General features: G+C 69.6%; 59 protein-coding genes and 2 pseudogenes (1 of these 61 cut by a window edge). 31 read left to right on the top strand and 30 right to left on the bottom strand.

What is annotated here, in order from left to right; all coding sequences use genetic code 11:
• Positions 1-1388 carry the 3' portion of a DUF6177 family protein gene (locus tag J7E96_RS30200; RefSeq protein WP_215135906.1) on the top strand. Its footprint begins 25 nt before the window's first position, so only the last 1388 of its 1413 coding nucleotides appear in the window; its start codon lies off the left edge, out of view; its stop codon occupies positions 1386-1388.
• Positions 1389-1691: 303 nt separating this feature from the next.
• Here the strand turns inward: J7E96_RS30200 and J7E96_RS30195 are convergent, their stop codons facing one another.
• Together J7E96_RS30195 and J7E96_RS30190 are read right to left on the bottom strand one after the other, a co-directional pair.
• On the bottom strand, positions 1692-1862 hold the full coding sequence (locus J7E96_RS30195) for a hypothetical protein (RefSeq protein WP_215135904.1): 171 nt from the start codon (positions 1860-1862) through the stop codon (positions 1692-1694).
• Positions 1863-1892: 30 nt separating this feature from the next.
• Positions 1893-2249 carry a PRC-barrel domain-containing protein gene (locus J7E96_RS30190; protein WP_215135902.1) on the bottom strand — a complete coding sequence of 119 codons (357 nt, stop codon included), beginning with the start codon at positions 2247-2249 and terminating at the stop codon, positions 1893-1895.
• 154 nt (positions 2250-2403) lie between these two features.
• Here J7E96_RS30190 and J7E96_RS30185 point away from each other — a divergent pair.
• Positions 2404-3237: pseudogene (locus tag J7E96_RS30185) on the top strand (YhjD/YihY/BrkB family envelope integrity protein).
• Between the two features lie 149 nt (positions 3238-3386).
• Here the strand turns inward: J7E96_RS30185 and J7E96_RS30180 are convergent.
• The 5 genes from J7E96_RS30180 to J7E96_RS30160 all read right to left on the bottom strand — a co-directional run bounded on the left by J7E96_RS30180 (position 3387) and on the right by J7E96_RS30160 (position 9030).
• Positions 3387-4169, bottom strand: coding sequence for a PASTA domain-containing protein (locus J7E96_RS30180; protein WP_215135900.1), 783 nt, complete (start codon positions 4167-4169; stop codon positions 3387-3389).
• 158 nt (positions 4170-4327) lie between these two features.
• A complete protein-coding gene (locus J7E96_RS30175) occupies positions 4328-4795 on the bottom strand; it encodes an excalibur calcium-binding domain-containing protein (RefSeq protein WP_374196730.1) in 468 nt (155 codons plus the stop codon).
• Positions 4796-4880: 85 nt separating this feature from the next.
• Entirely contained in the window at positions 4881-5516 is a 636-nt protein-coding gene (locus J7E96_RS30170) for an N-acetyltransferase (RefSeq protein ID WP_215135897.1), read from the bottom strand.
• A 20-nt stretch (positions 5517-5536) separates the two neighbouring features.
• The gene (locus J7E96_RS30165; RefSeq protein ID WP_215135895.1) at positions 5537-6031 is read right to left on the bottom strand and encodes an OsmC family protein; all 495 of its coding nucleotides are present in this window, start codon (positions 6029-6031) and stop codon (positions 5537-5539) included.
• Positions 6032-6114: 83 nt separating this feature from the next.
• Positions 6115-9030: a LuxR family transcriptional regulator gene (locus J7E96_RS30160; protein WP_215135893.1), complete on the bottom strand. Its 2916-nt coding sequence runs from the start codon at positions 9028-9030 to the stop codon at positions 6115-6117.
• A gap of 173 nt (positions 9031-9203) precedes the next feature.
• On the opposite strand from J7E96_RS30160, the gene J7E96_RS30155 reads away from it, so the two are divergent.
• The 5 genes from J7E96_RS30155 to J7E96_RS30135 all read left to right on the top strand — a co-directional run bounded on the left by J7E96_RS30155 (position 9204) and on the right by J7E96_RS30135 (position 13670).
• Positions 9204-10931 (top strand): AAA family ATPase, encoded by a 1728-nt coding sequence (locus J7E96_RS30155; protein ID WP_308296198.1) that lies wholly within the window; start codon positions 9204-9206, stop codon positions 10929-10931.
• A 680-nt stretch (positions 10932-11611) separates the two neighbouring features.
• On the top strand, positions 11612-12172 hold the full coding sequence (locus tag J7E96_RS30150) for a hypothetical protein (protein WP_215135889.1): 561 nt from the start codon (positions 11612-11614) through the stop codon (positions 12170-12172).
• A gap of 31 nt (positions 12173-12203) precedes the next feature.
• Positions 12204-12773, top strand: a complete 570-nt coding sequence (locus J7E96_RS30145) for a type II toxin-antitoxin system HicB family antitoxin (protein WP_215135887.1) — start codon at positions 12204-12206, stop codon at positions 12771-12773.
• An 81-nt stretch (positions 12774-12854) separates the two neighbouring features.
• Entirely contained in the window at positions 12855-13199 is a 345-nt protein-coding gene (locus J7E96_RS30140; RefSeq protein ID WP_374196729.1) for a hypothetical protein, read from the top strand.
• A gap of 174 nt (positions 13200-13373) precedes the next feature.
• The gene (locus tag J7E96_RS30135; protein WP_215135885.1) at positions 13374-13670 is read left to right on the top strand and encodes an antibiotic biosynthesis monooxygenase; all 297 of its coding nucleotides are present in this window, start codon (positions 13374-13376) and stop codon (positions 13668-13670) included.
• Between the two features lie 170 nt (positions 13671-13840).
• Here J7E96_RS30135 and J7E96_RS38300 read toward each other — a convergent pair whose 3' ends face one another.
• Positions 13841-14614 (bottom strand): transglycosylase family protein, encoded by a 774-nt coding sequence (locus tag J7E96_RS38300; RefSeq protein WP_215135883.1) that lies wholly within the window; start codon positions 14612-14614, stop codon positions 13841-13843.
• A 63-nt stretch (positions 14615-14677) separates the two neighbouring features.
• Between J7E96_RS38300 and J7E96_RS30125 the strand changes: the two genes are divergently transcribed.
• The 3 genes from J7E96_RS30125 (at position 14678) to J7E96_RS30115 (ending at position 17419) form a co-directional block, all read left to right on the top strand.
• Positions 14678-15724 (top strand): fibronectin type III domain-containing protein, encoded by a 1047-nt coding sequence (locus tag J7E96_RS30125; protein WP_215135881.1) that lies wholly within the window; start codon positions 14678-14680, stop codon positions 15722-15724.
• A gap of 31 nt (positions 15725-15755) precedes the next feature.
• On the top strand, positions 15756-16523 hold the full coding sequence (locus J7E96_RS30120; protein WP_215135879.1) for a DUF72 domain-containing protein: 768 nt from the start codon (positions 15756-15758) through the stop codon (positions 16521-16523).
• 152 nt (positions 16524-16675) lie between these two features.
• The gene (locus J7E96_RS30115) at positions 16676-17419 is read left to right on the top strand and encodes a PP2C family serine/threonine-protein phosphatase (RefSeq protein ID WP_215135877.1); all 744 of its coding nucleotides are present in this window, start codon (positions 16676-16678) and stop codon (positions 17417-17419) included.
• Positions 17420-17463: 44 nt separating this feature from the next.
• On the opposite strand, the gene J7E96_RS30110 is transcribed toward J7E96_RS30115, so the two are convergent.
• A complete protein-coding gene (locus tag J7E96_RS30110; RefSeq protein WP_215135875.1) occupies positions 17464-18984 on the bottom strand; it encodes an alpha/beta hydrolase in 1521 nt (506 codons plus the stop codon).
• A gap of 130 nt (positions 18985-19114) precedes the next feature.
• Here J7E96_RS30110 and J7E96_RS30105 point away from each other — a divergent pair, with 130 nt between their 5' ends.
• Positions 19115-19735: a hypothetical protein gene (locus tag J7E96_RS30105; RefSeq protein ID WP_215135872.1), complete on the top strand. Its 621-nt coding sequence runs from the start codon at positions 19115-19117 to the stop codon at positions 19733-19735.
• A gap of 13 nt (positions 19736-19748) precedes the next feature.
• Here J7E96_RS30105 and J7E96_RS30100 read toward each other — a convergent pair whose 3' ends face one another.
• Together J7E96_RS30100 and J7E96_RS30095 are read right to left on the bottom strand one after the other, a co-directional pair.
• On the bottom strand, positions 19749-20195 hold the full coding sequence (locus tag J7E96_RS30100) for a hypothetical protein (protein ID WP_215135870.1): 447 nt from the start codon (positions 20193-20195) through the stop codon (positions 19749-19751).
• Positions 20195-20785 (bottom strand): hypothetical protein, encoded by a 591-nt coding sequence (locus J7E96_RS30095; protein WP_251070638.1) that lies wholly within the window; start codon positions 20783-20785, stop codon positions 20195-20197. Before J7E96_RS30095 ends, J7E96_RS30100 begins: the two co-directional genes overlap by 1 nt.
• 157 nt (positions 20786-20942) lie before the next feature.
• Between J7E96_RS30095 and J7E96_RS30090 the strand changes: the two genes are divergently transcribed.
• The 4 genes from J7E96_RS30090 to J7E96_RS30075 all read left to right on the top strand — a co-directional run bounded on the left by J7E96_RS30090 (position 20943) and on the right by J7E96_RS30075 (position 24675).
• Entirely contained in the window at positions 20943-22055 is a 1113-nt protein-coding gene (locus tag J7E96_RS30090; protein WP_215135868.1) for a serine/threonine-protein kinase, read from the top strand.
• 103 nt (positions 22056-22158) lie between these two features.
• A complete protein-coding gene (locus J7E96_RS30085) occupies positions 22159-22707 on the top strand; it encodes a hypothetical protein (RefSeq protein ID WP_308296208.1) in 549 nt (182 codons plus the stop codon).
• Positions 22704-23765: a caspase domain-containing protein gene (locus J7E96_RS30080; protein WP_215135864.1), complete on the top strand. Its 1062-nt coding sequence runs from the start codon at positions 22704-22706 to the stop codon at positions 23763-23765. Before J7E96_RS30085 ends, J7E96_RS30080 begins: the two co-directional genes overlap by 4 nt.
• Entirely contained in the window at positions 23674-24675 is a 1002-nt protein-coding gene (locus J7E96_RS30075; protein WP_308296207.1) for an esterase-like activity of phytase family protein, read from the top strand. Before J7E96_RS30080 ends, J7E96_RS30075 begins: the two co-directional genes overlap by 92 nt.
• 13 nt (positions 24676-24688) lie before the next feature.
• On the opposite strand, the gene J7E96_RS30070 is transcribed toward J7E96_RS30075, so the two are convergent.
• Positions 24689-27874, bottom strand: a complete 3186-nt coding sequence (locus tag J7E96_RS30070) for a hypothetical protein (RefSeq protein ID WP_215135860.1) — start codon at positions 27872-27874, stop codon at positions 24689-24691.
• Positions 27875-28085: 211 nt separating this feature from the next.
• Between J7E96_RS30070 and J7E96_RS30065 the strand changes: the two genes are divergently transcribed.
• A complete protein-coding gene (locus J7E96_RS30065) occupies positions 28086-28496 on the top strand; it encodes an ATP-binding protein (protein ID WP_215135858.1) in 411 nt (136 codons plus the stop codon).
• Here the strand turns inward: J7E96_RS30065 and J7E96_RS30060 are convergent.
• Together J7E96_RS30060 and J7E96_RS30055 are read right to left on the bottom strand one after the other, a co-directional pair.
• Complete coding sequence (locus J7E96_RS30060; RefSeq protein ID WP_215135855.1) at positions 28486-28680, bottom strand: DUF397 domain-containing protein; 195 nt, start codon at positions 28678-28680, stop codon at positions 28486-28488. The two genes, J7E96_RS30065 and J7E96_RS30060, sit on opposite strands and share 11 nt — an antisense overlap.
• Entirely contained in the window at positions 28640-29488 is an 849-nt protein-coding gene (locus J7E96_RS30055; protein WP_215135853.1) for a helix-turn-helix transcriptional regulator, read from the bottom strand. Before J7E96_RS30055 ends, J7E96_RS30060 begins: the two co-directional genes overlap by 41 nt.
• 262 nt (positions 29489-29750) lie before the next feature.
• Between J7E96_RS30055 and J7E96_RS30050 the strand changes: the two genes are divergently transcribed.
• Together J7E96_RS30050 and J7E96_RS30045 are read left to right on the top strand one after the other, a co-directional pair.
• Positions 29751-30335 carry a CAP domain-containing protein gene (locus tag J7E96_RS30050; RefSeq protein WP_215135851.1) on the top strand — a complete coding sequence of 195 codons (585 nt, stop codon included), beginning with the start codon at positions 29751-29753 and terminating at the stop codon, positions 30333-30335.
• Positions 30336-30501: 166 nt separating this feature from the next.
• Positions 30502-30849, top strand: a complete 348-nt coding sequence (locus tag J7E96_RS30045; protein ID WP_308296195.1) for an ATP-binding protein — start codon at positions 30502-30504, stop codon at positions 30847-30849.
• On the opposite strand, the gene J7E96_RS30040 is transcribed toward J7E96_RS30045, so the two are convergent.
• Both J7E96_RS30040 and J7E96_RS30035 read right to left on the bottom strand, forming a co-directional pair.
• On the bottom strand, positions 30850-31797 hold the full coding sequence (locus J7E96_RS30040; protein ID WP_215135849.1) for an endonuclease/exonuclease/phosphatase family protein: 948 nt from the start codon (positions 31795-31797) through the stop codon (positions 30850-30852).
• Between the two features lie 36 nt (positions 31798-31833).
• Positions 31834-33231, bottom strand: a complete 1398-nt coding sequence (locus J7E96_RS30035; RefSeq protein WP_215135847.1) for an FAD-dependent oxidoreductase — start codon at positions 33229-33231, stop codon at positions 31834-31836.
• Between the two features lie 126 nt (positions 33232-33357).
• On the opposite strand from J7E96_RS30035, the gene J7E96_RS30030 reads away from it, so the two are divergent.
• Positions 33358-33720, top strand: a complete 363-nt coding sequence (locus J7E96_RS30030) for a helix-turn-helix transcriptional regulator (protein ID WP_215135845.1) — start codon at positions 33358-33360, stop codon at positions 33718-33720.
• Positions 33721-33880: 160 nt separating this feature from the next.
• Here J7E96_RS30030 and J7E96_RS30025 read toward each other — a convergent pair whose 3' ends face one another.
• Positions 33881-35917, bottom strand: a complete 2037-nt coding sequence (locus tag J7E96_RS30025; RefSeq protein ID WP_215135978.1) for a heavy metal translocating P-type ATPase — start codon at positions 35915-35917, stop codon at positions 33881-33883.
• A gap of 129 nt (positions 35918-36046) precedes the next feature.
• Here J7E96_RS30025 and J7E96_RS30020 point away from each other — a divergent pair, with 129 nt between their 5' ends.
• Together J7E96_RS30020 and J7E96_RS30015 are read left to right on the top strand one after the other, a co-directional pair.
• The gene (locus J7E96_RS30020) at positions 36047-36436 is read left to right on the top strand and encodes a metalloregulator ArsR/SmtB family transcription factor (RefSeq protein WP_215135843.1); all 390 of its coding nucleotides are present in this window, start codon (positions 36047-36049) and stop codon (positions 36434-36436) included.
• An 82-nt stretch (positions 36437-36518) separates the two neighbouring features.
• Positions 36519-37016: a DUF5949 family protein gene (locus J7E96_RS30015; protein ID WP_215135841.1), complete on the top strand. Its 498-nt coding sequence runs from the start codon at positions 36519-36521 to the stop codon at positions 37014-37016.
• A 172-nt stretch (positions 37017-37188) separates the two neighbouring features.
• On the opposite strand, the gene J7E96_RS30010 is transcribed toward J7E96_RS30015, so the two are convergent.
• On the bottom strand, positions 37189-37584 hold the full coding sequence (locus J7E96_RS30010) for a rodlin (RefSeq protein ID WP_215135839.1): 396 nt from the start codon (positions 37582-37584) through the stop codon (positions 37189-37191).
• A gap of 210 nt (positions 37585-37794) precedes the next feature.
• On the opposite strand from J7E96_RS30010, the gene J7E96_RS30005 reads away from it, so the two are divergent.
• The gene (locus J7E96_RS30005) at positions 37795-38190 is read left to right on the top strand and encodes a rodlin (protein ID WP_215135837.1); all 396 of its coding nucleotides are present in this window, start codon (positions 37795-37797) and stop codon (positions 38188-38190) included.
• Between the two features lie 169 nt (positions 38191-38359).
• On the opposite strand, the gene J7E96_RS30000 is transcribed toward J7E96_RS30005, so the two are convergent.
• The 10 genes and pseudogenes from J7E96_RS30000 to J7E96_RS37810 all read right to left on the bottom strand — a co-directional run.
• Positions 38360-38677, bottom strand: coding sequence for a hypothetical protein (locus tag J7E96_RS30000; RefSeq protein WP_215135835.1), 318 nt, complete (start codon positions 38675-38677; stop codon positions 38360-38362).
• A gap of 235 nt (positions 38678-38912) precedes the next feature.
• Positions 38913-39824 carry a chaplin family protein gene (locus tag J7E96_RS29995; protein ID WP_251070636.1) on the bottom strand — a complete coding sequence of 304 codons (912 nt, stop codon included), beginning with the start codon at positions 39822-39824 and terminating at the stop codon, positions 38913-38915.
• Between the two features lie 148 nt (positions 39825-39972).
• Positions 39973-40206 carry a chaplin gene (locus tag J7E96_RS29990; RefSeq protein ID WP_215135974.1) on the bottom strand — a complete coding sequence of 78 codons (234 nt, stop codon included), beginning with the start codon at positions 40204-40206 and terminating at the stop codon, positions 39973-39975.
• A 237-nt stretch (positions 40207-40443) separates the two neighbouring features.
• Entirely contained in the window at positions 40444-41112 is a 669-nt protein-coding gene (locus J7E96_RS29985) for a hypothetical protein (protein ID WP_215135833.1), read from the bottom strand.
• A gap of 98 nt (positions 41113-41210) precedes the next feature.
• Complete coding sequence (locus J7E96_RS29980; RefSeq protein ID WP_215135831.1) at positions 41211-41396, bottom strand: hypothetical protein; 186 nt, start codon at positions 41394-41396, stop codon at positions 41211-41213.
• A 29-nt stretch (positions 41397-41425) separates the two neighbouring features.
• Positions 41426-42361: an alpha/beta fold hydrolase gene (locus tag J7E96_RS29975; protein ID WP_215135829.1), complete on the bottom strand. Its 936-nt coding sequence runs from the start codon at positions 42359-42361 to the stop codon at positions 41426-41428.
• Between the two features lie 32 nt (positions 42362-42393).
• Complete coding sequence (locus J7E96_RS29970; protein ID WP_215135827.1) at positions 42394-43647, bottom strand: beta-ketoacyl synthase; 1254 nt, start codon at positions 43645-43647, stop codon at positions 42394-42396.
• The gene (locus tag J7E96_RS29965; protein ID WP_308296194.1) at positions 43644-43889 is read right to left on the bottom strand and encodes an acyl carrier protein; all 246 of its coding nucleotides are present in this window, start codon (positions 43887-43889) and stop codon (positions 43644-43646) included. Before J7E96_RS29965 ends, J7E96_RS29970 begins: the two co-directional genes overlap by 4 nt.
• A 133-nt stretch (positions 43890-44022) precedes the next feature.
• Positions 44023-45408 (bottom strand): MFS transporter, encoded by a 1386-nt coding sequence (locus J7E96_RS37815; protein ID WP_251070645.1) that lies wholly within the window; start codon positions 45406-45408, stop codon positions 44023-44025.
• 282 nt (positions 45409-45690) lie between these two features.
• Positions 45691-47166 (bottom strand): annotated as a pseudogene (locus J7E96_RS37810) (DHA2 family efflux MFS transporter permease subunit); the annotation flags it as partial.
• 69 nt (positions 47167-47235) lie between these two features.
• Here J7E96_RS37810 and J7E96_RS29955 point away from each other — a divergent pair.
• On the top strand, positions 47236-47895 hold the full coding sequence (locus tag J7E96_RS29955) for a TetR/AcrR family transcriptional regulator (RefSeq protein WP_215135823.1): 660 nt from the start codon (positions 47236-47238) through the stop codon (positions 47893-47895).
• A gap of 11 nt (positions 47896-47906) precedes the next feature.
• Here the strand turns inward: J7E96_RS29955 and J7E96_RS29950 are convergent, their stop codons facing one another.
• Complete coding sequence (locus J7E96_RS29950; RefSeq protein ID WP_215135821.1) at positions 47907-48302, bottom strand: VOC family protein; 396 nt, start codon at positions 48300-48302, stop codon at positions 47907-47909.
• Positions 48303-48567: 265 nt separating this feature from the next.
• Here J7E96_RS29950 and J7E96_RS29945 point away from each other — a divergent pair, with 265 nt between their 5' ends.
• Together J7E96_RS29945 and J7E96_RS29940 are read left to right on the top strand one after the other, a co-directional pair.
• On the top strand, positions 48568-49422 hold the full coding sequence (locus J7E96_RS29945; protein WP_251070635.1) for an MEDS domain-containing protein: 855 nt from the start codon (positions 48568-48570) through the stop codon (positions 49420-49422).
• A complete protein-coding gene (locus J7E96_RS29940) occupies positions 49416-49895 on the top strand; it encodes an ATP-binding protein (protein WP_215135817.1) in 480 nt (159 codons plus the stop codon). The genes J7E96_RS29945 and J7E96_RS29940 overlap by 7 nt, the downstream gene beginning before the upstream one ends.
• 10 nt (positions 49896-49905) lie before the next feature.
• On the opposite strand, the gene J7E96_RS29935 is transcribed toward J7E96_RS29940, so the two are convergent.
• Positions 49906-50466 carry a DM13 domain-containing protein gene (locus J7E96_RS29935; RefSeq protein ID WP_215135814.1) on the bottom strand — a complete coding sequence of 187 codons (561 nt, stop codon included), beginning with the start codon at positions 50464-50466 and terminating at the stop codon, positions 49906-49908.
• A gap of 133 nt (positions 50467-50599) precedes the next feature.
• Between J7E96_RS29935 and J7E96_RS29930 the strand changes: the two genes are divergently transcribed.
• The 6 genes from J7E96_RS29930 (at position 50600) to J7E96_RS29905 (ending at position 55307) form a co-directional block, all read left to right on the top strand.
• Positions 50600-50995 (top strand): hypothetical protein, encoded by a 396-nt coding sequence (locus tag J7E96_RS29930; RefSeq protein WP_215135812.1) that lies wholly within the window; start codon positions 50600-50602, stop codon positions 50993-50995.
• Positions 50996-51096: 101 nt separating this feature from the next.
• On the top strand, positions 51097-51273 hold the full coding sequence (locus J7E96_RS29925; RefSeq protein ID WP_215135810.1) for a hypothetical protein: 177 nt from the start codon (positions 51097-51099) through the stop codon (positions 51271-51273).
• An 85-nt stretch (positions 51274-51358) separates the two neighbouring features.
• On the top strand, positions 51359-51814 hold the full coding sequence (locus tag J7E96_RS29920; RefSeq protein WP_215135808.1) for a tellurite resistance TerB family protein: 456 nt from the start codon (positions 51359-51361) through the stop codon (positions 51812-51814).
• Positions 51815-52080: 266 nt separating this feature from the next.
• Positions 52081-52551: a cation:proton antiporter regulatory subunit gene (locus J7E96_RS29915; protein ID WP_215135806.1), complete on the top strand. Its 471-nt coding sequence runs from the start codon at positions 52081-52083 to the stop codon at positions 52549-52551.
• Between the two features lie 3 nt (positions 52552-52554).
• The gene (locus J7E96_RS29910) at positions 52555-53832 is read left to right on the top strand and encodes a cation:proton antiporter (RefSeq protein ID WP_215135804.1); all 1278 of its coding nucleotides are present in this window, start codon (positions 52555-52557) and stop codon (positions 53830-53832) included.
• A gap of 950 nt (positions 53833-54782) precedes the next feature.
• Complete coding sequence (locus tag J7E96_RS29905) at positions 54783-55307, top strand: ATP-binding protein (RefSeq protein ID WP_215135802.1); 525 nt, start codon at positions 54783-54785, stop codon at positions 55305-55307.
• The last annotated feature ends 143 nt before the right edge of the window (positions 55308-55450 follow it).

Genomic DNA, 55450 nt, shown 5'->3' with positions numbered 1-55450 from the left:
CCCCGGAGATGCCGGATGCCGGCAGTGTGCTTGCCGGACTGTACGCCGGTGGTCCCGATCTTCGGGTGAGCAGTAGCGCCGAGGGGGCTGTGGTCCATCTGCGTACGCAGGACGGGCGTTGCGTCGTGACGGTCGAGGTTCCGCTGTTCGTGCAAGTGCCGGGTGAGATACGCCGGTTGCTGGGTGCGGGGGCGGGAGCCGAGGCGCCGGTGTGGTGGACCGAGGTGCGGGCGACCACGGCGGTCGCGGAAGCCGAGCGGCTGGCCGGAGCGGTAGCCGGACGGCTGACCGCGTTGCTGGGCGGGTCCACCTGGCCGGCCGACGCCGCGCACACCGACGTCGTCGCCGTGCCCTCCGAGGACGGTGGCAGCCCCGTCGACAGCCCGCTTGCCGTCGACGTCCTCACGCCCCAGGCCGCCGTGATCCTCCAGGACCGTCCTGTTGTCGCCGCAACCACCTGGCTCACCGACCTGCTACAAAACTGCATCCCGTCGGGACGCGAAGTGCAGATCGTCACGCCGCCCGGCACGCGGCTGACCCTGCCCGTCCGCACCCTGCTGACCAAGGTCCCGGCCCGCTGGATCGTCCGGGACCCCGACTGCGGCTACTACGACGGTCTCACCGGTGCCGTACTCCACTGGCACGAAGGCCGCTTCACTCATGCCGTCACGTTGGACGGGCGCACTCCGATCGCGGACGCGTTCCACTCCGGCGCCGGCGCCGGCGGCCAAGACGAACAGCAGCTTCACCTCTCCATCCGCACCACCCACCCCGCCGTTGAAGACCTCCTCCTCGGCGGCGCTCTGGAAGCCGCCTGGCAGACCCTCACCGGCGCCCCACCCGCCGGCTGGTCGACCGCCGAGCCCGTCAACCAGCCCTGGTCACCGAGACAGCTCACCGAACTGGCCCGCAACCGTGCGAAGAAGGCCGCCCCCACCTGGCTGGTCGCTGTCGGAACCCCCGACAGCTCGGCGATCGCCACCTGCCGCATCGTCCACACCCCGGTGGGAGTTGAGGAGCACATCACCCTCGCCGTCGGCCACACCTCAGACCGGCCCCCGCCCCTCGACAACCTTCCCGTGCTGGCCGAGACCCTCGCCACCCGGCACAATCTCACCTCAATGCTCACGCACCTGCGCCCCGCCCGCGCCGACCTGACCACCCCGCCCCACCACGAGCCGCCCCCGGTCCCGCTCTCCTTCACCCTCGGCGCCGACGCCGTACGCGCCGTCGGGCGCACCCACGCCGAAACCTTCCAGCACCCGCGCCCGACGCGCCTCGGCCCCGCAACGCGCTCCGCCCTGCACTACACCCTCGGCAACGGCACCGACCCCACCGCCTGGCAACGCCTCCAGGACCTCAACAACCACCTGCAAAGCCGCCAGTGAAATTCCGGCTGAGCCCGCGCGGCACGGACAGGTGTCGCAAAACCGCGGCTCAGCGCTCGCCCGCCTCACGCCGTCGGTCGCAGTCATGCCCCGGTTTCATAAGCGCATTCTGCGCTCCTCGGCGGCCCTGAGCCGACCGGTCACCCACAGCCGTGTACCGGACAGATCCTTCGAGAAGAACCGGGCTGCCCGACGAGGCCCTCGGCACGGTCCATGCGCGGCCGCACACCGTGCTCACGCCCGCAGGGCTGGCCCCGTCTCGCCGGAACTCCCTATCGCAAAGGGGCAGTTTCCTGTCGGGCGTCATCGGATGGGGCGCCGGCCAGAGCGGCGGGACCAGCGCACGGCGATGAAGGCCAGGGCGGCCACGAGGAGCACGATGCCGATGATCAGCAGATAGCCCAGGCCCTCTGCCACCGCGCCGATGATTCCCAGCACGACGGCCACCAGGACGAGGAGCAGGAAGAGAGCCACGGACGCCTCCTTCGGGCTGAGCCTGGGCGGTCAGCGGCGTGCGAGTTGCCGTTCGCCGCCTGAGCCCGGCTGGTAGGGCATGTCGTAGTGCTTGAAGATCATTTCCTCTGCCTCGGCGGGCAGGATGTCGTCCATGCCGATCGAGGGTGCCTTCCTCACCAGTGCCCTCGCGTGGAAGACCTTGACGTAGTCCGGTCCGAGGATCGCGTCGTCGAGGGGGACGAAGGCCAAGCGGTGGCGAGTAGGGAGTCCGGTCCGGACCGTGGCCATGGCCGGCTCGTCGGTGGTGGTGTCCACGTAGATCGCTTCGAGCACGCCGATCTTGTGGCCCCTTGGATCGACGACGTTGCGGTTGCGCCACTCACGGATATCGGCTGCCTGGATCATGGCTGCCCTCCTGCCGTTCACCCGGTCGGTTCGAACCTCCCCGCAGGGGGGCGCAACCAGCCGAGACCGGTAGCCCTTTGCTCTTCCAGGCTATCCGGGAACCTGCACGCCGCGCCCTCGCGCGGCGACTGTATCGACGTGGTAGTCGACAGGCATGCCAATGGAGCCATCCAATGCAGCAGGTCGCCCATCTCTGTTCGGACGGCTACGTAGCGCGATCAGCCATTCACCGGTCGGCCGCGGGTGGCGTCGGAGCAGCGATCTGGAGCTGGGGCCGCGTTCGCTGGGCTTCGCGGCGCTGGGGTTTCTCACATTGGTGCCGCTGCTCATCATCGTTTCCTCGGGCGACCCCGAACGCGGGCGGGGGTTCGGGCAGTGGCTGGGGGAAGGACTCGGCGTATCAGCCGCCTCCAGAGAACTGGTGGAGCAGCTGTTCACCCGGCCCGGCCAGGCCCTGCGGACGACGACCGCGTTCGGCATCGCCGCCCTCGCTGTCTTCGGCCTGACCTTCGCAGCGGCAGTACAGGCCGGTTACGAGAAGGTCTGGGACCTGCCGCCAGGCCGCTGGTGGGCCAGGTAGCGGCATGTGGTGTGGCTCGGCGTGCTCACCGGATACCTCTTCGTATCCGCGACCACCACGCTGCGACGAGATTCCCCCGCGGGCGCGTTCGCCGCCGCGCTGAGCGCCGTCCTGTTCTTCTGGTGGTCGCAACGATTGCTGCTCGGCGGGCGGCTCCGCTGGCGCGCCCTGTGGCCCGGCTCGGTGGCCACCGTGATCGGGCTGCTCGCTCTCAGGGTCTTCTCCCGGCTCGTCTTCTCCCCGTTGATCGCGTCACACGCTCTCACCTACGGGGCCATTGGCACCGTCCTGGTCATCCAGTCCTGGCTGGTCGGCGTGGGCGTCGTCATCTTCGGCGGCGCCCTGGTCGGCAGACTGCTGCACGAGGGGATCCCACGCGCGGCACACGCACTGAAGCGGCGACGATGAGCATCGAGAGGATCCGTACAGCGGTCCGTCTCTTGGACGTCATTCCGCCGGGTCAGATCACCGACGTCTCCCGCGAGTTCGATTCTCGTCACCCGCTCCAACCAAAAACCCCGGGCCAGCAGCCCGGGGCATGAAGTTGCGCGCCAGCGCTACGGGCAGTCTTCTTCGAACTTCACCGCTGTGATGTCGACCGGCTGCCCCTTCAGCTCCGCTTCTGGGCTGGGCGTCTGAGCGCATACCTTCCAGTTGCTCTCCATCAGCACCATGCGGCCCTCGGCAGCATCCGTCACAGTGACCGACGTACCCGAGTCGAGGGCTCCGCGAGCGGCCTTCACCGATTTACCGACGAGGTTCGGCATCTTGCCACCTGCCGCTTCCAGAGGCTCCGCGTCCTTGGCGGGGCAGCCCTCTTCGAGCTTCACCGCACCGAAGTCCAGCTTGGTTTCCGTGGACACCGTCTTGCCTGCCTTGATGTTCTGCGAGCAGACCTTCCAGTTCCGATCGAGGGCTTGCAACCGGCCTCGGCCCAGGCTGTCGTGCGACGACAGGACGTAGAAGCCCTTGCTCTGAGCGGTGTCCTGCGCAGACTGAAGCCCCATGCCGACGAAGTTCGGTACCAGCGCTTCCTTGCCAGTGTCCTCAGCGGTGGGCTTCGCTTTCTCTTTCGGCTCAGCCGGCTTGTCGTCGGATGTGCCGGCCTGCTTGGGCTCAGCCGTGACGGTTACGGTCACCTTGGGTGCAGGTGTCGCGCTTCTGACGGTTTCCGCGCCGCCGCTTCCGGCGCTACCGATGATGACCCCGATGAAGAACAGGCCGACCGCAGACGGAATGACGACTCGCTTCCGCGCCCAGCCCGGCTGTGCTCCTGGCGGTGTCGGTGGCTGTACTGGGGGCTGACCCCACTGCGGCTGGGTCTCGTTGTTCCAACTCATTTGTCCCCCGAGGGTGGTTCGTGGAGGCATGACCGTAACGGCCCGGTCGGGAGCTGGGGGAGGTAGATCCTCCGGAAGTGATGAATCTGTGACGCAAGTGTGGGGAAGTGCGATAGTTCCCGACGAGGACCCCACTGTTCGGGGTGGGCGTTCGCGTGTCAGCCCCAGTCGCAGCCGGTGCCGTCGTTGTCGCGGTCCAGGTGGCTGCCATAGCCAGGCTCGCCCCGGTGGACGGGCGCGGCACCGGCGGCGCGGGCGGCGGCGCAGTTCTCGTAGTAGACGTCCGAGCCGGTGTCGTCGCTCTCGTCGCTGCCATAGCCGTTGGCCTCGGCGGTCTCCGTCTCGGTGACGGTCACGGTCACGGTCGGGCCTGGCTTCGTGACCGTCGCCTTGGGCGCCGGCGTTGCGGTGGCGGTGGCGGTGGCGGTTGGCGTGGCGGTGACCGTCTCAGTGCGCGCCGGGGCAGCGCTCGGGTTCGCGGCCGCTGCCGCCGGTCGGGCGTCCTCCGACCCGGCAGTACTGCCGCAACCGAAGCCGACCAGCATGATCAGAACTCCACCGACGTACGCGCGCTTCATCTTCCGCAGCGGCCGTTGTCGCGGGCTGCTCGTGTACGGGTTGCTCAAGGTCCCCCCCTGTGCAGATTCTGTGAAGGCACACCGTAGCGCCGAAAAGCCCCGGGCGGGCGGCCCGGGGCTGTGTTCCTGTCCGTCAATGGTGAGGCCGGGGCTCGCGCCACATCGCCCTCAGGGCAGGGCCGTCGGGGAGTGGGATTTCACCTCTGCCGCGGAATCCGTGGCGCGCGTACAGGACTTGGTTGCGTGCGCTCGTGGCTTCGAGGTAGGCGGGCAGGCCGTTCCGGTCGCACTGCTCCAGCACGGTGTCGAGGAGAGCGGACCCGATGCCCCGCCCCTGTTCGCCGGGGCGCGTGCCCATGATCGGCAGGTAGCAGTGCGGCTCGCGCGGGTGGTGGTCATCCAGGGTCGTGAGCAAGCGCAGCACGGCGGGGGCGAACTCGTGCGTCACCCGCTCGACAGCGGCGGCGAAGGCATCGGCCTCGTCGTCGAAGGCTTCCTGCACATGCGGTGGCATCCAGAGGGCTGCTCCGGCGAGGTCGTCGCTCACGTACACCTCGTCGTACTCCATACAGCCTGTGACCCAGAGCTCGAAAAAGTCCGGGAGGATACGCCGACGCCTCGCGGGGTTGTCCCATGCCCACCCGATCACCGGGTCGGCGAAGAACGCGGCCGCAAGGGTCTCGGTGACGGGCCGGACTTCGGCTGCCGTGGCCTTGCGGGGGCGGGGTCGGGGGCGGGTCCGCGAATGGACTGGTTCCGTCAGTTGCATGGTTGCGGCTCCCTTTTCGGTCAGGCCGCCCGGAAGCGGACTGCGACGTCGGCGGGCTTCTGGAGCGCGAGGTAGATCGGGCAGCGCTCCTGCCACACCCGGGCGATCTCGGCGACGGCGGCTTCGCCGTCCGGGCAGTCCACCGTCACGTCCACGGACACGTCGCGCAGATCGGGCTCCGCGCCGTCCATGCCCAGCAGCCCGCGGGCGTCCGTCCGACACCGCGCCGCTGCCTCCACGGACGTGACCCGCACACCGAGCTGCGGTGCGAGGGTGTCCTGTACGAAGGCGACGGCGCAGCCGGCCAGCGCGCCGAGCAGCAGCGCTGTGGGGCTGGGTGCCTGGTTGGTGCCGCCGAGCGGCGCGGGAAGATCGGCGTGCATCGTGAACGGACCGGCCTGCATCGTGACCCGGCCGTCCTCGGAGCGGGCGGTCACGGTGGGCGCGCTGCGGGCCCCGTCCGGCTCCTTGGTCCACATCGCGGTCGTCTCTTCGATGATCTTGGTGCTGCCCATGTCTGGCACACCTCCCCATTCGGGTCGTTATGCACCGAATGTAGGTAGGTTGCGACGCGGCAAGAACGGCAGAATTGCCGTATTCACGCAATGGTCTCCAGGAGGGCCAGTTCACCGGCCCTGCGTGCCGCCTCTGTCCGCGTGTGGCAGCCGAGCTTGGCGAGCAGGTTGCGCACGTGCATGTCCACGGTGCGGGGGCTGAGGAACAGCCCGCCGGCGATCTCGGAGTTGGTGAGTCCGGCCGCGACGAGCCGCAGGACCTCGCGTTCGCGGGACGTCAGCCCCGCCGGGTCACTGTGCCGAGCGGCCCGGCGGCCGAGTCGGCGCCGTACATCTTCGCCGAGGGCTTCGAGCTCCCGCAGGGCCGCGGCGGCCAGCGGGCGGGCGCCGAGGGCCCGTGCCGTGTGGTACGCGGGGACGAGCCGCTCGACCGCCTTGCCCCGGTCCCCGGCGGCGGCCAGGGCCACACCGGCGCGTACCTGCGTTTCCGCTGTTTCGGGCGGGAGGGCGACAGCTCCCAGCAGCGCGAGTGCCCGCTCGAACTGGTCGGCGGCGCGGCAGGGATCCTCCTCCAACAGGGCACTCTCACCCAGGGCATGGGCGAGCGCCCCGGTCGCCTCCGCCGTGCCTGTGGCGGCCGCGATGCGCGCGAGGGTGTCCGTGCACGCGCCCAGGTCACCGCGCAGGCCCCGGCGGCCGAAGTACGACGAGGACCAGCGCAGCGCGGCCACGGAGTAGTGGAGCTCTTCCCGGATGCGGCAGCGGGCGTTCAGTTCCCGCAGCCTGGTCACGGCGCTGTCGTCCTGACCGTCGAGGTCGTCGGCCCGTGCCAGGCCCCAGGACGTGTCGATTTCGAGCCCGAACAGCTCGTGGGTCTGCGAGAACGCCGCGGCGCGGATGAGATGGCGACGCGCCTGCGCCGTCGTACCCCGGTTGGCGAGGATGAGACCGATCTCCCCGGCAGCCACCATGTGCGCCACTTCCGGCGCGTCGTCGGTGGCCAGAACCTCGTGACCCACTTCCAGCGCGCGGTCCCACTGGCCGGTGTGCCGGAGCGCCGGGGCCAGACAGGCGAGGCAGACGTGCGCGTCGGCGTCCAGGCCGCGACTGCGGCAGAAGGTCAGCGCGTCGGCCCAGGCGTCCAGCGCCGCCGGGTAGTCCGTGCGCTGTTCGAGCGCGTCGGCGTGCAGGTAGTAGACCTCGGCGGTGAGGGCGTCGAGCTCGGAGCTCAGGGCCAGGTCCAGCGCTTCGCGAGTCAGCTCGGTACCGGCGACCCCGTCGCCGAGTTTGGTACGGATCAGCCCCTCCAGGCCCGTCGCGCGCGCCCGCAGCGCGGTGACGTCGTGCGCCGCGGCCTCGGTCTCCACCTCCGCCCGTGCCTCCCGTACGAGTCGCAGCGCCGCGGTGAGGTCGCCCGCGTACTGAAGATGCGCGGCCGCCGCCAGCCGCTCCGTAGCGGCCTCCGTCGGCAGACCGGCCCGGGCGAACTCCTCGACGGCCAGGTACCGGGCCCCCAGCGCACGCGGCCAGTCGTCGGCCAGCTCGTAGACACCGGCCAGGGACCGTTCCGTACGGGCGAGCGCCTCGTGGTCCCCTGCGGCACGATGTGCGGCCGCCACTTCCTCCCAGGCGCGGGCCGCCTCCGCGAGGTCGCCACAACGCTCGGCGCACTCGCCGAGCCGGTCCACCACCTGTACGCGGGCCGCTTCCTTCTCGCCGGGCGGCCAGAGGACGAGAGCACGGTCGATCGCGTTCCTGGCGTCGCGGTAGGCGTGGACCCGGCACGCCGCCTCCGCGGCGGCCAGCAGCGGCGGCCGGGCGCGCGCCGGCTCGTGGGCCTTGTCCCAGTGCGCGGCCACGACGGCAGGCGCCTCGCCGCGTACCTCCAGTGCCTGCGCCAGTACGGCATGGAGGCGCCGACGCCGGGCCCAGGGGATGGCGGCGTACAGCGCCTCGCCCACCAGTGCGTGGCGGAACGCCGCCTTCCCCGCGGCCTCCTCCGCCCCGCCGACCGGGTCAGGAACCTCCACCAGTACGCCGGACTCGAACAGCTCCTCGACCGCCTCCTCCGTTCCCAGCTCGGCCAGAACCTCGGCCAGAACATCGAGGTGGACTGTCGCTGCGACGGCGGCGAGCTCCGCGACGGCCCGCGCCGGCTCCGACAGCCTCGCGACGCGCTGGAGAACGGCGTCCCTCACGGACTCGGGCACCACCCGGTCCGGGGAGGCCTCTCCCGCCTCCGTGACCGCCGCCGCAAGCTCCTCCAGGTAGAAGGGCAGGCCGTGCGCGCGGCGCACAACGGTGTCCAGGACCTCCGGCGCGACTCCGTCACCCAGCAGCCGCCGTACGCACACGGCGCTGTCCTCGCGGCCCAGTGGCCCCAGCCGCACATGCCACTGCCTGCCGCCGGGGGCGCGCCGCAGCCCGGACCGCAGGCTGCGTACAGGATGCTGACGCGGAAGTTCGTCACTGCGATACGCCCCGATGACCAGCAACGGGACCCCGGGCACCGGCGCCACCCAATCGGCCAGGACGGTCAGCGTCGCCGCGTCGGCCCACTGCAAGTCGTCGAGGAACACGACGGTGGGACGCCGGCGGGCGAGGCGCTCGAACGCCCTCTTCATCGCCGATGGAACGTCCTCCATGCCCTCGTTGCCCTCGTCCGCCGCTTCGCCGCCCGAGCGGCGCGGATGCTGATCCCGGAGCTGATCCCACAGCTGATCCCGGAGCGCCGCCATCAGCGGCCCGTACGGGACCGCCCCACCGCGCGCACCGCCTCGCAGCACCGATACATCCGCTACGTCCGCCGAGCGCAGGACGGACTCCACCAACGTCGTCTTACCGACCCCGGTGTCGCCCTCGACGAGATACAGTCCGCCCTCCCCATCCTTCAAGCGGGCGATGGCTTCATGGAGAACGGCTTGCTCGCGCCCGCGCCCCACGAGCCGGCCCGCCCCCTCGGCAGAGGCATCCGGGGCGTGGGCGACCCGCTTGTCCATCGCGCGGCGACTACTGAACGGAATCACTCCATTCGGTTGCTCCCGACCGACCGAACGATCGATTAATCCAATGTAAAACGGATGCCCGCGTCGCGCCCCAAAGGCTGCGGGCCACCCAGCGAGCCTCCTCCTTCGTTACCATCAACTGCCAGTCAATGAGGGGGAGAGACGCCGTGCCGGAGTCATCTGTTTCGCGACGCTCGACGAAGAAGTGCGAGCAGGCGTGGCTCCAGGCTGTCGCTCACCTGCGACAGGGCAACCTGACAAACGCGGCTCGATGGTTCGAGTTCGCCATCAGTCATGATCCGACGGCAGCCGACGCCTGGCTGGGGCTCCATGCCACCGGTTATCGCCGGCGAGAGGCGATCGAGGCCATGGCTGGACTCCAGCATTCCTTCGGCGCCCTGCGTTCGAAGTTCACAACGCCGTTGTCCTCACAGTTCCAGATCGGGGGATACGTTCGCTTCCGTCTGGAGACGGCCCGCGATCTGTGGCTGGCAGGGATGGCTCAGCTACTGGACGGCGATCGGCTCGACGAGGCGTGGCAATCGCTGTCCACCGCCCTCCTGGACTGCGACGAGACCCGGTTCGTCTGCACGCGTTACGCCTTCTTGAAGAAGGACTGGCCGCTCGTCCTGAGATTCGGCGAAGGCATCAGCGACCCGTTTCTGCGTGACGAGTCGCAGCTTTACGTCGCTTCGGCGCTGGTGGTGCAGGAAGTGTTCCACGAGGCTCTCGACGTGCTGGCGCCCTTGCCACATGCCCTGGGAGACCAGAGCGATTTCCTGGGTGAACTCGCTTACTTACGCGGCAGGGCGCAAGAAGGGCTCGGTCGCCCCGAGGAAGCGCTGAAGCAGTTCCAGAAGGCCTTCCGGTACAGCCCGGAACTAGCCGACGTGGCCGAGCGGGCGAAGACACGAACTACCGCGCCGGCAGCTGTCCCCGTCCAGGCGGCCCCGGACTCCCGGCACCGTCCGAAGCCGGCTGCCGACGCCGGCGAAGCGCCCTCCCTTACCGACGACTCCAGACGAGCGCTGCTGGACGAAGCCCTGGCCCAGCTCGACGACATGGTGGGCATGGCTCCGGTCAAGCGTCAGGTGCGCACGCTGTCGGCCCAGCTGAGAATGGCCGCCGTCCGCAGGGATCAGGGCCTGACCGCAGCGCCCGCACCCCAGCACTTCGTGTTCGCCGGGCCACCCGGCACTGGCAAGACGACTGTCGCGAGGATCGTCGGCAAGATCTTCGCCGGACTCGGACTGCTGGAACGCGGACACGTGGTGGAGGCCCAGCGCGTGGACCTGGTGGGACAGCACCTCGGCGAAACCGCTCTCAAGACCACGAACGCCATCGACGCCGCCCTCGACGGAGTCCTGTTCATCGACGAGGCGTACGCCCTGATCAACAGCGGCTATTCGGGAGGTGACGCCTTCGGCAAGGAAGCCCTCCAGGTGCTCCTCAAGCGTGCCGAGGACGATCGTCACCGTCTGGTCGTTGTCCTCGCCGGCTACTCGGACGAGATCGGCGGGCTTCTGGCCACCAACCCCGGCCTCGCGTCCCGGTTCAACACCCGCGTGGACTTCCCGTCGTACACAGCCGGTGAACTCGTCCTCATCGCGCAGACGTTCCTCGGCTCCCAGGGTGACGTGCTCGCTGAGGACGCGGCAGTCGCGCTGGAGACCTGCTGCGATCTCGCCGTCACCAACGGGGTGATCGACCAACTCGGCAATGGCCGCTTCGCGCGTGAGCTGTCCCGGAAGGCGGCAGCGCTCCGAGATCTGCGCATCTACGACCTCCATGGAAGCTCCGGCGTGCCCTCCCAGGAGGAGATCACCACACTCCATACGGGCGACATCGTGGACGCCTACCAGGAATTGACGGAAAACGTCTTGCCCACGGCCTGATGCGTCGCCCTGCGGCGCAGTCGGCGGCACCGTGATCTTCGCCGGCTCCGCCATCGCCCGAAACGTCTGCCCCCGGCGGTCGTCCTGCCTCCCACGGCAGGAGCGTAGTGGCGAGTCCGGGTCGCGTCGTACGACAGGGCTACTGAACGGAATCGCTCCATTCGGCAGACGAGCGACCAGAGAACCACGCGTTTCGCGCGCAATACGACGACATATCTGTGAGTACGAGACACCATCGCCCGTAAATCTTCGCAGCAGCGTCACAAGGGCTGCGCACCACCTTCGGGGAGTGCCATTAGCGTTACGGCCGCTCGATCCCGCGTGCGAACTCAACAAGTCGCCGGCGTCCCTGGCGGCGCAGCCAGCACAGAAAGATCGCAATGGACTACTGCTCGTCGTGCCGCCGAGACCTCAATGGGGTGTTCGTGTGTCCAGGGTGCGGCGCATACGCTCCGGACATCGCCCCGCCCGCCCGTCGGCAACACGGCGCGGGCGCCGCTACCGCGACTACGCGGGACGTATGGCCGACGGAGGAGATATTCGCTGCGACGGCCGATGCACCGGACGCTGATTCCTCCAGCGGCCCGGAAGGCGCCGCCACCGGCGCCGCCACCGCTGGGCAAGGCAGGGCGGCTCGGCGCCGGCAGCTGGCCCGCTGGAAGAAGCACCGGCGTCGGGCCGTGGCCGCGACAGCGTTTGCGCTGGTCAGCGGCGGCCTGACCCTGGCCGCGTTGCCGACCGCCAGGCCGTCCACCAGCCAGACGAACGCCGGCCCGCCGCCGGAGCCGGTGACCGCGTCGGCCGCGCCCCAGGGAGCCACCGCCGGTTCTTCCTCGGAGCAGCCGGACGCCCCTGTGGCGCGGCAGCCCGGCACCCGCCCGCCCGCGGCCACCGGCCGGCAGCACAACACCGCCGTCGCCGCGCCTTCCACCGCGACGACGAACCGGCAGCCGGAAGCCGCCGCCGTGGCTCAGCCGCCCACGGCCGCGAACGCGACGCCGCACAGCGCGGCGGTCTCGGCACCCCGGCCGGCCGAGCGTACGGGCGCTGACACCACCGGCACCCCGCCCTCCGCTCCTCAGCCCTCAGTCCAAACCCCAGCCCCCGCCCCAGAGACGACCGCGCCCGCTTCCGACGAACGCCCCGGCCTCGTAGGCACGGTTGCCGGCCTTTTGCCGGGCGCGACGGCAGCCGAGCCGACCTCACCGACGCGGGTGTGCGTCATCGGTGTGTGCATCTGACACCGCCGCGACATAAGGAGGCCGAATGCCCGTGAGCACTGCCTACGTAGCCCGACTGCACAGAATTGGCCGGTGGTGGGCCGTCGATGTTCCGGACCTCAACATCCATACACAGTGCCGCACCTTGGATGAGGCCGAGGACATGGCGCGCGACGCCATCGCACAAGCAATTGACATTCGACCGGACACGATCACCGTGGATCTCGTGGTTCCGGAATTCGCACCGCTTCTGCAGTGCGTACTGGAGGCAAAGCGGCAGCGTGCCGCGGCCGACGCCGCCGAACAGCAGGCGCTCGCCGATGCCGCTCGCACGCTGGTCGAGGACTTGCGCGTAAGCCAGGGTGATGCCTGCCGACTGCTCGGCCTGTCTCACCAGGAGGTGTCCCACCTCTCCCCGGCCCGAGGCTCCGTCGACGCACGTCCATGGCAACTCGGCCCTCTCACCACGCCGAGCACACCGGGCTTGGGCATCCCTCGTGATACGTCGCAGTCCGCAAAACGACATCAGCCTCAACGTCAGCGACCAGCACTCACCAATGGCTCATCCAGGCAGGCGTCATTCAGCCGTCCGGGCTGGGCGATTGCCGAGGACGACGGATAACTGGCTCGGAGCCGCAAATCGATATGCGATCGCAGGTTTGGAAGCGGTTTCGCATACGTGGATCAGGCAAGCAGGGAGAGCATGAGCAATTCCCATGAACCCATGCCCGTAAACGACCCCTATACCCCCTACACCCCTCACCGGGACGGCGCCGGAGCAAACCGGGCAGCTTTGATCATCCACACGATGGCGGACGTCGCCGCAGCCTTTCTGGGGCTTTGGATCCTCCTGTATCTGCTCGGTGCCAACGAGGGAAATGTCTTCGTCGGCTTTGTGCACGGAATCGCGGACTGGCTGGCCGGCTGGTCCCAGGACATCTTCACCATGGAGAGTGAGGGTCTGCGGGTTTTCCTCAATTACGGTCTGCCTGCTGTGATTTACCTTTTGCTCGGCCACGGGATCGCCTCGCGCGTACGTCGCCTCTGACCCGTCGAGCCCCCCGGCGGCGGCCCGCGTCATCCCGCCCGGTGCTCGCGAGCACCGCCGCCGGCCGGCCCGCAGGCCGACATGGTCGCCTTGCGGAGGCGGCACGCGCGCCACGGACCTACCGTGGTCCGAGAGAGCGCCATAATTCCGACCGGCGCTCGGGAGGAGGCCACGATGGACGAGCACTTCGTCTGGGTGACGACGCGCCGCATCAAGCCGGGTTCCCTGGAGGATTTCGAGCGGGCATGGCGTCCGAGTTCGCATCCGCACGGCATGCTCCGCGCCTTCGCGTACTGGTCCGAGGACGGGCAAGAGGTCACCGGCGTGTCGTTCTGGGACTCCAGGCAAGCGTGTGACTCCTGGCGCAGCTCCGACGCGGAGAAGCGACGCCGAGAGGCCATGGCTCCGTACGTCGTCGAGGAGCGGGAAGGCTTCTACCGAGGCGGCGAGCTGTCGCTGTCGAGCGTGTAGCAGGTGGTGGTGGTCACCCACCTCCTCCGAACGCCTGATGCCGTACGAGTGCGGCTGACAGCCCCGAATCCGGGCGGCGGCCTGACGGTTTCCGTCGCACCACCTGCGCTCGACCGAACGGGGCCTGCCCATGCCCAATCCCATGCCCGCTCGTGAACACGATCCGCGCGTCATGCGTGCAGTCGCAGACGCTGGCCGGGGTAGATGCGGTCGGGGCCCTCGTCGAGCTTGTGCTTGTTCAGTTCGTACAGCGCCTGCGTGCCGCCTCGGACATCGGCGCGGTCCGCGATGACGGAGAGGCAGTCACCCGGTTGCACGACGTAGGTCTGCGCGGTGATGGCCTCGTGGGAAATCCGCGGCGGCGCGGTGACCGCTGCCGGAGGCTGGGACTGAGACTGGCGCTGGGGCTGGGCCCGAGGCTGGGGCTGCACCTGAGGCTGGGCCTGGGGCTGAGCCTGGCGCTGCGGCTGGGCGGCGGGGGCGCCGGCTCCGGTGTTTCCAGATCCGGTAGCACTGTGGCTGGTGCGGCGACCGCAGTTGGGCCAGGCGGACAAGCCTTGGTCCTGGGCGACGCGCGCCGCGACGGTGATCTGTTCGGACCGTGAGGCCAGGTCGGCGCGCGGTGCGTAATGATGGCCGCCGTAGGCCCGCCAGGTGGAGGGGGCGAACTGTAGTCCGCCGTAGTAGCCGTTGCCGGTGTTGATGTTCCAGCGGCCGTTGCTCTCGCAGGCGGCGATGCTCTCCCAGTCGGGCTGTGCCGGCACCGACCGCAGCGGAGCCGAGAGCGACTGCGCCGAGACCGAGTGCGTCGCCGCACCCGCCGTAACCGACTGCCTCGCGGTGCTCGCCGTGCTCTGGCCCGCCAGGCCCAGGACGCTCAGCAGGACGAGAAGCAGAGACAGCATCGTTTCGACTGACCGCTTGGCAAGGGGTGAAGACGACATCCGGGTTCTCCTCCGCTGACTTCCGGCAGCGCCGTGACGCAGTGCCCGCCACGGCCGGTGGGCTTGCAACAGATAACCCGCCAGTACGCTTTTCGGCGTGCACGCCGATCGCGACGTGCCGGGCTTTCACTCGCTTGGAGGCCCCGTACGGCGCCCCGCCCCGTCGCGGCGCCGCACGACGTCACCGCGACGCCGGGGATCGGCAAGGCCGTCCTGCAGTGGAAGATCGACCCTGACACGGACGGCGACTACTTCGGCTTCCACGTCTACCGTTCGTCGACGCTCCCCGTGGACACCTCCGCCGAGCCGGTGCGGTGCGGCACGACCTCGAAGGGGCTCGCCGACGGCCGGGTCCAGTACACCTGCACCGATTCCTCTGCGGGCAGCGGCGCCAAGTACCACTACGTGATCAAGGGACACGACGACCGCTCGGTCAAATCGCTCCCCTCCCCCACGGTGACCGTCACCACGCTCGAGGCGGACCAGACGCCGCCCGCCGCCGTCACCGGACTGACCGCCGAGGCGACCGAGTACGGCATCGTCCTGGACTGGGACAGCAACACCGAGCCGGACCTGGCGCGGTACGAGGTCTACAGCGGCGAGCTGTTCAGCGACGGCGAGGAGCAGGTCTGCTCGGCCTCCGCGATCGCGTACTTCGGTCCGGGTGACACGGCCTACACCCACGAGCGGCTTCCCGACGGCGAGGAGAAGTGCTTCTTCATCGACGCCGTGGACACCTCCGGCAACTCCAGCTTCAAGTGGACCCGTAACGCCAATGTCGTGGTCGTCACCGAGAAGGACATGACGCCGTCCGTCGAGACCCCCGACGGTTCCCCGGTCTCGCTCACCACGTACCCGGGAGACGCCCCCGGCAAGGTGGAGCTCACCTGGGACGGCGCCGCCGACGCGACCGGCTACCTGGTCCACCGCTGGAACCCGGCCACCGAGGCGTACGAGAAGCTGACCCCCGAGCCCGTCACCGAGCAGTGGTACACGGACTCCGGTGTCCCCACCGGCACCACCCACTTCTACCGGGTGACCGCCGTGTACGCCGACGGTACCCAGTCGGCCCCCGACGCGGACTGGGTGATTCTGCCGCCCGTGCAGTAACGCCCGTGAAGGCATGGGCATGGATCGGACCATGCCCATGCTCGTCGGAACCTCAGGGTGGCAGTACAAGGACTGGCGCGGCGTCTTCTATCCGCCGAAGCAGCCGCAGCGGCTCTGGCTGGAGGAGTACGCCCGCCACTTCGCCACCATCGAGAACAACAACGCCTTCTACCGGCTGCCCAGCAGGGAGATCTTCGCCTCCTGGCGCGAGCGGACACCGGACGGCTTCGTCATGGCGGTCAAGGCCAGCCGCTACCTGACCCACCTGAAGCGGCTGCGCGAGCCCGAGGAGCCGGTGAGCCGGCTGATGGACCGTACCGACGGCCTCGGCGGCCGCATGGGGCCCGTACTGCTGCAACTGCCACCGAACTTCCGGCAGGACACCGGGGCTCTGGACGCCTGCCTGAGCTGCTTTCCCGGCTCGGTACGGGTCGCCGTCGAGCTCCGCCACGCCTCGTGGTGGGAGGCGGAGCGGGAGCTGAGGGCGGTGCTGGAACGGCACGGGAGCGCACTGTGCTGGGCGGACCGGGGTTCGCGCCCGGTGACGCCACTGTGGCGTACGGCCTCCTGGGGGTACGTACGGTTCCACGGCGGCAGCGCCGAGCCGGCGCCGCGCTACGGCCGTCAGGCACTGGCGTCCTGGGCCCGGCGCATCGCGGACGCCTGGCCGGATGAGGCGGATGTGTTCGCGTACTTCAACAACGACACGGGCGGCGCGGCCGTCGTGGACGCCGCGCTGTTCGGGCGGGCGGCGGCCGCGCTGGGCCGGACGGTGAGCCGTACGCCCGCGCCGCCGTGAGCGTGGCGCAGCGCAATTACTCTCGGTAGGAGAATGGCGGAGTGAGGTCACTTTCTGTGACTGACGCGCGGGTAGGCGCCCTCTGCCGACGGCGTGACAATGGAAGTGAGGGACAGGCCAGGCCTTCCGTTACGGAGAGGCGGGACATCGCGGTGCCGTACATAACTGTGACTGCCTTGAGCCACCCCGGGCTGATCCGCGATCACAACGAGGACAGCCTCGTCGTCGGCCCGTGGACCCTGTGCGACACCGTGACCGAGAATCCCCAGACGCTGGTGTTCCCCCTCGGCACACCGCTGGTCGTGGCCGTGGCCGACGGGCTGGGCGGGCAGCCGGCCGGCGAGGTGGCCAGTTCACTCGTCGTACGCCAACTCGCCTCGCTCGGCCCCTCGTTGGACGACGAACAGTCCGTCCGTGACGCTCTGGACGTCTGCAATCAGGCGGTCTACTCGGCAGCTGACGACGATCCGGAACTGATCACCATGGGGACCACGGTCGCGGGCACCGTCGTCAAGGCGGACTCGCTGCTGTCGTTCAACGTCGGCGACAGCAAGGTCTTCGCCGCCGGCCGCGACGGACTGCGGCAGGTGAGCGTGGACGACAGCCCGCTGCCGGCGCCCGGACATCGCACCACGTCAGCCGTCACCCAGACGCTCGGCGGCAGCCCCACGTTCAGCGCCATCACACCCCATGTGGCGACCCATCCCCTGTCCACGGGCGATCGCTACCTGGTGTGCACCGACGGGCTGACCGACCCGTGCCCGGACGAAGTGATCGAGGGCGTGCTGCGGGAGCACGACGGCGGAAGGGCCGCCTTCGAGCTGTGGAAGGCGGCCATCGAGGCCGGAGGGCCCGACAACATCACGCTCGCGATGGTCCGCATCGACGAACAGTGAGCGTTCAGGGGCGTTCAGGGGCGTTCAGGGGCGTTCAGGGGCGTTCAGTCCGCGCAGTAGGTGTCGCGCGCCGGGCGCCCGCCCGTCGTGAGGAAGGTGGTGACCTCGCGGTCGCCGCAGGCGTTGCCGTTGCCCAGGTAGACGCCGTGGCCGCCGTGCTCGACCGTGACGAGGCGGGCGCGGTCGCCGAGTGCCTCGCGCATCTTCAGGGCGCCGGAGTACGGGGTGGCGGGGTCCCGCAGGTTCTGGACCATCAGGATGTTGGACGGGCCCCGGCCGGTGATCCGGGTGGGCTTCTCCGCCGGCGCGTCCTTCCAGAAGGCACAGGGCGTGACGTTCACCGGCATCCCGGCCGTGAGCGGGTACCGGGCGCGGTCGGCGGCCACCGCACGCTCGTACGAAGATGCCGCGGGAGCCGGCCAGCGGACGTCGTTGCAGATGACCGCCATCGTGACCGCCGCGTCCTGGTCCGACAGGGCCCCGGCGATGTCGGGCGTCAGAACAGGCGTCGAGCCCGGGTCCTGAGCCTGCTTGATGAGCCGGGCCAGCCGGGGGAAGGCGCTGTCGCTGTACAGGGCGTTCTGCAGGGCCTGACGCAGACGGTTGCCGGTCAGCGGAACATTCGGCGTGTCCGACGGCTTCGGCTCCCGGTCCAGCTCCGCCGCCAGCGCGAGGAACATCGGACGTACGTCCGCGGGCCGCTGCGCCAGCCGCAGCCCCTCTAGCCCCTCCTCATCGCGTGCCGGATCCGACGCCCAGGCCGCGAAGTCGGGGAAGCGGCTCTCCGCGCCAACCGACATGTTCGCCAGCCAGCCCCGCGCCACGCGGGCCGGGTCGGGGTCCCCGATGCTGTCCAGCACCCAGCGGTCGGTGTGCCGCGGGTACTTCTGCGCGTACACCGCCCCGACGTACGCCCCGTACGAGGATCCCCAGGCCGAAAGCCTCTCCTCGCCCAGCGCCCGCCGGAACCGCTCGATGTCGCGTACCTCGTTGGCGGTGGTGAAGCTGCGCAGCTCGGCGCCGCCGTTGCGGTGGCAGGCGTCGGCGACACGCCGGGACCGGGCGAGGCTGTCGGCGATCGCGCCGTCCTGGCCGGGCCAGGAGCGCAGGGTCACCAGGTGGCGGTCGCCCTCGTCGAGCCCGCAGCTCGCCGTGGCGCTCTTGCCCACGCCACGCGGGTCGAAGCTGACGATGTCGTACGCGCCCGCCATCTCCTTCCGCAGCGCCGCCCCCTTCTGCGTCAGCCGCTGCACACCGGAACCGCCCGGCCCTCCGGCGATCACCAGCAGCGTCCCGCGCCGCGCCTCCGGCCGGTCGCTGCGGAGGCGGGACACGGCGAGGCTGAGCTGCGGGCCGTCCGGGTCGCGGTAGTCGAGCGGTACGGGCAGCTTGGCGCACTCCTGGCCGGCGGGACCGCCGTCCTTGGCGCAGGGCTGCCACGCAAGAGCGGGTGAACCGGCGGTGGCAGCGCCGGCGGCAGGCGCAGCACTCAGCGTGGACGCGACGGCTGCGGCGGAGAGTGCGAGGAGGAGAGTCCTGGTGGCTCTGTGGGAGTAAGTCGGCATGCGACAAGGGTTGTTGAACGGATCGCTCCTGCCCATGCGGCAGGCATGACACCACTGGTGGGGGTAGCCCCCCAGGCGCACAGCACCGTCACCCGGCCGGGAGGACGGCGGCCCAAGTGCTTACGGTTCGATGGCGTCACCCGACGACCACCCGCCCCATGGAGAGAAGCACGTGGACCCCCGCACGACCACGACAGCCCGTACCGTCACCGAAGTCCTCCAGCCCCGCAACGTCCTGCTGGCGGGCATGCTCGGCATCGGGCTTGCCGCCGCCGGCGACTGGACCGGGCTGCTGTGGGGCCTGCTCGGCGCGCTGTGCGCGGGCATCGTCCCCGCCGGCTACATCGAATGGGAGCGCAAGCGCGGAAGGTGGGGCGACCGGCACGTCGTCGACCGCACCAAGCGGGCCCCGATCTTCTTCGTGATACTCGGTTCCGTAGGCGCCGGCTCGCTCGTCATGCTCCTCGCACAAGCCCCCACCGGCATACTCTTCGCGATGCTCGGCCTGTGGGGGATGACCGTCCTCCTCCTCACCGTGAACACCGTCTGGAAGATCTCGGTGGACTCGGCGGTCGCGTCGGCCGTCGTGGCGCTGCTCGCCGTCGTGCACTCCCGCTGGTGGCTGCTCGCCTACGCCATGACCGCCGCCGTCTGCTGGTCCCGCGTCGCCCTGCGCTACCACACCGTCGCGCAGACCGTGGCGGGAGCGGCCCTGGGCGCGGCCACCACCACAACCTTCCTGTTCGCCTGAACCCCCACCACCCTCACACGGGATCGAAGCCGTTCAGGAAGTGCTCAAGAAGAGCCCTGCGTCCTTCCCCCTCCGCGAGTTGACCGGCCGCCCAGAGGAAGAAATCGTCGGCGAGTGTGTCAATCCAGTCGTACGTCGGATCGAACGGCCCGGGGTCCGGCGCCGGGCAGCGCACCTCAAGCTCCGTACCCCCGCCGCCGAGGACGGTGAACACGTGCGCCCCGTCCGGCCGCCGGGCATGGCGCACCACAACCGTCTCGCAGTCCCAGCGCAGCTCCCCGTACTGCAGCCACAGCTTCCCCGCGTCGGCGTACAGGGCAGCGGCCTGCCCGCCCTCGCCACCGGGCAGCCGGACGAACCCATGGCAACGGCCGGATGCCGGCGCCGAAGCCCCCGTCAAGGGGTCCAGTCCCCACACCCGGCCGTGGTGGTCGTAATCCTGCAGAACTATGACGTGCATCAGTGGCGCGGCTCCAGCCCGAGTTCCCGGTCGATGGCGGCATTGCTGCGGGTCGCGGCGTCGATGACCTTGGCCCAGCTGCCGTACCTGGCGTACTGCTGATCGGCCGTCGGCCCCAGCGGGTTGCCGTACTTCTCCATATTGCGCGCCTCCAGCGCCGCGACCGCCTCCTCGGACATGCCGGCCCGGGTGATGTCCTTGGCCTCGTTGCGCATGTCCACCAGCCGCCGCGCGATCTCCTCGTCGTCGCGGCCGTCGGCGCGCATGCCGGCGGCCGTCTGCTCCATCTGGTCGAGCAGTTGGTGGTAGCGGATCCGCACCTCCCGCGCCTCGGCACGCTCGGCGGGGCTCATCTCCCGGATCCGGCAGACGACGGGATCGGTGCTGGTGCACGGCTCGACGGAGGGGTCCAGTGTCCCGACGACGGCCGTCCTGTACGCCGAACCGCCCGCGGCGTCGGCGGAGGCGGCCCCGGCCGAGAGCGAGAGGCCGGTGAGCACCATGAGTACGGTCAGCAGCAGAGCGCCGGAACGGCGAAAGGCCCGCCGCACAGGGAACGGCAGCGTTAGCCCAAGATCAAATGCGTTCATAGCGGGATTCTCACCGCGCAGCCCTCCGCACCCGCGAAGGCTCGCGCAGGGACGAGCCGCGTACCGTAACTGCCGCCCTCACCGGAAAGGGCGACAACGGGGTGAAGTAGGTTCAGCAGCCTTGAGATTGTCAGAGTGAATCGGGGTTGGTGCGCAAGTGCTGGTGGCGGACAGATACCGGCTGGACACACCCATCGGGCGGGGCGGGATGGGTGAGGTCTGGCGGGCCACGGACGAGGTGCTGGGCCGGCCAGTCGCCGTCAAACTGCTGCTCGGTAACGGAGCTGACGCGTCGGCAGCTGCCCGATTCCGCCTGGAGGCCCAGACCGCCGCCCGGCTGAGCCACCCCCACCTGGTGGCGGTGTTCGACTTCGGGGCCTGGGAGGACCGCTTCTACCTCGTCATGGAACTCGTCGAGGGGACGAGCCTGGCTCAGACCCTCGTCTCCGAAGGAGCGCTGCGCGCCGAGCGGGTCGCCAACATCGCCGCCCAGGCCGCCGCCGGCCTGGCCGCGGCCCACCGCCAGGGCGTCGTGCACCGGGACATCAAGCCCGGCAACCTGATGACGAGCCACGACGGCACGGTCAAGATCGCGGACTTCGGCATCGCCCAGTTCGTCGACGACCCCGCCACCGCCCTCACCACCGCCGGCCAGATCGTGGGCACCAGCCTCTACCTGGCCCCGGAGCGCGCGCTGGGCAGACCCGCCGGCCCCGCCTCCGACATGTACTCCCTCGGCTGCGTGCTCTACCAACTGCTCGCGGGCCGCCCGCCGTTCCAGGCCGACACCGCCACCGGCACGCTGTACCAGCATGTGGACGCAGCGCCCGTACCGCCGCGGAACCTCGGCGTCGACGTACCCGCCCCCTTCGAGGCGTACCTCCTCGGCCTGCTCGCCAAGCAGCCGGAGGACCGCCCCACGGCCGAACAGGCCGCCGACTGGTTCCGCCGGGACTCCTGGCGGGGACACTCCCAGCCGCTTCCCCCGGCGCCCCCGGCCAACGGTGCGCCGCCGCAGGCCCCGACGACGTACTCGCTGCCGTCCACGGGCACCACGCGCCCGGCGTCCCGGCGCCGCGCGGCGCCGCCGGTCCAGCGGCCGAGCACCCGCGTGTTCGTACGCCGCCGCCCTCGCGTGGCGAGCGCGATCGCCGGTGCGATCGCCTTCGTGGCTGCGGTACTCATCGGCATGGCCTGGCTGTCCCCCAACCCCGGCAACGCCGAAACACCGGAGCCCAGCCCCGGAACGACCGCCGAGTCACCCGAATGAGGTAACAGGCGCAATTTCAGCCATGTGTGGGGATGGTTGCGGAACCGGGCGGCCCCACACCGGCGTTGCTCTAGTGTCGTGCCGCGTGGGGGGCTGGTGAGGCATCGGGACCCGCACGCTCGCACGCCCCGTACCTCCACTACGGCCGGGAGCATTCCGTGATCGTCACCGTCACTCTTCCGCACGACGAGCAGGGAGGGACCAGCGTTCGCTGCTGGCCTGGTTCCGTCAGCACGACGAGCTGCGTACGGCCACCCGGATAACCCCCGTGCCGGCCGCGGCCCCGCCCGGCAGCATGGGGTACGCGTTCGACGCCCTCCAGCTCGCCCTGGACTCCTCCTTCAGCCTGGCCAACCTCGTAGTGGCCGTGGCGGCCTGGCGGCGGGCGTGCCGGCCGCAGGCGGCGGTGACCATTCAGAGTGAGGTCCAGTCCGTCACCTTCATGGCGAACGGCGACCTGCTCGTCACGACGGCCGACCGCACCGTTCTGGTGCCAGCGGCCGAGGGTGCCACCCAGGAAGCGGTGCAGCGGGCACTGGCCGCGCTGACGCCGCCCGAAGACGGCGCGGCAGATGCACAGGCACCGGCACCGGCACCGGCGCAGACACCGGCACAGGTGGAGCCGGGCGGCGGCGGAGGTACCGACCAGTGACAGCTGACAGGCTCCCCGACCCGCAGCGCTCCGCCGCGGTGCTCATCGGCGTAAGCGAGTACGCACACCTGGACCCCATTCCGGCGACGGAAAACGGCGCCCTCAAGCTGCGGCAGCTGCTGACGGACCCGACCGTGCTGGGCCTGTCGCCCGGCCGATGCAACGTCATCACCAACCCCCAGCACCCCTACGAACTCCTCAAGGCGGTCAGCAAGGCAGCCGCCGAAGCCGAGGACACCCTGCTGGTCTATTACGCGGGGCACGGTGTGGTGGACCCGGAGGAAGCGACGCTGCGGCTCAGCGTCGCCATGACGGAGGCTCAACGCCGTTTCACCAGCGTCGGCTGGAACGAAGTCCGCGACGAGATCAAGAACTCCAAGGCCCAGCGCAAGATCGTGATTCTGGACTGCTGCCACAGCGGCCTGATGATGGAGTCGCTGTCGGCCGGGGCCGACATCCTGCCGATGACGAAGATCACCGGCGCCTACCGCCTCGCCGCCTGCGCCGACGACGCGGTCGCCCTCGCCCGGAAGGGCAAGAAGTACACCGAGTTCACCGGTGCGCTGGTGGAGCTGCTGGACAAGGGCCTGCCGGACAGCGGCGAGCTGCTGAATCTCGACACAATCTTCGAGAAGCTCCACGAGCGCGTCAGCCCGAAGCCCCGCAAGGCCTCCAGCGGCGTGATCGGCGAAGTCCCGTTCGTACGCAACCGCGCCAGGTCTTCGACGGTCCCGGCGGATACCCGAACAGGACCACAGACCCACTGGTGGCGGTCACGACACAGGCGCGGCCGCATCGCCGTCACCTTCGCCGCCACCGCCGCCGCCGCCGCGGCCGCCGTAGCCGCAGGCGTCGTCATCGCCGCCCCCTGGGACAGGCCGGACGCGGACAAACAAGGATCCGGCGGTACGCCCGGCCAGTCACCCACCCCCTCCCTCACCAACGCGGCGGCGCCCCCACCGGCGCCTGCTCGCCGGACGCCGCCCTCCTCAGCTTCTCCGACCAACTCGACGACGAGGATTACGGCGGCAACCGCATGGTCGGCCTCTCGGGCCTGACCATGGCCGGCCCCAAAGAAGCCCTGCTGGTGGACGACAAGAACTCCAGGCTCTACCAGGTCGCGCTGGCGCCCCGGAAAAGCTGGACCTCAAGCCGACCGCCGTGATCCAGCTGAAGGCGGCCGACGGCTCCGGCTACGCCGACGAGGAGTTCGACGGCGAAGGACTGGTGATCCAGGGGGACAGCGTGCTGGTCGCCTCCGAAACCGCGCCCTCCATCGGCCGCTTCGACCGCAAGACCGGCCTGCTCCAGGAAGACCTGGAGGTACCGGACCGGTTCCGCCCCGGCCCCGGCAGCGCGGCCAAGGGGTCAGAGCTCCTGGAATCCCTGGCCATGACCCCCGACGGCAAACACCTCTACTCGGGCCTCCAGACCGCCCTGTCCTCCGACCGGAGCAACCAGGGCAACGACGTACTGCGGCTGCTGCACTACCGGTCCACCGCGAAGGGCGGCTGGAAGCTCGACAAGCAACTGGCCTATCCCATCGCCGACGGCGGCGAGCTCGCGGAGATCGTCGCCCTGGGCAATGGCGAGCTGCTCACCCTGGACCGGTCGTTCAACCCCCTGCACGGCAACACCGTGCAGGTGTACCGCACCACACTGTCCGGCCAGGACGTCACGGACGCCGCCGACCTCGGCACGGAGCCGACGGACGTCCTGGCGCAGAAGGAACTCCTCTTCAACCTCGCCGACTGCCCGCAGGCCGGCGCGAAAGACCGCTTCGAGCCGCAGAACAAACACCAGCCCCTCCTGACCAACGTGGAGGGGATGGACCTGGGACCCGAGCTGACGGAGGGCGAGTACCGGGGCCGCCGCCCGCTGTACCTCGTCTCGGACGACAACGACAGCAAGAAGCAGCTGACCCGCCTGTACTCCCTGGCCGTGGACGTCGACACCGACGGCCACTGAGCCCCCGGCGGCCTCAGCGGGCGACCGCCGAGGTCGGCTTGCTGAGCGCGGTGCCGCTGGTGTGACCGGTGCGGCGGGCGGTGACCTTCACGGTGATCTTCTTGCCGGCCTGGGCGGACTTGAGCACCAGCGAGGACGTGGTCGCGCCCGTGATCGCCGTGCCGTTCGCGTACCACTGGTAGCCGTACGACGTCGGCGCGGGCGTCCAGGTGCCGTGGGCGGCCTTGAGCGTACGTCCCACCTTTGCCGTGCCCGAGATCGCCGGTGCCGTGGTGACCTTGGGGGCACTGCCCTTGGCGACAATGACGGCGGCGGTGGTAGCCGTGCCGCTCGGGTGCCCCGTGCGGCGAGCGGTAACCGTGACCGTGAGCTTCTTGCCCAGGAGAGCCGCCGGAACGGTGTACGCCGACCCGGTGGCCCCCGAGATCGCCGTGCCGTCGGCCTTCCACTGGTAGCCGTACGACGTGGCCGCAGGCGTCCATGCCCCCGTCCCGGCGGTGACCTTGGCCCCGACCTTCACGGTGCCGGTGATCGTCGGAGCCGTGGTGTTCTTCACCGGCGCCGCGGTCACACTGAACGTGCCCCGCAGGTACTCCCCCGCGGTATGCGTGAGGACGCTGAGGTTCCAGTCGCCCACCGCGGCCCCGGTCAGGTCCAGGACGGCCGTCAGGGTCTTCCGGTCGGCCGACACCGAGGTGGTGGTGCCCACCAGCGTCTTGCCCGCCAGGCCGATCCGGACCTTGTCGTCCATGTGCAGCGCGGTCCCCGCCACCTTGACGGTGACCTTCGCGCCGCTCACGCCGGTGGCCGGCGTCACGATACCGACGCTGACCTTCTCGGTGCCGCACATGGCGAACGAACAGACGAGTTCCGTGCTGTACGAGGTCTGCGACGCCTTCTCCGGCAGACCGAGGACCAAGATGCTCGGGGTGACGTCCTTCGTGTAAGCCTCACTCAGATGGCAGTAGTAGCCGACGGAGACCTTCAGCGAGCAGTTGTTGTCGAGACTGCTGTCGTACAGCGCCGGTACGGCCGTCTCCGTCCCTCCCGCCGTGTCGCTGATCCTGAAGTCGAAGCTGTCGCTGTACGCGGTGGGAAGCGCCGCGCACACGGCGGTGCGCTGCTCGGTGAGCGTGCCGGTGATCGGCCCGTACCCGTAGCTGATGTTCGCCACCTTCGCGCACTCGGCGGCCGGACCGGCGGCCGTGGCGATGCGCAGCGCGTCGAAGCGGTACGAGGCGGGCGCCTTCAGGTTCGCGGGCACGGTGAGGAGCACCTGGTAACTGGTCGAACCCGTCACCCCGCATGCGCGGTTGCGGTTCGAGCAGACCGCCTTGCCCCCCGCGTCGTACGCCAGGATGTTCGTGGTCCCCAGCGGGTCACGGACGTTGAGGTGGAGGCTGTCCCTGGCGTCGGCGGTGGTCACCTGACGGCAGAGCAGCTCGCCCGTAGCCCCCATCGCGCCGCTCGTGGACGGTCCGCCCACCGGAGTCGCCGGGTTGGCCGTACAGCCCTTGGCCGTCGCGGTGACGTCACGGCGGGCCATCGTGTAGGTGGCGGGGGCGTCGCTTCCCGTGACCAGCACGGTGTGCGCGACGCCGGGGGTGAGGCCGCAGGTGGTCCAGTTCGACCAGTGGGAGCAGACCTGCTTGCCGTCGGCGTCCAGTACCGAGAACTGGGCGGTGAACGTGCCGGAGACCGCCTGGAGCTGGAAGTTCTCCATCGCGCTGTGGTCGGCGGCCGGGATGCCGAAGCACTGCGAGAAGACACCGTCGCCCGTGCTGAACCGGCCGGCGGGGCCGGCGCCCGTGAAGTCACCCGCCGGGAGGACCGGGCAGCCGCTCACCGCGTCCGTGCGGTGCAGAGCGATGCGGTACGAGCCGGTCCCACTGCCGGTGGAGGCCAGTGCGCGGAACGGAGCTCGTCCGGTGAGCGCGCACGTACCGGCGGAGAGTGAGCTCCTTTCGCACTGCCCGACCCCGTCGGCGTCGACAACGGAGACCTCGGGTCGCGGCGCGGGCGCGTTCAGCGCCTTCAGCGCGGCCATCCGGGCGCCTTCGGGGAACGGCAGCATGAGGCAGTCGACCTCGCCCGCGACCGCGAAGGTGCCCTCGTACGTCCCCTGTTCGGCGGGCTCGCAACCGGCCGTGCCGGCGCGGTCGAGAACAAGGATCGCGTGATCCGTGAACACCGTGTAATCACCGGCGGCGGGCAGGCCGCACGGCTGCTGCGACGTACGGCAGACAGTCTTCCCCTCCCGGTCGTACACAGCGAGCGCGGACCGCTCGCCGGACCGCACCTCGTACACGTCGTAGCGCCCGGCGGCCGGGACGCTGAAGGTCTTGCAGCCGGTGGCCGGTTCCGTGGTCGTCGGCGCGGAGTTGTAAGCGTTCAAGGCAACGCTCGCGCACCCGGCCGGGTCGGACAGGCGACGGACCTTCAGGCTGTACGCCGCCGGGAAGCCGCCCTCCACCTCGGTGACGCGGCTCAGAACCCGGTAGGGCCCGTCGCCGGGCAGCACACAGCCCTCACTGCCGTCCTCGTTGGAACGCGGGCAGATCCGGTCACCCGTCTCGTCACTGATCCACGACTCACGGCTCCCGTACTTCACGGTGGTGAACTCGGAAGTGATCCGCTCCCCGGCCGCAGCTGTGAAGGGATGGCACAGGATCGCCGTCGTGGAGACCGCCGAGCCGGAAACGACCGCGCCGTCCCACGACGTACCGGCCTCCGCCTCACATCCGGCGTCCGTGGCGAGCGGCACAACAGCGACGGTGACATCGTCCGAATCCCACCCCAGGTTCACCGCCTTCACCGTGAACGCCCCCGCGCGCGGCAACTCGCACCACCCCTCACCCTCACGGCACGCCACTTCGGCGTCCCCGTCGAAGACCTGGAGATGCGTCTCGTTGTGCTGGTCGTCCAGCAGCACACGGTGCAGGCCGGGCTTGTCGGCGGTGAAGGTGAAGCAGGCGCTTCCCTCAACAGGGACGGTCGCCCTGCCCACGGCGGAGCCCGGGTCCCCGAAGGGAGCAAGAGGAAGGACAGCGCAGTCGTCGGCCACCGCCACTGCGGCGGTTCCGGTCGTCGCCGCCCAGGCCGCGCCGGTCGGCAGCAGAAGCGAAACGAGGATCGACACTGCGAGCAGCAGCGAGGTGTACGACGCGGTTCTCGCGGCCGTACACGGGTGGTGAGGCATTCCGTTCCCCCCGGAGCGGTCTGATGGGAGGACCGGAGCACTCCGGGCCCTCGGTGACCGCGATGATCGCACAGATGTTTCACCGGAGGGGCACATATTTGTACGCCGCGACCGCGCGGCAGGCAAGGCGTGAAGTTAGCTCTGGGTAAAGCAGGGCAGAAGCCCCAGGGTCACCAGAGCAGGGCTTCCTACTTCATCGGGGGTGAACACCATGAACCGCACGCAGACAACCTGCAGCCGAAGGCGCGGGCTCGCCGAACGGACCACACGTCCGGACACGGCGGCCGAGGCGCGCGACACCGCTCGCGAGTTCCTCTGCGACCTGGCCCCGGCGCCCACCCCGGAGACCACTGAAAACGTGGTTCTGGTGGTCTCCGAGCTGGTCACGAACGCGCTGAGGCACGCAGGCGGCATCACAAAAATGCGGCTGGTGGCGGGCCGGAACACGGTGCAGATCACCGTGCAGGACCCCAGCCCGTCCCGCCCCCGCCCACGCCACCCGGACATCACCGGCTACGAGGGCGGTTACGGCCTGACCCTCGTCAGCTTCCTGTCCCGCTTCGTCACGGTCAGCCCGTCCCCCGAGGGCGGCAAGGCCATCTGCGCGGCCGTCAGCCGCTGACCGCCGCGACGAAGGCGGCGAAGGCGGTGCGGGTGACGGTGAAGGCGGGGCCTTCGGGATTCTTTGAGTCACGGATGGCGACGTGAGCGCTGAGGTCGGCGACCTCCACGCATTCGCCGCCGCTGCTGCCGCTGTAGCTGGACTTACGCCACTGCGCGCTCTTCAGGTCCTGGCTGGTGCCCATAGCGTTCCTCCATTACACGAGCGATCAGTGCCGCCGAGTCCTCGATCGAGAGGGAAGCGGCCTGCAAGCGAGCGTATCCGAGCGAACGCTCCCTGATCACTTGTGGGTTGGCGGTCATGTGACCCGAGTCGTAGCTCTCGGAGTAGAAGATGTCAGGGTCGTCCTCGAAGCGCATCAGCGTGAACGAGCCCATCATTCCCGCGTGTTGGCCGACCCCGAACGGCAGAACCTGGATCTGCACCCACGACTGCTCACAAAGCTCCAACAAGTGGCCCAGTTGCTTCCGCATGACCTCGGCCCCGCCGATCTCCCGGTACAGCACCGCCTCGTCCAGCACCACCAAGGCCAACGGCGGGTGCTCGCGCTTGAGGATGCGCTGCCGGTCCATACGTGCCGCCACCATCTCGTCCGTCCGGTCGGGATGGTCGACTTCAAGCACCGCTCGCGCGTACGCCTCCGTCTGCAACAGCCCGTAGACGATCTGCGCCTGGTACGTCGAGATGTACGCCGCCCGCGCCTCCATCTCCGCGTACGGCTGGAACCAGTGCGGCAGCTGACTCCGCAGCACCAGACCCACCAGCCGACTCAGCGTCCCCTCCGTCCCCAGCGCCGCGTCCGCGCGTTCCGAGAATGAACGGGTCGGGACCTTGTGGGCCGTCTCGATCTGGCCGACCAGTGACGCCGTACAGAAGATGATCGAGCCGAGCTGCTTCTGGTTAAGGCCCGCCGCCTCCCGCAGGCGCCTCAACTCGGCGCCGTAATAGTCGAGAGGGGACGCGTGGGGGTCAAGGTTACGGATGTTGGCCATACGGGGTCTCCCTGGCTCGTCGATTCCACCCGTAGCCGAGCGTAGCCAATAACTCACTCTCCGACATGGCTAATTACGGACGATCATCCTGATCGCCAGGGCGGCTCGCCGGCGGCGCTTGCCAAGGTCAGCAGGTGAAGCGGCACAGCACACGGGACGGGATTTCATCCATATCTCTCCCTCGAAGGTGAATAGTGCTTTCAAGTGCCAATAGATCGAGAAGAAAGAGGCGGCCGTGCGCAGACACCTACCGTGGATCCTGATGACCGTGTTGGCCGCCCATCCCTTCCCGCCGCCCCCTTCACCCCCGCAGTACACGCCGCCCAACATGCTTACGCACCACTTCCAGGCCCCGCCGCCCCTCCCGGAGACCTGGCAGGCGATGTGGCAGGAGCACCAGCCGTCATGGCAGAGACCACCCGGCAGACCCCACCACGAGAGGCCCACGCCAACCGCCGTACGCAAGGCCCGCGCGGCCCTCGTTCAGCTCCTCAACCGCGAGCGGGCACGTAACGGCTGCCGCCCCGTACGGGCCCAACGCGCCGCGACCAGGACCGCCCAACGGCACAGCGACTACATGGCACGCGCCGGGTCCCTCTCCCACACCGGCGCGCACTCGTCCAGCCCGGGCGACCGGCTCACGGACGAGGGATACCGGTGGCAGCGGGTGGCCGAGAACATCGCCCGCTCAAAGCCCGACGCGGCAACGGCCCTCCGCCTGTGGAAGGACAGCCCCAAGCACCGCGACGCGATGCTCACCTGCGCCTTCCGGCACGTGGGCGTCGGCGTGAGCAAAGGCAACAACGGCCAGGGGTGGTGGACGCTACTGCTGGCCAGCCCCCGATAGAACCACCGGCCGCGCGGTGCGGACGACGCAAGCTCACCCTGCGTGAGGTTGCTTCCCGAGTGTGGCGGAGCGTAGCCAGAAGTCACACTCTGGTGACGTGAATCACGTAACTGACGAACAGAGCGCCGAAGTTGGAGCGTCGCGGCGCTACGGGGTGAGCTTCACCGTGAGCGAGCATTCGGCCCGGCACCTGCGCCGCATCCTGCGGACGTACCTCGCGAGCTGGCACCTGATGCCCGTAGCGGACGCGGCGGAGCTGGCACTCACCGAGCTGATCGCGAATGTCGTACGCCATGTTCCGGGGCGCCGGTGTTCGGTGCTGATCCTGCGGACGGACAAGGGGGTACGGGTCGAGGTGGCGGACGCGTGTCCGCAGCTGCCGAAGGCGGGCAGCGCGGGACCGCTGGACGACGGCGGACGGGGGCTGGCACTCGTGGAGGCCGTCAGCGACCGGTGGGGGGTGTCACCGGGGCCGGGCAGAGACGGCAAGACGGTGTGGTTCGAGTGCCGGTGATCACCACCTGATGCGGGCAGCGATGGGCAGGTGGTCGCTCCCCGTCGCGGGCAGGGACCACACCTTGGTGACGGTTGCGTTCCGGGTCATGACCTGGTCGATCCGGGCCACGGGGAAAGAGGCGGGCCAGCTGAAGGCGAAGCCGGGGCCCACCGTGTTCATCTGCGCGCCGACGGGGACCAGCCCACGGTCGTCCACCGTGCTGTTGAGGTCGCCGAGCAGGATCACCCGCTCCAGCGGCTCGGCCGCGATGGCCGCCCCCAGCAGGGCGGCGCTTTCGTCGCGCCACCCCGCGCTGAACCCAGCCCCCAACCCCAACCGCACGGAGGGCAAGTGGGCGACGTACACCGCGACCGCCGCCTTCTCTCCCGGCACCCGGACCTCCGCGCGCAGACCACGGTTCCACGCGCCCACGATCCCGTCCGGCCTTATGTCCACCGGCCGCGCCTCGGTCAACGGGTGCTTCGACCAGAGCCCGACGGTCCCCACCACCCGGTGGTGGGGAAACTCCGGTGCGAGCGTCGCGGCGTAGACGGCCGACGCACCGGCCGTCACCTCTTCGAGGGCGATGAGGCCAGGACGAGCCTTCATCAGGGCCCGCGCCGTACCCGCCGGATCAGCGTTCTCGTCGCTCACATTGTGCTGAACCACGGTGAGGTCGTACGCCGGCTCACCCTGCGGCAACAGTCCGCCGAACCCACTCACCCAAGCGGCGACGGGCAACAGCAGGGCCAACAGCGCGACGGCCGAGCGGCGCACGATCGCCAGAACCAACAAGACGGGGACCGCCAGGCCGAGCCACGGCAGGAACGTCTCCAGCAGACTGCCCGGCCGGCCGGCCATGTCCGGCACGGCCGAATGGAAGACGAGCAGCCCGGCGACCGCCACAGCCAGCGAGGCGAGGACACGCCCCCGCCTCCACCGGCCTTCGCCATTCGTATCGCTCATCGCCCGACCGTAACGGGGGCACCACTGCCATCGGGTTCAGCACCCCCTGGAGGAGCCCGGACCGACGCCGACCCCAATCTGGAGGGTCTCAGCGGAGGAGGCCGGAGCGGCACAACACCCCCCACCACTCTCCCCAGCCCCAGTCCCAGCCGCTACCTCGGCCTCGGCCTCCTCGAACAGCCCAGCACCCCCACACACGCCCGTCTCCGGAAGGGTCAGCTCGACACGCTCAGCCGCTTCCTGGTCCCCGGCCAGCGAGGCCGCGATGGAACGGACCTGCTCGTAACCAGTCATGGCGAGGAACGTCGGAGCTCGCCCATAGCTCTTCATGCCGACCAGGTAGACGTCCTTCTCAGGGTGCGAGAGCTCGACGACGCCGTGCGGATAGACGGTGCCGCAGGAGTGGAGGTTCGGGTCGATCAGGGGCGCGAGCGCGGTCGGCGCCTGGAGTCGCTCGTCGAGCCCCAGCCGCAGCTCCGAGACGAACGAAAGATCGGGACGAAGGCCGGTAAGAACGATGACCTCGTCGACCGGTTCCAGCTCCCGCCCGTCCTCAGCCACCAGCACGAGCCGCCCGTCCCCACCCCTCCCGACCGCACTCGTACGGAATCCGGTGACCGCGTCCGCGTACCCGTCGTCGACGGCGGCCTTCGCCCGGAGCCCGAGGGCCCCGCGCGCCGGGAGCTGGTCGGCCTCGCCGCCACCGAACGTGTCGCCGCCGATGCCGCGCCGCAGGATCCAGACGGCGTGCGTGCCGGGGGCCTCCTTCGCCAGGTCCGCGAGCGAGGAGAGGGCGGTGAAGGCGGATGCGCCCGACCCGATGACGGCGGTACGCCGTCCCGCGTAACGCCCCCGGACTTCGGGGTCCCTGAGGTCCGGGACCCGATAGGAGATACGGTCGGCGGCCGCGAGCTCGCCGAGCGCGGGCAGGCCGTCACCGCCGATCGGGCTCGGGGTGGACCAGGTTCCGGAGGCGTCGATCACGGCGCGGGCGACGATCCGCTCCTCCGTACCGTCGGCGTACCGGACATGCACCGAGAAGGGCTGGTCCTCACGCCCGGAGTCGACGACACGGTCCCGGCCCACCCGCGAGACGCCGGTCACGCGGGCCCCGTAACGCACCCTCTCCCCGAGAACATCCGCGAGCGGCTGCAGATACCGCTCGGCCCAGTCGCCGCCGGTGGGGTACGTCGAACCGTCCGGCGCGGTCCACCCGGTCGGCGCCAGAAGCTTCTCGGCGACCGGATCGACGACCTCGGCCCACCGGGAGAACAGCCGTACGTGCGCCCACTCCCTGACCGCCGTGCCGGCCCGGGGGCCGGCCTCCAGGACGAGCGGTTCCTGGCCGCGCCCGACGAGGTGGGCGGCGGCGGCCAGCCCGACCGGACCGGCGCCGATCACGACGGTGGGCACCTGCGAACGCGTCTCAGTCATGAGGACTCCCTGCATAGACATCCATCGATATGCCGACAGCGCCAAGCATCACACCCACTTCGACGCCCGTCAACATAGACACACATCAAACCAGCACTCTGATTCGACATGTGTCAACATAGACGCATGCCGAACGCCAACGTGTTGCCACTGCTGGAGCAGACGACCGTCGAGCCGTGCTGCGCGCCGCTGAACGAGCGCCCGCTGTCGGCGGAGGACGCGGTCCGTACGGCTGCCATGTTCAAGGCGCTGGGCGACCCGGTGCGGCTGCGGCTGTTCTCGGCCGTGGCGTCGCACGAGGGCGGCGAGGCGTGCGTCTGCGACATCTCCGACGTCGGCGTCTCGCAGCCGACGGTCAGCCACCACCTGAAGAAGCTGAAGGAAGCCGGCCTGCTGACGTCGGAGCGCCGGGGCACGTGGGTGTACTACCGCGTGGCGCCCGCCGTACTGGCCGCGATGGCCAAGATGCTGGGCCAGTACCCCGCCTGAGCCGACCCCCGGCACCCTCCGGGCGCGTCTTCAAACGCCGGACGGGCTTGGATTACGCCGCTCCGCCCGGCCCCGCGACGGACATCCCGGTGCCGGGAGGGGACGTGCCGGGGCGCTCCCCGCAGGGCGCCGAACGCAACCAGCCCAACGAAACTACGCGCTACCCGAACGTTCGGCGTCCGAGGAGACGCCACGGCGCGGCACCGACCCCAGAGCCCCCGCCGCCCGCGCCGGTGTCCCGCACCGCACCCCGCCAAGCGGACTCCCGCAGCAGACGCAAGCCGTTGAGTCCGACGAGCACCGTCGACCCCTCGTGCCCCGCCACCCCCAACGGCAGCGGCAGGTGCCCAGCCAGATCCCAGATCACCAACGCCCCGATACAAACCCCAGCGATCACAAGGTTCTGCACAACAAGCCGCCGCGCACGCCGCGAAAGCGCGACAACCACCGGCACCGTCGCCAACTCGTCCCGCACCACCACCGCGTCAGCCGTCTCCAGCGCCAGATCCGACCCGGCCCTCCCCATGGCGATGCCACTGTGCGCCGCCGCCAGCGCGGGCGCGTCGTTGACCCCGTCCCCGACCACCAGGACCTTCTCCCCCGCCGCCTCCCACTCCCGCACGGCGGCGACCTTGTCCTGCGGCAACAGCCCGGCCCGTACGTCCGTGATGCCAACCGCACCGGCAAGCTCCACGGCGGCGCGCTCGTTGTCGCCGGTCAGCAGCACCGGCGCCGACCCGGTGAGCCTCCCGAGCGCGGCAACCGCCTCGCCCGCCCCCACCCGCACCCGGTCCTCAATCCCGAGCACCCCCACCGGCACCCCATCAACCGACACCACCACAGCGGTACGCCCAGCCCCCTCCACCTCAGCCACCTCAGCCGCAACACCCACCAGAGCCAACGGACTGCCAACCCGCACGTCCCGCCCACCCACAACGGCCCGAACCCCCCGCCCCGGCTCCGACGAAAAGTCCTCAGCCAATTCAATCCCCAACCCACGTTCCCTCGCCGCAGCCACGACGGCCCGCGCCAGCGGATGCTCGCTCGGATGCTCGGCGGCCGCCGCCAGCGCCAGAACCTCCGCCTCCCCCAGCCCAACACCCCCACCAGACGCCACCCGAACCTCTGCAACCCGAGGCGCCCCTTCCGTCAACGTGCCGGTCTTGTCCAGCGCCACCCGGGTAACTCCACCCAGCCGCTCCATGACCACCGCGGACTTGACCAGCACCCCGTGCCGCCCGGCATTGGCGATCGCGGACAGCAGCGGCGGCATGGTCGCCAGCACCACCGCACAGGGCGAGGCAACGATCATGAACGTCATGGCCCGCAGCAGCGTCGAGGTGAAGTCCGCCCCCCACGCGAGCGGCACCGCGAACAGCGCCAGCGTGGCGACCACGACGCCCACCGAGTAACGCTGCTCGACCTTCTCGATGAACAACTGCGTCGGCGCCTTGGTCTCGCTCGCCTCCTCGACCATCCCCACGATGCGCGCGATGACCGACTCGGACGCGTCCTTGTCCACCCGGACCCGCAGCGCCCCCGTGCCGTTGAGGGTGCCCGCGAACACCTCGTCCCCCGGCTCCTTGTTCACCGGCAGCGGCTCCCCGGTGATGGTCGCCTGGTCGACCTCGCCGGCGCCGTCCACCACCGTGCCGTCGGCAGGCAACCGCTCACCCGGCCGTACGAGCACCAGATCCCCGACCCGCAGCTCAGCAAGCCCCACCACCTCCTCATCCTCCCCAGCAGCAGCACCAGCACCCCCCAGCCGCACAGCAGTAGCCGGAGCAAGATCCAGCAGCCCCCGCACCGAGTCGGCCGTACGCCGGGTGGCCAGTGCCTCCAGAGCCCCGGACACGGCGAAAATGACGATGAGGAGCCCCCCGTCGAGGAACTGCCCGATCGCCGCCGCCCCGATCGCGGCGACCACCATCAGCAGGTCGACATCGAGGCTCCACCCCCGGAGTGCCACCAGCCCGGCCCACCCCGGCTCCCAGCCGCCCGCGACGTAACAGAGCGCGTAGAGCGGCCCCCACACCCACGCCGACACCCCGGCCAGATCGAGTGGGAAGGCCAGCAGAAAGGCGACGGCGGACAAGGCGGCCCACCGAACCTCCGGCAGAGCGAGCAGTTTCGTACGCCGCGACGGCACAGGCGACGCGCCAAGCAGCCGCGCGGCGGCGGGCCGGTCGTCGAGCAGGGGGAAAGCCACAGCAGGACACCTCTCGGTCGTCGGACAGCACAGAGTGATGACGAACCCTCACACCATAACGGAACACATGAAGATCTCTTCACTAATAGCACCTGACGCCCCCGATACGATGGCCGCATGGGACACGGAGTCGACGAACGCACCACACCGACAGGTCATCTCGACGCGGACGCCGCCGCCACCATCGCCGCCACGCTCCAGGCCCTGGCCACGCCGTCCCGGCTGATGATCCTGACCCGGCTCCGCCAGAGCCCGTGCGCCGTCACGGAGCTGGCCGAAGCGGTCCGGATGGAACAGTCGGCGGTCTCCCACCAGCTACGACTGCTCCGCGCCCTGAGCCTGGTCACCGGCGCCCGGCAGGGCCGCCGGATCGTCTACAGCCTGTACGACAATCACGTCGCCCAGCTCCTCGACGAAGCCGTTTACCACATCGAGCATTTGCGCCTCGGCGCCCGCGACAATCCGGCGAAGGCGCAGCCGGACCTCGCTGAAGGCCCCTCCTCGTAAGGGGTATTGCGGAAAGAGGCTTAGCCCGACCGGGTGACTTATGGCCGGGCGTACCCGCTCCGGGCAATTAGGGTCCCGCTGTATGACCTCACAGACCGCTGAACCCGCTGTCGAGCAAAGTCACTTGGGCACGATCTCCGTAATCGCCTGGTCCGGCGAGAATATCGACGACGGCCGCGACATGGCCTTCCTGCTCGCCTATTCCCTCGGCGACGGAACGGCCGGCCCCGAGGCCGGCGAGCGGGCCGTCCGGCAGCTCCTCGAACAGACCGGTCTGCCGGTCGGCGAGGGAATTTTCGACGCCTCCAAGTCCAAGGAACCGGTCACCCTCCTCCTTGAGAGTGGCAGCGTGTCACTGACGATGCCGAGCCTGAGGGTCCAGTGCCTCGTACCCGAGGAGTGGACCGCCGCGGCCCTCAAGCGCAAGCACGCGCACTTCATCTTCACGACCCGCCCGTGGCCCGAGGGTACCCCCGGCGTCCCCGTCGAGGCGGAGGACCTGAAGGCCTTCGTCGGCAACGCGGAGGTACTCGCGGCCTCCGCGCACTGCGTGATCCCGGTGACCACTCTGCGCAAGTAGCCCCGGACCATCGACAGCCTTCAGGCCCTGCAGATGAATTGCATCTGCAGGGCCTGAAGGCTGTGGCCAGGGGCGGAAGGAGTGGCTGGGGTCTCCACCGCGTCCGGCCGGGTCTCGGCCCGGTTCACCGTGCAGGAGGGAACAGGGTGAACCGGGCCGGCACCGACGGGTGTCAGCTGTTGTCCGCGCCGTTGGCCGCGAGGAGGTTGTCCAGGACGTGCGAGAGCGTCTCGTCACCCTTGTTCTGGGTGGAGTTCTCGACGCACTGCTGGTTCTGCGGGTTGGACAGGATGTCCTGGACGCCGACGTTGGCGAGGCCGACCAGCGACTGGATGTTCCTGACCGGGATGGCGACGCACGGCTTGTTGAACGAACCCTGGATGAGAGACATCTGGGGGCTCATGTCACCGTGTGTGGTGGAGTTGCCGTAGATCTGCTTCGACCCGTTGCCACTCGCGGTGCGGACGTCCTGGTCGTCAGCGGCCGCCATTGCCTGCGGGGCGGCCGCGGCACCGAGGCCCATGACGGAGACGGCGACGGCAGCGGTAGCCATGACCTTCTTGATCACTGTTTTCCTCTTTCCATGTCGCACCCCGAGGTGAGGCGCACTGCCCAACTCCCCAGCAGTAGGTTAGTTCTCCTGCGTCACCCATTTGGCCGTGCGAGATGGGGCCACACGGACCTTGAATTCCATTCGAGTGAATCAGCGCAACCAATCGTCATAACGAAAGTTGAGCCTGACGCAGAACCCTGAGTACCGGACTAACAAGGAAATCAAATGCTCAAGAAGATGATGGCCACGGCGGCAGTAGCAGCCTCTGTAGTCGGGTTCGGCGCTGCCGGAGCCGGTCAGGCGATCGCCGCCGTAGACGACCACACGACCGCGAACGCGAGCGGCAACGGATCGGTGCAGAAGTACGGCAACTCCATCACGAAGGGCAAGCAGAGCCCTCAGCTGTCCATCATCCAGGGCTCGTTCAACAAGCTGTGTGTCGCCGCCCCGGTCAGGAACATCCAGTCGGTGGTCGGCGCCGTCAACGTCGGCGTCCAGGACATCCTGTCCAACCCGCAGGAGCAGCAGTGCGTCGAGAACTCCACCCAGAACAAGGGCGACGAGACCCTCTCGCACCTCCTGGACAACGCCATCGCGGGCAACGGCGCGACGAACGACTGACGCTGATCACGGTCTGAACCCCAGTGCGCCCCTGACCACGGTCAGGGGCGCACTGCTGCGTACAGAGGGGGCGATACAGGCGACCTGCACGCCGGAAGGCCGACGCACACACCCATGACTGGTGTACGCGCCGGCCTTCCGGCACCGCAGGAGAGACGCCCGCGCTTCCTCAGCCGCCGAGCGGCATGCCGCCGATCATCGGAGCCGCCGCCTTGCCGGTGTCCACCGCGGTGCCCATCAGCTTCGAGGGGTCACCGTTCCTGGCCTCGTTGACGGCCTGAGCGGTGTCGGTCGCGGTGTGCAGGAGGGGCTGGACGGTGGAGTCCACGGGCTGGTGGGTGTGCAGAGCGTCAGTCAGTTGCTGCACGCCGCCGTTCAGGCTCATCGACTTGTAGTCGGCAGCGACGGCCGGAGACGCCGCTCCAGCGGCCGCTCCAGCGGCCATCATCGAAACGGCAATGGCCGAGGCGGCCTTCATGTACGTCATTCCAGTAATCCCTCTTCGTGCTGGCGTAATCCGCGAACTACGAATCCCGTGACATTCCGACGCTGCTGTTCCATGTCACTTACACCAGGACTAACGAAGGCCCGGACGGTGAGAAACTGAAACCGTACGCCGTTCTTGCCGATTCACTCGGATGCGGGGATTGAAAGATGGCCGGGCATGACGATGGAGCGGGTCCGGGGGACCCGCTCCATCGAACATCTCAGCGTCCTGCGATTCAGCCCTGCGGTGCCCTGTTCCGACGGAACATCAGCACACCGCCACCGAGCAGCGCGGCGCTCATCGCGGCGGCGACTCCCAGTTCACCGGCGCCCGTTTCGGCCAGGCTCGGGGCCCCGTGCGTGGCCGGGAGCACGCGCGCGGCCGGCGCGACGGCCGGAGGCTCGTCCATGGGCGGCTTGTTGACGGACGGCTCGCCGTCGGGCAGCTCGGCGGCCGGAGGCTGGTGCCCGGGCCGGACCTCAGCGGGAGGGCGGTTGCCGGGCGGCGTGTGGCCGGGAGGCTGCTCGGCCGGGGGCTTGTCGCCGGAGTCCTCGTCGCACGGCTCGTCATCGGGGTTCTCGTGCCGGGGCGGCTCGTGGTGAGGCGGCTCGACCCGAGGCGGCTCGTGCCGGGGCGGCTCGTGCCGGGGCGGCTCACTGTGGGGCGGCTCGCCACCGGGGTGCCCGGCAGCGGGCGGCTCCTCACCGGGCTTGTCGCCACCGGGGTGCCCGTCACCCGGGTGGTCGTCACCCGGGTGGTCGCCACCGGGGTGACCCCCGCCGGGGTGGCCCCCGCCGGGTCGGTCTTCACCAGGGTGGCCGCCACCAGGGGGCTTTCCGTGGCCGGGCTTGTCGTCACCGGGGGGCTTGCCGGGGCCCGGCTTACCGTGGCCGGGCTTGGACGGTTTGGTCGAGTGGTCGACGTTGGCGCACTCGTTGCCGAAGGCCGGGTTCAGGAGGGCGATGAAGTTGATCGTGTTGCCACACGCGTTCACCGGAACGTCCACAGGGACCTGAACGTTGTTGCCGGACCCGACGCCCGGCGAGTTGGAGACATCCCCGTCCGCCCCGGAGTCCGCGACAGCGGAGCCACCGGTCATGGCGAGGAGCCCGGAGGCCGCCGCCGCGGCGAACACGCCTCTGCTCAAAACCTGTCGCACTTTGCCGTTCCCTGTCTTTCATGCCTGCGGGCGAGCCGATTGCTCACACGCGATGAGGGAGGTTCAGTTGGCCCCGAGCACATGGGGTGCGCTGGGGGCCAACTGGGACCGAACACCTAGCGGTTCGGACTGGGAACTACTTGTTGATGCACGTGTTGCCGAAGGCCGGGTTCAGAAGCGCAAAGGCGTTAACGGTGTTCCCGCAGATGTTCACCGGGATGTGGATCGGAACCTGAACGTTGTTGCCGGAGATGACGCCCGGGTTGCCCTTGACAACACTGTTCGCTCCGGAGTCGGCGATGGCCGGGGAGGCGACACCGACGGCCAGGAGCGAGCCGGCGATGAATGCGGCGCTCTTCATGTACTTCACTTTAAGAACCTTTCCGGCGGCGACACCCACACAGCCACGTCCTTCGCGCTGCACGAGTCTGTCTTCTTCACGCCCGTAGCGTCGCCGTCGTCATCGGTAACGATCCGCTCCCACCGAGGAAACCCCATAAAAGAAGCTATCTTTCCACCGTCACCCGAACGCCCTAACATTCAATTACTCCGCACACCAATGCCCGGCCTCCCCACAGGGAGAACCGGGATTGGCGGGCGCGGGCCGTCAGACGGCTGAGCCGGGGGCCTTGGGCAGCTCGGCAGCGCCGGGAGCCTTGGGCACATCGGCGCCCGGGACCTTGGGCAGCGGAGGCAGTCCCGCGAGGTTCGGAGCCGGGAGGCCGCCGCCCACGACGATGCTGACGATCACGTTGAGGGTGGCAGTGATCGTGGCCGCGACAGCCTCCTTCACCTTCGTCGCGTCACCCGTCTCCGCGGCCTTCACCAGTACGCCGACCTTGGCACGCAGATCAGCGACCGCCTTGACCTTGAGGTCCTGGCCCGCGTCGGCGCGGGGCGTTACCACGGGCGGCAGGGCGGGTGCGGGACCGGCGGGGACTTCCAGGGCCGTGCCGGGCGCCTTCGGGAGGTCCTTCAGTGCGTCCTCGATCGCCTTCATGTGCTTGGCGAGCTCCTCCGGTGACAGCTTGCCACCGGAGGCGATGACGGCGTCGAGGAGGTCGGTCACGGGGGTCAGCACGCTGTCGATGTTGCGGAGCAGCTTCACCTGGGAGGTCAACTTGGCGGCATCCGGCAGCGGGTCTTCGGCAGCAGAGACCTCCGCGGCGGGCGACGCCGGCACCGGGGCCGCTATCGCGCCTCCGGCCGAGCCGAACACCAGTGCCCCGCACACCACGGAGGAAACGACGAAGCCGGCGGTCCGGGAAATGCGCATGCGAAGAGTCCTTACGTGAGGGGTGCGTCCCTGGAGAGTGGGGACAACGCCACCGTGCAACCGGCGGACACGCTCCGCAACTTTTCCTCCACGCTGCGTCAGTAGTGGATCGCCTTGTCGAAGTCCTGGAAGCTGTCGTCGCCGACGTCCGGAAGGACGGCAAGGAGTCCGGCCGGTCGCCCGTCGGGCGCATCCGCCTGAGCCAGTGGAGCCGGTCCGGCGAGAGCCACTGCCAGGCCGACGACGAGCGATACGGCAGCGGCGGCCGCGCTTCGTGTCTTCATGACCTGCCAACGGCGCGGGCCGTCACAGGTCACGCGAGGCTGCTGCGATCGGGCACGCGGTCCTGATGCGGGACCGAACTCAGGTACGCGGCCGGCTCCAGCGGGCGGTCGGTGAAGAAGCGCAGAGTCAAGTCCGCGACCTCGTCGGCCTTTTCGAGTACGACCCAGTGGTCGGCGTCCCGGATCGTGGTGAAGCGGCTGCCCCGGATGGTCGCGGCGAAGACCCGCTGGCGCTCCGCCGACGTCACCGTGTCGTGCTCCCCCGTGAAGACCAGCGTCGGTACTCCGGACAGGCCCCCCGAGAAGTCCGGCCGGTCACCGAGGGAGCGGTACACGGAGTCCGCGGCGTGCGGGGAGTGCGTGACCGCGTGCAGCATGGAGCGCTTGACGTACCGGTAGGCGAGGTCTCGGCGGGCGACGTACCGGTCCGGGTCGAGGCACATCAGCGCTTCCGTCACCAGCGTGGCGAAGCCGTCCCTGTCCCCGGCGGCCAGCCGGTCGGTGGCGCGCTGCCAGTGCGCCCGCTGGGCCTGCGAGATGTGGACCGGGACCCCGCCCAGAATGAGCCGGGCGATCCGCCCCGGGTTGTGCTGGGCACAGCGGAAGGCGAGTGCGGCGCCGTAGGAGAAGCCGAAGAGGTTGACGCGCGGTACGTCGAGATCGTCGATGATCCGGGTCAGGGCGGCGCACAGGATGTCCGCGCTCGGGCCGGGTGGCAGGGGCGCCGCGCCGCCCATGCCCGGCAGGTCCGCGGTCACCACCTCCGCTACCGGGCCGAGCCGCCCGTCCATCTGGGGCCAGCCGAGCATCCCTTGCAGGGCGCCGCCCAGGACGACTACTGGTTCGGTGCGCGGTTCCGTGCTCGGGCCCGTGACGGGGCCGGTGGCCGGGCAGGTCTGCTTCAGCAGGCGGTAGGAGTAGCGCAGCCCGTCCACCGACAGCGAGCGAACGGTTTCCTCGGGCATGCTCCATCTCCCTCTCGACGTGCGGATCACAGTCAGCTGCGCGTGAGGACCAGCGCGGCGTTGTGCCCGCCGAAGCCGAGCGATGTCTTGACGGCGCAGTCGAACGCGGCGGGGCGGGCGGCCTTCGCGACCACCTCCACCGGGATACGTGGGTCCAGCGACTCCAAGTTGGCTGTCGGCGGGACGAGTTGGTGCTCCAGGGCGAGCACGGCCAGAGCGGTCTCGATGCCGCCGGCCGCGCCCAGGGTGTGGCCCGTCATGGCCTTGGTCGAGGTGACGAGTGGGTCCGCGCCCAGGAGGCGGTGCAGCATCGTCGCCTCGATGAGATCGTTGAACACCGTTGACGTGCCGTGCGCGTTGACGTGGCCGATGTCGGACGGCGTAACACCCGCGTCCGTCAGCGCGGCCCGCAGCGCGCTTTCGATGCCCTTGCCCTCGGGGTCGGGGGCGACGGCCGAGTACGAGTCGCTGGACGCGCCGTAACCGGCGATGCCCGCCCGGATCCGGGCGCCGCGCGCGGCGGCGTGCTCGGGGCGTTCCATGACCAGCAGTCCGGAGCCCTCGCCGACGACGAAGCCGTCGCGGTCGGCGTCGAACGGGCGGCAGGCCGCGGCGGGGGCGTCTCGGCGCGTGGACACCGCTCGCATCTGGCAGGCGCTCGCGATCAGCAAGCGCGAGCAGACCGACTCGGCGCCGCCGGCGATGGCGATGTCGCACGCGCCGGTGCGCAGCATCTGGTGCGCGGTGCCGATCGCCACGGTGCCGGACGAGCAGGCCGTGGAGACCGCCATGCTCGGGCCGCGTGCGCCGAGGTCCATGCAGACACTGCTGGCCGCGCTGTTGACGACGGTCAGCGGGGCGAGCTTGGGGGAGACCCGGCGCGCGCCCTTCGTGGTCAGTACCGCGTGCTGGTCGTCGTAGAAGGGAAGGCCTCCGTGGGCGGATCCGATGACCACCGCGACCCGGCCGCTGTCCCAGACCGAGGGGTCGAGGCCGGCGTCCGCGACGGCCTCGCGGGCGGCCAGTACCGCGAGTTGGGAGAAACGGTCCATCAGACGCTGGGCCGCCACGCCGAGGATTTGCGCCGTGTCGAGGTCTTCGGGGGGGATGGCGTACATGAAGTCGCAGGGGAGGTCGCGGAGTTCCTCGCGCGGGCCCACGGACGAGCCGCGGACCTCGCCGCGCGTGACGTTTCGCCACGCCTCGTCGACGCCGACCCCTGCCGCTGTGACCAGGCCGAGTCCTGTCACGGCCGCCGTGAAGGGCGGGGTCGTCGGCCTGGTCATCGGAGGGTCCTGCTGTGTACGCGCTCGACGAGCTCGACGAGTTCGCCCACGGTGTTGCGGGACGTCAACGTCGCGTCTTCCAGGTCGATTTCCAGCTGCTCCTCGATGAGGATGCGGAATTCTTCCAACGCCAGTGAATCCATGCGCAATTCGTAGAGTGGGATCTCGGGACGGACGGCCGCTGGGTCAACTCCGAATTTTTGCACCATCAGCGTGCTGACGGCGTCTGTCGCACTGGGCACTCGTCGCTCCTCCGAGTTCGTCCGGCAACCTTTATACGCGCCTCCCCGGACGGGCTCTTACAACGTTCGCCCGATGTAATGGTGGCTAGCGCGTGCGTACGGATTGCGGTGAAACTCCGGGGGAGTTCGATGTTCAATGCACGTGGGGACCGCCTGTCATCCTCGGTTTCCCCCGGGGGACAAGGGCCAGGGCTATGGCCGCGCTCGCGGCGGCTGCGAGGGCGCAGACGGTGAACGCGTCGGTGAAACCGGTGGGCTCCGTGACGCTTCGGGTTCCGCCCTCGATGGCGCCGCCGATGCCGGCTGCCGCGATGGTGGAGACCACCGCCACGCCTATGGAGCCGCCCACCTCGTGGAAGGTGTTGACGACGGCGGAGGCGAGGCCCGCCTCGTGGTGTTCCACCATCGCCAGCGCGGTCGTGGTGGCAGTGACGAAGACCGCACCCAGGCCCAGGGACGCTACGGCCAGGCCCGGGAGGAGGGTGGCGTACACGCTGCCGTCCGCGGTGAGTCGCGTGAGGGGGACCGTTCCCGCCGCCGCGATCGCCAGGCCCGCCACCGCGGTCGTACGGCTGCCGATGCTGCTGATGAGGTGGGACGCGAGGTGGGCGCCGATGCCTGTGGCCACGGCGACCGGCAGGAATATCAGGCCGGTGCGCAGTGGGCTGAGGCCGCGGGCGTGCTGGAGGTAGACCGATCCGAGGAAGAAGAACGCGATCAGCAGCGCGGTCGCGATCAGCATCAGGAACGCGCCCGCGAGGACCGGTCGCCGGGTGAACATCTTCAGGTCCATGAGGGGGGCGTCGGTGGCGCGTTCCACGGCGGCGAAGAGGGCGTAGAGGACGGCGGCGGAGGCGAGGGGGACGAGCGTGGCGGGGGCCGCCCAGCCGGTGTCGCCCGCCTTGACCAGGCCGTAGACGAGGGCGCCGGTGGCTGCTGTCACCAGGAGTGCGCCGGGCAGGTCGAGTCGGGTGGGCCGGGGGGCGCGGGCCGGGACCAGGGCGGGTACGGCGGCCAGCAGGGCCAGGCCTACGGGCACGTTGACGTAGAAGACCCACTGCCAGCCGGGGCCCTCGGTCAGGGCGCCGCCGAGCAGGACACCGGCGGCGGAACCGGTGCCTCCGATGGCGGCCCATACGCCCAGCGCCTTGTTGCGTTCCTTGCCGTGGAAGGTGGTCGTGACGAGGGCCAGTGCGGCCGGGGACAGCAGGGCCGCGCCGATGCCTTGGGCTGTGCGGCCGGCGAGGAGGGCCGGGGCGGTTTCGGCCAGGCCGGTGATGAGGGAGGCGGCGGTGAAGAGGGCCAGGCCGGCTACGAGGGTGCGGCGGGCACCGAAGGCGTCTCCCAGCCTGCCTCCCAGGAGCATCAGGCCGCCGAAGCAGAGGGTGTACGCGGTGACGGCCCAGGTCAGCGTCGGGCGGTCGAGGCGGAGGTCGACTGCCATGTCGGGCAGGGCGACGTTCACGACGGTGACGTCGAGGATCAGCATGAACTGGGCCACGCAGACTACGGCGAGCATGGCCCAGCGGTGGGGGGCGGCTGCTGCTGCTGTTGCTGCTGCTGCTGCTGCTTTCTGGGGCTTTGGGGTCGGTGCCGCGCCGCGGCGTCTCCTCGGACGCCGAACGTTCGGGTAGCGCGTTGTTTCGTTGGGCTGGTTGCGTTCGGCGCCCTGCGGGGAGCGCCCCGGCGCGTCCCCTCCTGGCACCGTTGTTCGCGAGGCGGGGCCGGGCGGAACCTGGCCGGGGTTCTTGGCGAAGATCAGGGCCGCTGTTACGCCCAGGGCTGCTGCCGCCGCTGCCGCGGCCATCGCCGGAGCCATGCCCTCCACGAACGCGCGGCGGGCCGCCTCGGCGAAGGCATGGGCTGTTTCAGGTGGTAGGTGGCGGGCCATTGCCAGTGCCGTGCCCAGGGATTCCTGAGCGGCTGCCAGCGCGTCCGGGGGTATGGCGTTGCTGTGTGGGGTCTCGGTGAGGGCTGTGCGGTAGGTGCCGGAGAGCAGGCTGCCGGTGACCGCGACGCCGATCGCCGAGCCGAGCTGGATGGACGCACTGTTGGTGGCCGAGCCGACGCCCAGGTCCTGTTCCGGGAGGGAGCTGACGATTGCGTCGCTGGTGGACGTGATGACGAACCCGGCCCCCGCGCCCAGCAGCAGCATCGCCGTCAGTACGCGGGCGTAGCCGTCGGTGGAGGTGGTCGTACTCAGGATCGCGGACGCCGCCAGCAGCAGGGACAGGCCCGTCGCCGAGATCGCCCGTACACCGATACGCGGCGCCAGTACGCCCGCCAGCGGGCCCGCGATCAGCAGCGCGAGAGCTGCCGGGCCCAGCCGCAGGCCCGTCTGCCCGGCGTCGTAACCGAGGACGAACTGGAGGTACTGGACGGTGATGAAGAGCGTGCCGATCAGGGTGAAGGAGCCGAGGAGGATCAGTACGTCGCCCGACGCGAGGGACCGGTTGCGGAAGATGCGCAGGGGCAGCATCGGGGTGCTGATCGACCGCTGGCGGGCGATGAAGGCCGTCAGCAGCAGGGCGCCGGCCAGGAACGCCGTCAGTACGGCGGGGCTGGTCCAGCCGCGTGACGGGGCCTCGATCACCGCCCACAGGGCGGTGGCGACGGCTGCCGTCGAGAGGAGCGCTCCGGGTACGTCGGGCCGGGTGGGGGTGGGGGAGACGGAGTTCGGGACCAGGTAGGCGGCGGCCACCAGGCCCCCTATGCCTATCGGGAGGTTGATCAGGAACACCGAGCCCCACCAGAAGTGGCTCAGCAGCCAGCCGCCCGCCATGGGGCCGACTACCGTTCCGACGCCGACGGCCGCCGACCAGATGCCGATCGCCTTGGTGCGCTCGGCGCCGCGTGGGAAGACGTTTCCGATGACCGCGAGCGTGGCCGGCATGATCAGCGCCTCGCCTACGCCCATCACGCCCCGCGCCACGATCAGCGTCGTAACGGATCCGGCGTACGCCGCTGCCACGGAGGCCGCGGTGAAGAGGGTCAGGCCGGTCATGAACACCCACTTGCGGCCCAGGCGGTCCGCGAGGCTTCCGCAGAACAGGACCAGGCTGCCGGCCATGAGCAGGTAGCTGTCGACGATCCACTGGAGCTGGCTGGTGGTCGCGCCCAGTTCGCTGACGAGGGTGGGCAGGGCGACGTTGAGCACGGTGGTGTCGAGGCCTACGACGAACAGGCTTACGCCCAGCACGGAGAGGGTGAGCCATCGGCTGGTGGGTGGGTGCGGTGCTGCTGGTGGTGCTGGTGCTGGTGTTCTGGTGGTTGGCATGAACTGTACTGTACGGATCAGTTCATGTGAACTCAACCGTTCAGTTCAGTTGAGTGTTAGGGTCTGGGTATGAGCTTGGACAGCAAGCGGGCACCCAGCGGGCCCCGCGCCGCCCTCAAGCGGCAGGCGATCGTCCGGGCCGCCCGTGAGGCGTTCCTGCGCGAGGGCTTCGGGGTCGGCATGGACGCCATCGCCGCCGGGGCGGGCGTGTCGAAGGTGACGGTCTACAACCACTTCGGCAGCAAGGAAGCGCTGTTCACGGCGGTCATCACCGAGGCGCTCGACGAGCCGCTCGGCAGCTCGTCCGCCGCCGCCCTCGAAGGACTCGCCGAGGCCGAGGACCTTCGTGCGGCCTTCGTCGACGCCGCGAGGACCTGGGTGAACGCCGTCAGGACCAACCAGGACGTCATCGCCCTGCGCAACCTCGTCGCCGCCGAACTGCACCGCTTCCCGGAACTGGGCGAGGCGTGGAAGGGCCACGGGCCGGAGGGGCACCATCCGGTCGTCGCGGGGGCCCTGCGCAGCCTGGCCGAGCAGGGGCGGCTCGTCATCGTCGATGTGGAGGTGGCGATCATCCAGCTGTACTCGCTGCTGGTTTTCCCGCACATCGTCTTCAGCACGTACGGCACGGCCATCGACGATCAGCTGACGGAGCGCCTGATCACGGGTGGCGTGGACATGTTCCTGAGCCACTACAGCCCGAAGGGGTCAGGAAGCGCGGCTTCCTGACCCCTTGTGGTTCAGCTCTCTTCGCCGCCACTGCCGTACGGGCGGGTGATCGCTTCCAAGCCGTGGCCGGCCGGATCCGTGAAGTACACGCCGCGACCGCCGTCATTGCGGTTGATCTCGCCGGGTTGCTTGCCGTGCGGATCGGCGTAGTACGTGATTCCGGCGTCCTGGATGCGCTGGAAGATCCCGTCGAACTCCTTCTCGGTGACGAGGAAGGCGTAGTGCTGGACGGTGATCGACTCCGCCGGGAGGGTCACGAAGTCCAGGGTGATGTGGTTGCTCAGTTCTATGGCGATGAACGGGCCCCACTCAGACGAGATCTCCAGGCCCAGGATGTGGGCGTAGAACTCGGCTGATTCCCGGTTGTCATGGGAGTGAACGATGGTGTGATTCAGCTGTACTGACACTGTGGAATGCCTCCGTAGGGCAAACTCACGGGCTACCTCCATGCCTCACCCGGTCGGTGACCGACACGCGATGCCGTGCGGTGATCGTAAGCCGAACTCTCGTTCGTGTCACTCGATTTGTCCGTCGGCGGCCGGTCTCTCGGGTGCCGTCGCGTGACTTCGGTGACGGCTACTCAGCTCCTTCCGCTATCCATATGGTTGGACGGAGAGTAAGAAGGGATCCTCAGAAGCAATGTACGAACGGGCGGACGCGCATCCAGGCCTCATGCCCGTACAGGGCATGCGAGCGGGTGACCATGCGTTTCTCAGTTACGAGGACGACGAAACCAACTGGGACGCGCTCATCACGTACACCCGCACCGGACTGGCACGCGGTGAGAAAGTGATCATCTTCGCAGCGCCGCAGCTCGACCCCGACGTCGTACGCACGCGAATGGACGGCACCAGCCGGCTGCTCGCCGAGGCCCGCGGGCGGGGGCAGCTGACCCACAGCAGCATGCGCGCACTGATCCGGCCCGAGCGCGGCTTCACCCCCGAGCGGCAGTGGGAGCGCCTCCGCGAGGAGACGGCGCTCGCCGTGACGCAGGGCTACCAGGGGCTGCGGGCGTTCATCGACATGCACTGGGTGGCGGACCTCGACGCCGACGTCGAGACGATGATGTACCGCGAATCCCACGCCGAGCACTTGTTCGAGGGGCGGCCGTACAACGAGATCTGCTCCTACGACCGGCGCGCGTTCGACGACGACGTACTCGACGCCATGTCGGACGCACATCCCCGGTCACTTCTCGACACCCTCGGTGAGCTGCGGATTCTGCACTCCGACGGGTCAGTCAGACTCGCGGGCGAGGCCGACCACGCCACCCGCGACCCATTCCTGACCGCCCTGCGCGACGCACTGGGGCGGACCGCCGGGATCCGGTGGCTGCTGGTGGATCTGATGCCTCTGCACTTTCTCGGCGTACGGTGCGCCCTCGACCTCATCGACCACATCGCCGGGGCCGCCGGGCACGACGGCGTCGAGGTCCGGTGCGGCGCCGCGCAGGCGGCGTTGCTGCGCAGACTCGGCTCGGAGCAGGTCCGGCGCCTCACGCTGACGGAGGCGGTCCGGGAATGGTGACCGAAGGGGTGCACCTCAACGGCGGCGGGCCGCAGGAGCGGCTGCTGGAGTTCGACTTCACCCGGGAGGACATGCCCAGGCTGCGCGTACTGGTCGACCAGTACGCCGCCTGGGCCGGGCTGGCGGAGCCCCGGCGGGGCGACTTCGTCCTCGCGGCGGACGCGGTGGCGACGAACGCCGTCGAGCACGGCGGCGGGGGCGGCAGGCTGCTGCTGCACCGTTCCCCCGGGGTGCTCGAATGCACGATCAGCGACTCGGGGCCCGGCTTCGCACCGTCTGTGATCCCGGACCTGGCACCGGGGCTGGGCGGCAGCCACTGCGGGCGGGGGCTTTGGCTTACGCGGCTTATTACTGATCGGCTGGTTATTACGGGTGGTGGTGGGAGTGGTGCGGGTGGTGGCAGTGGTGCCGGTGATGGGAGTGGTGCGGGTGGCGGCAGCGTTGTGGCGTTCATGATGGGGCTGCCGAGTTGACTCTTAGTCGCTACGCGGGGGCGGCGAGCTTGGCGGCCCCGAAGGAGACGTCGAAGCGGTCGCACCAGATGCTGACGCTCGTGAGGCCCTTCAGGTCGAGGTCGGCGGGCAGCGCGTAGTTCTGGTCGCCCTTGTTGCCCTTGAGCTTGCCCAGGCTGACGTACTTGCCGTCGTCGAAGACGTGCCAGCCGTCCTTGCCTTCCTTCACCGGCGCATCGGTGAGCCAGACGCGCAGGTCTGGGCCGTTGCTGGTGTCGAGGTTCTCCAGGCGGAGGGTGCGGGAGCCGTCGGGGAGCCGGATGACCTTCACCGTGCCGCTGGTGCGGTGCTCGTGGCTGATCAGGGTCCCGGAGGCGAGGGTCCGCAGGGCGGGCGGGCTGGACGGGGCGGATGGGGCGGCGTCCGGCGTGGCGGGCGGCTGGGTGGCGGGGGCCGCGGCGGGGAGTTCGTCCTGCACCGTGTCGTCCACCCACAGCTTCCACGGCTGGAACCAGTACAGGCCCACGCCCGCCACCAGCATTCCAACGAGCAGTATTCCAATGACCACGGGCTTGCGGAGTATGTGCCTCATGGGTCCATTCAACGCCCGAAAGGCCGCTCCGACCTCGGCATTTCCGTGACGAAAGTCTTACGCCGCTAGCCCGGTGGAGGGGACTTGGGCGTCGTACGGCTATGAACCGGCCCGCCCGTGGGACGAGAGGCACATGCATGCCATGTGCCACGTCCAGCGCTCGATGCGCAGCGGCGCGCCGACGGCGCTGCTGATACTCGCCGTGGTGCTGGGCGTGGTGCTGGGTGAGGGCGGGTCCGTACCGGCCCGGCCGCCGGTGGCGTTGGTCGCCGAATCAGCTCTCGGCGGCGGTGAATGCCAGCCGTCGGACGCCGTCGACAGTGAAGTGCGCGGGTCCGCGGAGAGCGCCCGGGGTGCCCGGCGGGCGCGCGTGAGGAGTGGCAGCAGGGGCCGGGCGGTGGGGGCGGAGGCGTCGTACCGGCGTACGAGGACGGGGAGGCGGTCCGTCCGCCCGGTCGGGCGGAGGGACGTACCGGTCGATGTGCCGGCGACGTGCGCGGTGCGGCGGTGGGTGGTTCTGCGCTGCTGAGGGGGCCGGACGGTGGCACCGACCGTGCCGCCGCCGTCGCCGTCGGCGCCGCTTCGGCGCCTGCGCTGATCCCCCCTCGACCGTAAGGACGTTCATTCACCATGCACATCGACCCGTACGCCGCCCTGAACGCCATGGTGCGCGCCGAAGTCGCCCGCTCGTCCGAGCCGCAGCACTCCGACGCGGCCGGTGAAGCAGACACCCCGACCAGTGACAACACCACCGGTGACAACACCGGCGGCAGCGATGCGGACCCGACGGTCGCTCGACGCCGCTGATAGCTTCTGTTGGGTTGTAGAAGTCACGTGCGGGCAAACGAGCCCACGCGAGCTCGACCGACACACAAACGGAGTTGAAGTTCTCATGGCCCTGTGGGACCGCATCAAGGAATCCGCCCAGACGATGCAAACCCAGCTGGAGGCGAAGAAGAACGACCTCAAGAGCGGCTCCTTCCGTGACGCGAGCATGGCCATGTGCGCCCTGGTCGCCGCCGCCGACGGCACCATCGAGCCGGCCGAGCGCCAGCGGGTGGCCCAACTCATCGCCACCAATGAGGTGCTGAAGAACTTCGCCGCCGACGACCTCCAGCGTCGTTTCGACGACTACCTGAACAAGCTCACGACCGACTTCGCCTTCGGCAAGGTCAGCGTGCTCCAGGAGGTCGCCAAGGCCAAGAAGAAGCCGGCGGAGGCGCGCGCCGTCATTCAGATCGGCATCGTCATCGGCGGCGCCGACGGCGACTTCGACAAGACCGAGCAGGCCGTCGTACGGGAGGCGTGCTTCACGCTCGACCTCCCGCCGCACGAGTTCGACCTGTAGCGGCACACGAGGCGGCGGCGTCCCCAGCGGGGGACGCCGCCGCCTTCGTCATGCATGCGCCTGAGCTGTATGCGCCTGTGCTGCGCAGGGCATGCGCCTCAGCTGCGCATGTGCCCGCCCGGCCGTTACGCCCAACAGGAGCCCCGCGCCCGTGCGGAGTAGGGTAATGGCAAGGCAAAGTAGCCGGTCGCCCTGTGTGCGTTCTCGGCTGCCGTGCCCGGAAGCACGCAGGTGCCGCGGCCTGGCAGCAGACCGGGAGGCAGAGCATGGGCACGCGCCGCACGACGTTGCCGGGAGTCGGTACGCAGTACGACTTCACCACCGGGAGCGGCCAGCACATCTCAGTTGTCGTGCACAAAGACGGTCGGCGCTTCATCGGCTTCTACGACCGTGACGACCCCGACGCGTGTCTGCTCTCCGTACCCCTTTCACCCGACGAGGCCACGGCCCTGGCCCACCTGATCGACGCGGCGCCCATCGACGCCGTACGCACCGATGGGATCGATCTCGTCACGGAGCACATCCAGGTGAGCAGCAAGTCGCCGTACGCCGGACGGCCGCTCGGTGACACCCGGGCGCGCACCCGTACCGGCGCGTCGATCGTCGCCGTACTCCAGCGAACGGCGGCGACCCCGTCACCCGGGCCGGATTTCCGCCTGTCCGTCGGGGACACGCTGGTGGTCGTCGGCACCCGCGAAGGTGTCGACGCGCTCGTCGAGATCATGTCGGGGGGCTGACCCGTGCACAACACCACCGCGCTGCTGATAGAACTCGGCTCGCTCATCCTGGCGCTCGGCTTGATAGGCAGGCTGGCGGGCCGCGTCGGCCTCTCCCCCATACCCCTCTACTTGCTGGCAGGGCTGGCCTTCGGACACGGTGGTCTGCTGCCGCTCAATGCGAGCGAGGACTTCGTGGCCGTCGGCGCCGAGATCGGCGTCATCCTGCTGCTGCTCCTGCTGGGGTTGGAGTACAGCGCCTCGGAGCTGGTAACCAGCCTCAAGACTCAGTACCCGTCGGGGGCGGTCGACTTCGTCCTCAACGCGACGCCGGGGGCTGTCGCGGCGATCGTCCTCGGCTGGGGACCGGTGGCGGCCGTGGCGCTGGCGGGTGTCACCTGGATCTCCTCGTCAGGGGTCATCGCCAAGGTCCTCACCGATCTGGGCCGCCTCGGTAACCGCGAGACGCCGGTCGTGCTCGGCATCCTGGTGATGGAAGACCTGTCGATGGCGGTCTACCTGCCGCTGCTGACCGTGCTGCTCGCGGGCGTCGGGCTGGCGGGCGGCAGCGTGGCGCTCGTGATCGCACTCGGTACGGTCGGGCTCGTCCTGTACGTCGCGCTGCGGCACGGGCGCCTGATCAGCCGGGCGGTCTCGTCGGACAACCCGGAGATGCTGCTGCTGGTCGTGCTGGGGCTGACGGTGCTGGTGGCAGGTGTAGCGCAACAGCTTCAGGTCTCGGCGGCGGTGGGCGCATTCCTGGTCGGCATCGCGCTGTCGGGGGACGTGGCGGAGGGCGCGCGGCGACTTCTCACTCCCCTCCGGGACCTTTTCGCAGCTGTTTTCTTTGTTTTCTTCGGCTTGTCGACCGACCCGGCGGACATCCCGCCGGTGCTGTTGCCCGCGCTGCTGCTGGCGATCGTGACGGCGGTGACGAAGATCGCCACGGGCTGGTACGCCGCCAGGCGGGCCGGCATCGGTTCGCGCGGGCGGCTGCGGGCGGGTGGGGCGCTGGTGGCGCGGGGCGAGTTCTCGATCGTGATCGCGGGCCTGGCGGTGGCGACGGAGCCCCGGATCGGCCCGATCGCCACGGCGTACGTCCTGATCCTGGTCATCCTGGGCCCGCTGGCGGCACGGTGGACGGAACCACTGGTGTCGCGCATGCGGAGGGGGCGAAGGCGGGGGCAGGGCTGGGGCGGGGACCTGACCCGGGGAGAGGGAGCCGGCGGTACGGCCACGACGCGGGCATCCGCCCCACCCCCTGCCGAAGAGACGATCACCCCGACGTCACCGACGCTGTAGCGCAACGCGGGGGCGGCCCAAAGAAAAACGCCCTGCACGGGGGCTCAGTGAGTGGCACCGGTCGGTTCGGTGGCCGACGGCCGAGTGGGTGGGGCGCGGTCTGTTTAGGGGGCGGCGCGGCCCCAGTCTCGGCGACTGCGGCGACGGCCGCTGGTGCGACACCCCCATTGCCACGCACACGAGCACCCACGAGCGGTGTACGGCCGGCCGACCGGGTCGACCTGCGGACCGGCCGGTCCGCAGGCGGGACGCATCAGTTGAATGGGGGGACTCGGGTGGGTGTGGCGTCCGCCCCGTCCGGTGGTCGGTTGTGCCTCAAGCAGGTGGCTGGTGTGGGTGGGTGGAGGGGCACCCAGGGGTCGGTGGTCCTGCCGACGGCCCGGCCGGACGAGCGGCCGGACGAGCGATCGGGCTAGCAGGCCGGCTCGACACACTCGGCGGGAGCGGTTCGATACGAACCCAGCAGAAGACGAACACGGGCGCCCTTTTTGCCCCACTTGCCCATATTGAGGCGGCAGCAAGTTGCGCCACGCGGCGGTTTCGGTTCACTCCTGCGACGCGACACGGACCGCCGAGGTGCCACTAGCCGAACCAGAGGGCGGCTGAGCACTCCCACGCTCGAACGAACGGGACGAACCCAGCAGAAGACGAACCCCAGTGTCCCATTTGCCCGGCTCTCGGCGCATCGGGGAGGACCGGACATGCGTCACGTACTGGGTTCGTTGCATGCCAGGAGCCCGGCATGAGATTCCACGTACACCTAGTGGCGCAGCCGACATCGGGTGGGGCCGTCCGATGACGAGACTCCCCTATCCGCGCACGGAAATAGAACCTGGGAGGCCTGCGTCACCGCCACTGGCGTCATCGCGCTGCCGGGCCGCGTCGCGGCCCGGCGATCTCGGCAGAAAAAGCAGTCGTCCTCCACTTGGTCTTCCTGACACGATCTGGTTGTGACGACGTTGTTCCTGACGGTCGGCCTGCCAGGGGCCGGAAAGACTACGAGGGCTCGGCAGCTGGCCAAGGAGCACAGCGCGCTGCGCCTGACGCCGGATGAGTGGATGAATCCGCTGTTCGGCGAGCCGGAGGCGGATGGGAAGCGCGATGTCCTGGAAGGACGGCTGCTCTCGCTTGCTCTGGAGGCACTAAGGCTGGGAACCAACGTGGTCCTGGATTTCGGATGCTGGTCTCGTGATGAGAGGTCCGCTATCCGCTGGTTGGTGGAGTCCGTGGGCGCGTCCTGCCAACTTGTATACGTGCCGGTGGACCACGAGACCCAACGTGCTCGGATCGTCCATCGACAGTCGACCACCCCGGATCAGACCTTCGCGATGAGCGAGGCGGACCTCTTGCGCTGGAGGACGCTGTTCGAGGAGCCCGACGCCACGGAACTCGACGGACATGGGGTTGGAGGTCCGCCTCCTGGGTGGTCGGGATGGCTGGAGTGGGCTGCCGATCGGTGGCCGTCGCTCGCGTGACTGTCCGACCCAAACTCGGTGCGGCCCGGCACAGGGGCGGGACACTGGGCCTTCCGTGGGCGCACTTCGCTGATTCGACAACGTGCCGCGTCGGCTGGAAGGTCCGCCGGACAGGCCCTAGACCCAATGCTGGTGATTTAGGC

Source organism: Streptomyces sp. ISL-96 (assembly GCF_018614035.1).
GTDB lineage: Bacteria > Actinomycetota > Actinomycetes > Streptomycetales > Streptomycetaceae > Streptomyces.
This window is presented reverse-complemented; position numbering and strand designations above follow the sequence as displayed.

Excerpts from the sequence above, each read along its gene's own strand:
- J7E96_RS30190 (WP_215135902.1), bottom strand. The coding sequence starts at position 2,249 with ATGATCCAGGCAGCCGATATCCGTGAGTGGCGCAACCGCAACGTCGTC.
- J7E96_RS30180 (WP_215135900.1), bottom strand. The coding sequence starts at position 4,169 with ATGAGTTGGAACAACGAGACCCAGCCGCAGTGGGGTCAGCCCCCAGTA.
- J7E96_RS30170 (WP_215135897.1), bottom strand. The coding sequence starts at position 5,516 with ATGCAACTGACGGAACCAGTCCATTCGCGGACCCGCCCCCGACCCCGC.
- J7E96_RS30165 (WP_215135895.1), bottom strand. The coding sequence starts at position 6,031 with ATGGGCAGCACCAAGATCATCGAAGAGACGACCGCGATGTGGACCAAG.
- J7E96_RS30160 (WP_215135893.1), bottom strand. The coding sequence starts at position 9,030 with ATGGACAAGCGGGTCGCCCACGCCCCGGATGCCTCTGCCGAGGGGGCG.
- J7E96_RS30140 (WP_374196729.1), top strand. The coding sequence starts at position 12,855 with ATGAGCAATTCCCATGAACCCATGCCCGTAAACGACCCCTATACCCCC.
- J7E96_RS30135 (WP_215135885.1), top strand. The coding sequence starts at position 13,374 with ATGGACGAGCACTTCGTCTGGGTGACGACGCGCCGCATCAAGCCGGGT.
- J7E96_RS38300 (WP_215135883.1), bottom strand. The coding sequence starts at position 14,614 with ATGTCGTCTTCACCCCTTGCCAAGCGGTCAGTCGAAACGATGCTGTCT.
- J7E96_RS30120 (WP_215135879.1), top strand. The coding sequence starts at position 15,756 with ATGCCCATGCTCGTCGGAACCTCAGGGTGGCAGTACAAGGACTGGCGC.
- J7E96_RS30110 (WP_215135875.1), bottom strand. The coding sequence starts at position 18,984 with ATGCCGACTTACTCCCACAGAGCCACCAGGACTCTCCTCCTCGCACTC.
- J7E96_RS30105 (WP_215135872.1), top strand. The coding sequence starts at position 19,115 with ATGGCGTCACCCGACGACCACCCGCCCCATGGAGAGAAGCACGTGGAC.
- J7E96_RS30100 (WP_215135870.1), bottom strand. The coding sequence starts at position 20,195 with ATGCACGTCATAGTTCTGCAGGATTACGACCACCACGGCCGGGTGTGG.
- J7E96_RS30095 (WP_251070638.1), bottom strand. The coding sequence starts at position 20,785 with ATGAACGCATTTGATCTTGGGCTAACGCTGCCGTTCCCTGTGCGGCGG.
- J7E96_RS30070 (WP_215135860.1), bottom strand. The coding sequence starts at position 27,874 with ATGCCTCACCACCCGTGTACGGCCGCGAGAACCGCGTCGTACACCTCG.
- J7E96_RS30065 (WP_215135858.1), top strand. The coding sequence starts at position 28,086 with ATGAACCGCACGCAGACAACCTGCAGCCGAAGGCGCGGGCTCGCCGAA.
- J7E96_RS30060 (WP_215135855.1), bottom strand. The coding sequence starts at position 28,680 with ATGGGCACCAGCCAGGACCTGAAGAGCGCGCAGTGGCGTAAGTCCAGC.
- J7E96_RS30055 (WP_215135853.1), bottom strand. The coding sequence starts at position 29,488 with ATGGCCAACATCCGTAACCTTGACCCCCACGCGTCCCCTCTCGACTAT.
- J7E96_RS30050 (WP_215135851.1), top strand. The coding sequence starts at position 29,751 with ATGACCGTGTTGGCCGCCCATCCCTTCCCGCCGCCCCCTTCACCCCCG.
- J7E96_RS30040 (WP_215135849.1), bottom strand. The coding sequence starts at position 31,797 with ATGAGCGATACGAATGGCGAAGGCCGGTGGAGGCGGGGGCGTGTCCTC.
- J7E96_RS30035 (WP_215135847.1), bottom strand. The coding sequence starts at position 33,231 with ATGACTGAGACGCGTTCGCAGGTGCCCACCGTCGTGATCGGCGCCGGT.
- J7E96_RS30030 (WP_215135845.1), top strand. The coding sequence starts at position 33,358 with ATGCCGAACGCCAACGTGTTGCCACTGCTGGAGCAGACGACCGTCGAG.
- J7E96_RS30020 (WP_215135843.1), top strand. The coding sequence starts at position 36,047 with ATGGGACACGGAGTCGACGAACGCACCACACCGACAGGTCATCTCGAC.
- J7E96_RS30015 (WP_215135841.1), top strand. The coding sequence starts at position 36,519 with ATGACCTCACAGACCGCTGAACCCGCTGTCGAGCAAAGTCACTTGGGC.
- J7E96_RS30005 (WP_215135837.1), top strand. The coding sequence starts at position 37,795 with ATGCTCAAGAAGATGATGGCCACGGCGGCAGTAGCAGCCTCTGTAGTC.
- J7E96_RS30000 (WP_215135835.1), bottom strand. The coding sequence starts at position 38,677 with ATGACGTACATGAAGGCCGCCTCGGCCATTGCCGTTTCGATGATGGCC.
- J7E96_RS29985 (WP_215135833.1), bottom strand. The coding sequence starts at position 41,112 with ATGCGCATTTCCCGGACCGCCGGCTTCGTCGTTTCCTCCGTGGTGTGC.
- J7E96_RS29980 (WP_215135831.1), bottom strand. The coding sequence starts at position 41,396 with ATGAAGACACGAAGCGCGGCCGCCGCTGCCGTATCGCTCGTCGTCGGC.
- J7E96_RS29975 (WP_215135829.1), bottom strand. The coding sequence starts at position 42,361 with ATGCCCGAGGAAACCGTTCGCTCGCTGTCGGTGGACGGGCTGCGCTAC.
- J7E96_RS29970 (WP_215135827.1), bottom strand. The coding sequence starts at position 43,647 with ATGACCAGGCCGACGACCCCGCCCTTCACGGCGGCCGTGACAGGACTC.
- J7E96_RS37815 (WP_251070645.1), bottom strand. The coding sequence starts at position 45,408 with ATGCTCGCCGTAGTCTGCGTGGCCCAGTTCATGCTGATCCTCGACGTC.
- J7E96_RS29955 (WP_215135823.1), top strand. The coding sequence starts at position 47,236 with ATGAGCTTGGACAGCAAGCGGGCACCCAGCGGGCCCCGCGCCGCCCTC.
- J7E96_RS29945 (WP_251070635.1), top strand. The coding sequence starts at position 48,568 with ATGCCCGTACAGGGCATGCGAGCGGGTGACCATGCGTTTCTCAGTTAC.
- J7E96_RS29940 (WP_215135817.1), top strand. The coding sequence starts at position 49,416 with ATGGTGACCGAAGGGGTGCACCTCAACGGCGGCGGGCCGCAGGAGCGG.
- J7E96_RS29935 (WP_215135814.1), bottom strand. The coding sequence starts at position 50,466 with ATGAGGCACATACTCCGCAAGCCCGTGGTCATTGGAATACTGCTCGTT.
- J7E96_RS29930 (WP_215135812.1), top strand. The coding sequence starts at position 50,600 with ATGCATGCCATGTGCCACGTCCAGCGCTCGATGCGCAGCGGCGCGCCG.
- J7E96_RS29925 (WP_215135810.1), top strand. The coding sequence starts at position 51,097 with ATGCACATCGACCCGTACGCCGCCCTGAACGCCATGGTGCGCGCCGAA.
- J7E96_RS29920 (WP_215135808.1), top strand. The coding sequence starts at position 51,359 with ATGGCCCTGTGGGACCGCATCAAGGAATCCGCCCAGACGATGCAAACC.
- J7E96_RS29915 (WP_215135806.1), top strand. The coding sequence starts at position 52,081 with ATGGGCACGCGCCGCACGACGTTGCCGGGAGTCGGTACGCAGTACGAC.